Here is a 57,671-nt window from a genome sequence, read left to right as displayed (position 1 = left end):
CGTTCATTTTCGGTCCGTCGTTCACGAGCCGGCACCAGCACCGCCACCACGAACGCGTTGGCCAGCAGCAACACGACACTCACCCCGACGGCGGCGTGCAGCCCCGACACGAACGCCGATCGGGCCACTTGCAGCAGGGCCACTCCGGCCGCGCCGCCCAGCTCGTCGGCCACATGGGCCGCCGCCGCGAGCGACCCCTTGGCCTGGGCGATCACGGCGTCCGATACGTCGGCGATCGCGCCGATCCCCGGCGCGTACACGATGGTCGTGATCGTGCCCAGGCCTGCGATGCCGAGGCCCGCGCCCAGTTCGTAGGCGGTCTCCTCGATGGCGGCGGCGCCGCCGGCGCGCGACTCGGGCGCGGCCGACATGATGGCGTCGGAGGCGGCCAGCAGGGCGACCTCGATGCCGAAGCCGATCCCGGCGAAACAGAACGCCAGCGAGATCGGATGGTCTTCGGCCCCCCAGCCGAGCGTGGGCAGCAGCGACAGCGCGGTCAGTGTGAGCCCGCCGCTCATGGTGGCCCGCAGCCCGACGCGCCGCAGCACGTAGGCCGCCGTAAGAGCGCCGCAGATCGCCGCGACCATCAGCGGCAGCATCCGCAGAGCCGCGTTGAGGGGCGAGAGCCCGAGCACGAGCTGCAGGTACTGCGCCAGCACCAGCTCCAGCCCCACCAGCGCGAACACCGCGAACAGCACGCACGCCACCCCGGTCGAGAACCCCCGGTTGGCGAACAGCCCGAGGTCGAGCAGCGGCGACGCCAGCGCGCGCTGCCGGGCGACGAACCACGCCAGCACCGCCACCCCGGCGAGCAGGATCAGCACGGCCGCGCCCCGGCCCACCGTGTGGCCGTACCCGGCCTCCTTGAGCCCGAAGGCGACGGCGAGCACGCCCGCGACCGACAGCAGCGCGCTCAGCCCGTCCCAGGAATGGCCGTGCGACTCCGAGACGTCGGGGATGAGCCGGGCGGCCAGCGGCAGCGCGACGATCAGCAGCGGCACGTTGATCAGGAAGACCGTGCCCCACCAGAAGTGCTCCACGAGCACGCCGCCGAGCACCGGCCCGACGGCCGCGCCCCCGGCCGCGACCGCGCTCCAGATCCCCAGCGCGATCGCGCGTTCCCGCCGGTCGGTGAAGACCTGCCGGATGATCGAGAGCGTGGCGGGCATGATCATCGCCCCGCCGACCCCCTGGAACGCCCGCGCCGCGATCAGCGCCTCGGGCGTGGTCGCGAACGCGGCGGCCAGCGACGCGAGCCCGAACACGACATAGCCGAGCAGCACCAGCCGCCGCCGCCCGTAACGGTCGCCCAGCGTCCCGAACGTGACCAGCAGCGGCGCCACCACGAGCGAGTAGACGTCGATGATCCAGAGCAGCTGCACGCCCGTCGGTTCGAGTGCGGCGGTCAGCGCCGGCACGGCGATGTGCAGGACTGTCGCGTCGACGGCGATCAGGAGCAGGCTGAAGCACAGCAGTGCGAGGATCGCCCACCGGTCCGATCTCGGGTCGGCCCTCGGGAACATGACGCGCAGCCTAGGCGATCGGTTGAAGATCACTCAGGCCGTTGCGAAGACTCGCCTCTCCACCGGATATCACGCCAGGAGGTCCCGGCGTCGCCGTCGTCACGCTCGCCGCACCGGAGCAGATTCCCTCTGTGAGGAGCTCTGAGCCCCGTCATAGTGTGAAGAGCATGCTGCCCTGGAATGCAGAAATGTCCGGACGCGTCGACCAAGCGACCGTGGTCAGCGACGTCCTGCGCGACAACCCCCTCGGCGACCCGCACGAGCGCCCCCTGTGGGTGTACGTCCCGCCCGGCTACGACGACGGCACCACCGCGTACCCGACGATCTATGTCATCCAGGGATATTCGGGCCAGGTCGTCATGTGGGGGAACCGCCAGCCGTGGCGGCGCACCTACCCGGAGCTGCTCGACCGCCTCATCGCCGACGGCGAGGCGCCGCCCGCGATCGTCGTCTTCGCCGACGCGTGGACCCGCCTGGGCGGCAGCCAGTTCGTCGACTCGCACGGGCACGGGGCCTACCACTCCTACCTCTGCGACGAGGTCGTGCCGTTCGTCGACGAGCACTACCGCACACTCGCCGGGCCCGCGCACCGCGCGATCACCGGCAAGTCCAGCGGCGGCTACGGCGCGATGATCACCCCGATGCTCCGCCCCGACCTGTTCGGCGCCCTGGCCACCCACGCGGGCGACGCCCTCTTCGAGGTGCTCTATCCGCGCGAGTTCGTCCCGGCCGCCCGGGTCCTGCGCGAGGAGTACGACGGCTCCTGGCCGAATTTCCTGGACCGCTTCCACGCCACCGGCGGCCGCTGCCCCGGCAGCGACCTCATCCTCCTGTACGGCAACGCCGCCTCCTACTCCGGCAACCCCGACGGCTCGGTTGACATCCCGTTCGATTCCGTCGGCAGATTGGTTCCCGACGTGTGGTCGAGGTGGCTGGAATATGACCCCGTCGTCCTGGCGCGTTCGCACGGCGAAGCCCTGCGGAGCCTGCACAGCATCTGGATCGACGCCGGAAAAAGCGATGAATATTACCTCGATCTGGGCGCCATGGCCTTCCGCGAGGAGGTCGAGAAGGCCGGAGTGCCCGCCGAGAACGTGTTCTTCGAGCTCTTCGAGGGAACCCACGCGAACCTTGAACACCGTTACCTCATGGCCGTCAAGTGGCTGTCGCGGCGCTTGACTCCAGGCCGACCTCTCTAGAGAGATAGAGGTGTATTCCAGGGCCTAGCCACGCGCCGCCCGGCCGCCAGATCATTCGGGGGTGGGGAGCGATGCCGAGGATCGGCGACCCGAGGTGCCTCCCCCAAGCGACCGTGCCGACCCCCGGGCCTGGTGTGGGGTCGCGGCTGCCCGATTACGCCGCGACCGGCCCGAGGAGGCGCTGGAGGCCGCTCGTCAGGCGGTAGATCGTGATCCACACGGCGAGTGGGGGCATCGCCTGGCGAGCCTCTCCCTTGAACGTCTCGGCCGCGACTCCGAGGCGGTCGCGTCGGCCCAGGAGGCCGTCCGGCTCGCGCCGGGCTCCTGGGCCGCGCGGCTCAGGCTGGCCGGGGCGCTGAGAAGGCTCCCGGCCCGCTGGCGGGAGGCCAGCGACCAAGTCAGGCTGGCCGTCCGCTACGCCCCCGAGGAACCGGGCCCCCACGCCCTCGCCGGCGACCTGGCGCTCATCAGGGGCGACCACGAATCGGCCGCGGCCAGCTACCGCGCGGCGCTGCGGAGAGATCCGGCCCAGCCGGGGGCCCGGGTCAACCTGGGCCTGACCTTCCTGCGCTGGGACCGCCACCGCGACCACCACGACCCGGCCTGGGACGCCGACCCGCGCGACACCGGCCGGGCCCGCCGGGCGCTGGAGACCTGGTCACGGCGCATCCGGCTGCTCCTCGCCATCGCCCTGGTGGCCGTGTCGGTCGCCGGGCTGGGCTTCGACCTCCACCAAGAGGCCAGGATCGCCGGATACGCCGTCCTGGTGGCGGTCGCGGTGATCACCTTCAGGCAGGCCGCGAAGATCGGCGTGTGGTCGCTGGTCCCGGCGATGCTCGGGCGTGACCTCTGGCTGAGCGTGTCGGTCACCGTGGCGGTGATGACCGTGGCCGCCTACGTGATCGGCGTGGCCGGGATGCCCGCGCTGGAGATCACCCTGACCGCGTCGTTCCTGGCCCCGGCGACCGGGGGAGAGTGGGCGGGCGCGCTCGGGTTCGTGCTGTTCAACGCGCCGGCCGTCGTCGTGCTGCGGTTGCTGCTGGAGGCGTGGCGTGGCCGGCCGGTCAAGGCGCTCGCGCAGTTCGCGCGGGTGCCCGGCGACGCGGTCGCCTGGCGGGACACCGACGTGACGCTGTGGGTGATCGCCGGGCGGGCCTGGTGGGTGACCCTCGCCATCGGCCTCGCGCCGTGGCCGCATGTGGCGGTCGCCGCGCTGACGGTGCCGGTCGGGCTCGTCCTGGCCGGGCGGCGCACCTGGCCGGGCCGGGTGCTGCGCCGCGACCGGTGGCTGGCCGTCGCGTTCGCGCTGCTGGTGGCCGCCGCCATCTGCCTCGCCGTCGCGGGCGTCAGCCCCGATCTGACCCGGGCCTGGCAGGGCGGCCTGGCCGCGCTCGGCGGGGTGGCCGTCGCGTTCGCGATCAGAGGTTCGATCGCCTGGTGGCGCGGCGCCCCCGGGCCGACGCGTGCTTCCCTGGTGCCGCGCGGCCACCCGCCCGCCGACCTCGGCCCGTCGTCGGGCCTCAGCGACGAGGTGCGACACGCCGTCACGTTCTCCAGAAGCGTCGTCCTGTCGTACGCCGGCCCGGGAGGCCCCCGCTCGGTCGCGGTCAGCGCGGTGACGTCGGTCAGCCCGTCGGGCGAGATGCGGGTGATCGCGGGAGACGAGGCGTGGGAGGCGGTGGAGCGCGATCCGCGCGTGTCCGTGTTCGTCGGCGACCCCCGGTTCTGGGCCGAGGTGCGAGGAGTGGCCATCGCCGACAACGACGTTTTGAGGATCACCCCGCGTGAGGTTCTGGTCCGGGAATATCCCGGCCGCCACCAGGCTCGCACACGCTAGGTCCACCCATTCGTCTTTCCCGTGCGGTATAACCGGTGCGGACCGGGGAGGCAGGATGCGGGAGGACGGCCGAGCCCGCCCCACGGGGCGATTGGCTGCGAGAAACGCTTTCGAGCAGGCGCGACTGCGCTATTTCGCTCTTCCTCCGGTCGCGCGAAGAGTCATTTTCGGCGTGTTACTGGTGGCGTCGATAGCGGCTGGCGCGGGTTTCGGCTGGGATCTGCTGAATACCTTTTTCGTATCAGTAACGGTCCTGGGGTTCATCGTTCTGGCTCTGCACTTCCCGCGAGCGGCTGCGACGATGATCGTGGTCGCGGCATGGCTGCCGGTTTGCACCTTGATGCTCCAGATTGCCAACAGTCAGACTCCTGGGCCCTACCTGCTTTTTCCTCTTTGGCTGCTTGGATTCATCGTCGCCGGGGCCGCTCATCTCATCCGGTGGGTGCCACCGTGGTTGACCACAGCCCTGGCACTCACCGCCGCAGCGATCGCGGGCATGTTGCTCCGCCTCGGTGGTGATTGGGCTGCCTTCTACGGCGCCTACGGTGCCGCCACCGTCGTGCTGATCTGGCGGTTCGTGCTGGCCCGCCAGGCCAAGGCCCGGCAGGCGCCGCCCGAGACGCAGGCCCAGCAGCGCGTACGCGCGGGCAACGCGCCCTCCCATCCCCACGCGCAGGCGGACCAGAACCGCCCCCCGCCGATCAGTGTCGAGCAGGCCCTCGCCCAGCTCGAAGGCATGATCGGCCTGGAGCCGGTCAAGGAGCAGGTCCGCTCGATAGCCGCCTCCATCGAGGCCGCCAGGCTGCGCCGCGAGGCCGGGCTGACGACCGACGCGCCGATGCGCCACTTCGTCTTCGTCGGCCCGCCCGGCACCGGGAAGACCAGCGTGGCCCGCAGCCTCGCCTCGATCTTCTACGCCTTCGGCCTGCTGGAGACCCCCTACGTCGTCGAGGCGTCCCGGCCCGACCTGGTCGGCGAGTTCCTGGGCGCGACCGCCATCAAGACCAACGAGATCATCGACCGCGCCCTCGGCGGGGTGCTGTTCATCGACGAGGCCTACGGCCTGATCAACTCCGGTGACGGCCAGCCCGACCGGTTCGGCGCCGAGGCCGTGCAGACGCTGCTGAAGCGGGCCGAAGACGACCGCGAGCGGCTCATCATCATCCTGGCCGGATACGAGAAGGAGATGGGCACCTTCCTGGCCTCCAACCCGGGCCTGTCGAGCCGGTTCTCCACCCGCGTCCGGTTCCCCAGCTACGGGCCGGCCGAACTGCTGGAGATCACCGAGGCGCTCCAGGTCAAGCGCGGCGACCAACTCGACCCGGCCGCCCGGCCGGTGCTGCTGGGCCTGTTCGACGACGTCCACCGGCGCGGTCTAGTCGACGAACTGGGCAACGCCCGGTTCGCCCGCAGCGTCGTGGAGGCCGCCGCGCAGGCGCGTGACGTGCGGGTGGTCAGCGCCGGGGGAGCGCCCAGGGGTGAAGACCTGGTGACGACGACGGCGTCCGATGTCTCGAAGGCGTTCAGCGAGATCACCGCGCGGTTCCGCGGCTACCAGGCGACCCCCACACTGGCCGACGCGCTGGCCGACCTCGACCGCATGGCCGGGCTCGAACCGGTGAAACGGCAGGTCAGGGCCATCACCGCGCAACTGCGGGTGGCCCGGATGCGCGAGGAGCAGGGGCTCCCGGTCCAGTCGGGCACCCGGCACTTCGTGTTCATCGGGCCGCCCGGCACCGGCAAGACCAGCGTGGCCCGCATCATCGGGCGGATCTTCTCGGCGCTCGGCCTGCTGGCCCGGCCCGACGTGGTCGAGGCGTCCCGGCCCGACCTCGTGGGGCAGCACCTCGGCGCGACCGCGATCAAGACGAACGAGCTGGTCGACCGGGCCCTCGGCGGGGTGCTGTTCATCGACGAGGCCTACGGGCTGATCAACTCGGGCTACTCGGGTGGTGACGCGTTCGGCCAGGAGGCCGTACAGACACTTCTGAAAAGGGCCGAAGACGACCGCGACCGGCTCGTCATCATCCTGGCGGGCTATGAGCGGGAGATGGACACCCTGCTGGCCACCAACCCCGGGCTGAGCAGCCGGTTCAACAGCCGGGTCGTGTTCCCGAGCTACTCGCCCGTCGAACTGTCCGAGATCGCCGAGATGACCGCCGCCGACGCCGGAGACCTCTTCGACGCCGCGGCCCAGCGCGATCTGGCCGACGTGTTCGGCTACGTCTGCCAGGAGCGCCTCATCGACGGCCTCGGCAACGGGCGCTTCGCCCGCTCCCTCTACGAGCGGGCCGCCATGCGGCGCGACGTCCGGCTGGCCGCGCTCGGCAGCGCGAGCGCGACCGAGCTCGTCACCATCACCAGCGACGACGTGCAGTCGGCGGTCGACGAACTGTCCTGACCGACACCTGGCCCGGGTTTTGCGGCTCCATCGGTGGCGTGATCACATGATGGTGGACCATGAGGAAACGCGCCGGTCTGCTGGTCCCGGCCCTCGCGATGGCCCTGTGCTGCGCCTGCGGGGGCGGTGAGACGACGGCGACCGGGAGCGCCCCCCAGAAGGGCGGCATGCTCAAGGTCGTCGGCTCCGGCGACGTCGACCACCTCGACCCGTCGTCGTCCTACACGGTCGTCGCCTACAACCTCGGCCGCACCTGGACCCGCCAGCTGGTGACCTATCCGGCCGGCAGCGGCATCTCGGTCGCCGGTGCGGTGGTCCCCGACGTGGCCGCCGCGCTGCCGAAGATGAGCGCCGACGGGAAGACCTACACCTTCACGCTCCGCCCGGACGTCATGTGGAACACCAGCCCGCCGCGCCCGATCGTGGCCGCCGACTTCGAACGCGGGCTGAAACGGCTGGCCAACCCGGTGCAGCCGTCGGGCGGCATCTCCTATTACACGCAGACCATCGACGGTTTCCAGGAGTTCTTCACCGCGTTCCAGAAGCAGCCGAAGACGGCCGCCGGGATGGCGAAGTTCATGAACGCGACGCCCATCAAGGGCGTGCAGGCTGTCGATCCGACGACGTTGCGGATCCAGCTCACCGCGCCGGCCAGCGACTTCCTCAACATCATGGCGCTCGGGTTCGCCTCGGCGGCGCCGGTCGAATACGAGAAATACGTCCCCGACGGGCCGGACTTCCGGCAGAACACCATTTCCGGAGGGCCGTACCAGATCACCACCTATTTCGCCGGGCGGCAGATCATGCTGGAACACAATCCCGTGTGGAAACAGGAGAGCGATCCGGTACGTCACCGGTGGGTCGACCGCATCCTGGTCACCCTCGGCCAGGACAGCCCGGACGTCGTCCAGCAGCAGCTCGAAGCCAATGTCGCCGACCTGTCGTGGGACCAGCCGGTGCCGACCTCGGCCATCCCCCGCCTGACGGGGAACCCCGCCTACAAGGTCTACGAGGGGTCGACGCTCAACCCGTTCCTGGCCTTCAACATGCAGAGCCCGAACAACAACCGCGCGCTCGCGAACGTGAAGGTCCGGCAGGCGATCAACTACGTCGTCAACAAGGCGGCCATCGCCCAGATCTACGGCGGCCCGAAGATCAACACAGTCCTCGACGGGGCGATCCCGCCGGGCTCCATCGGGTACGACGCGGCGGTGCGCCCCTACGCCACCTCCGGCGGTCATGGGGACGTGAACCGCTGCAAGGCACTGCTGGCCGAGGCCGGGGTGACGAACCTGAACCTCCAGTTTCCCTACCGGACCAACGGCAACCACCCGAAGGTCGCCCAGTCGATCGCCGGCGACCTGACCAAGTGCGGCATCACCTCGCAGCTCATCCCGACGGCTCCCGACGACTTCTACGGCCGCTATCTGTCCAGCGTCCAGAAGAGCCGCGAGGGCAAATGGGACATCGGCGCGCCCGGCTGGATCCCCGACTGGTACGGCAACAACGCCCGCTCGATCGTGGTCCCGCTGTTCGACGGCCGGAACTACACCGAGGGCTCGACCAACTACGGCCACTACAACGACCCCGCCGTCAACGACCTCATCACCAGAGCGCTGACCGCCCCCGACACCGGCGCCGCCGAGACCCTGTGGCGGCAGACCAACGCCCGCATCATGGCCGACGCCCCGATCGTCCCGCTGACCTCGCAGAACGTGCCGATCTTCCATTCGGACCGGGTGCGGAACGCGATCTACACGCCCCTCACCCAGCAGTTCGACTACACCCAGCTCTGGCTGGCCTCATGAGCCTCCTCGAGGTCTCCGGTCTCCGGGTGACCTTCTCCACCCCGGACGGCGACCTGCAGGCGGTGCGGGGGGTGTCGTTCGAGGTCGAGGCAGGTCAGACGCTCGGCGTCGTCGGCGAGTCGGGTTCGGGGAAGAGCGTCAGCGTGCAGGCCCTGCTGGGCCTGATCCCCGGCGCGCGGGTCGAAGGCTCCGCCCTGTTCGACGGCGAGCAGCTGATCGGGATGCCCGCCGAGAAGCTGCGCCGCATCCGCGGCGCCCGGATCGGAATGATCTTCCAGGACCCGCTGTCGAGCCTGCACCCGATGTACTCAGTGGGCCGCCAGATCGCCGAGGCGATCCTGGTCCACCGCAAGGTGAGCAAGGACCAGGCCTGGTCGGTGGCGCGGGAACGGCTCGAACAGGTCGGCATCCCGGCCGTGCGGGCCCGCGACTACCCGCACCAGTTCTCCGGCGGCATGCGGCAGCGCGTGATGATCGCGATGGCGATGGCCCTGGACCCCGAACTCATCATCGCCGACGAACCGACCACGGCCCTCGACGCGACCGTCCGCGCCCAGATCCTGGAACTCCTGGGGCGACTGGGCTGCGCGTTGATCATCATCACGCATGACCTGGGCGTCATCGCCGACATGGCCGACCAGGTCATGGTCATGTACGCCGGCAAGCCCGTCGAGAAGGCCGAGCGCCGCGCCTTGTTCCGCGACCCACGCCACCCCTACACGCGCGGCCTGCTGAACTCCCTGCCGAAGGGGAAAGAGCGGCTGCAGCCCATCGAGGGACGGCCCCCGAGCCTGCTCAGCCCCCCGACCGGCTGCTCCTTCCATCCGCGCTGCCCGGTGCGCATTCCCCGCTGCCCGATCGAGGAGCCACCGATGCTCGGCCCCGACGACCACCCCGACGCGTGCTGGCTGGAGGTGGGCCGGTGAGTCTTCTTGACGTCTCTGACGTGCGGAAATACTTCCCGATCAAGTCGGGGATCTTCTTTCAGCGCGAGGTCGGCCGGGTGCACGCCGTGGATGGCGTCAGCCTGTCCGTCGAGGCCGGTGAGACGCTCGGCGTGGTGGGGGAGTCGGGGTGCGGGAAGTCGACCCTGGCGCGGTGCATGACCGGGCTGCATGAGGTCACGTCCGGAAATATCACCTTCGACGGGGATGTGCGGCGTGATGTGCAGATGGTCTTCCAGGACCCGTATGGGTCGCTGAACCCCCGCCGCCGGATCGGGTCGATCATCGCGGACCCGCTGGTCATCCACCGCGAGGGCACCCCGTCGTCGCGACGAGACCGGGTGCGGGATCTGATGGCGCTCGTCGGGCTCAACCCCGAGCACTACAACCGCTTCCCTGCCGAGTTCTCCGGCGGTCAGCGGCAGCGCGTGGGCATCGCGCGGGCGCTGGCGCTCAACCCGCGCCTGGTCGTCTGCGACGAGCCGGTCTCAGCGCTGGACGTCTCCATCCAGGCCCAGGTCGTCAACCTGCTCAAGGACCTGCAGGCCGAACTCGGCCTCACCTACGTCTTCATCGCCCACGACCTCTCGGTGGTCCGCTACGTCAGCGACCGCGTGGCCGTGATGTACCTCGGCAAGATCGTCGAGATCGCCCCGGGCGAGGAGCTCTACGAGCGCCCCCGGCACCCCTACACGGCGGCGCTCCTGTCGGCCGCCTCCGTCGCCGACCCGGACCGGCCGAGAGACCGCGTCATCCTGCGCGGTGACGTGCCGTCTCCGATCTCGCCGCCCTCGGGTTGCCGCTTCCACCCGCGCTGCCCGAAGGCCCAGGAGCGGTGCACGGTCGAGGAACCGCGACTGATGGGCGACGGGCACAAGTGGGCCTGTCATTTCCCGCTGGAGCCCGGCGAGCGGCTTCAAAGCCGAGAGGTGGGCGAATGAGAGACGCCCATGGCGACAAGGGCCGGTCGGGTGGCCGGCCAGGCGGAGCCGTAACGGAAGAAGATCTTTACCAAGAGAGCGGCGAGGAGGGGGTGCCGGCGTGAGCCTTACTGATGCGGCTTTCGAGGCGGAGCCCGTCCATGCCGAGGTCGTCCACGGCAAAGGGCCCTGGCAGCTGGCCTGGGAGCGGTTGCGCCGGGACAAGGCCGCGGTGATCTCCATGGTCGTGATCGTGCTGGTCGCGCTGCTGGCCATCCTCGCGCCGCTGTTCGCGCTGATCACCGGGCACGATCCGCTGACGCAGTATCCGTCCACGGCGCTGACCCCGGAGGGGCTTCCGGTCGGGCCGGGGGCCGACTTCTGGCTGGGGGCCGACAGCCTCGGGCGGGATCTGTTCGTGCGGCTCGCCTACGGGGCGCGGATCTCGCTGCTCGTCGGGTTGAGCGCCACGTTCCTGGCCACGCTGTTCGGGGTGATCGTCGGGCTGCTGGCCGGATACTACGGGGGCTGGGTCGACGGGGTGCTCGCGCGGGTGCTCGACGTCGTGCTGAGCTTCCCGTATCTGCTGGTCGCGATCGTGCTGGTCGCCGCCGTGGGGGCCTCCGTGTCGCTGACGATCTTCGTCATCGCGTTCTTCTCCTTCGCCGCGATGGCCCGGGTGGTGAGAGGCCAGACGATCGGCTACCGGGAGCGGGAGTTCACCGAGGCCGTCAGGTCGCTCGGCGCGTCGCCGCTGCGGATCATGGTCATCGACGTGCTGCCCAACCTGGTCGCGCCGGTGACGGTGCTCGCCTCGCTGCTCATCCCGACCTCGATCGTCTTCGAGGCCACGCTCAGCTTCCTGGGGCTCGGCGTCGATCCCCGTACGCCCAGCTGGGGCGCCATTCTGGCCGACTCGACCGACTTCTACCGGGTGGCGCCCGGCCTGCTGGTCTTCCCGGCCGTGTTGCTGCTGCTCACCACGCTCGCGTTCAACCTCCTCGGAGACGGCATCCGCGACGCGCTCGACCCCAAGAGGTGACCTGTGTGGCGCTTTCTCATCCGGCGGATCGTGTTCGGGATCGTCGTGCTGTGGCTGGTGGCGACGACTGTGTTCCTGCTGTTCTTCGCCGGGCCGGCCGACAACGTGGCGCGGCGGCTGGCCGGGCCCCGGGCGCCGATCGAGGTGGTCGAGCAGATCAAGGACACGCTCGGGCTCGACCGTCCGCTGTTCACGCAGTATCTGGGGTTCCTGGGCGACCTGCTCCGAGGTGATCTCGGCACGTCGTTCATCAGCCAGACGCCTGTCTCCACGCTGATCCTGCAGAGCCTGCCGGGCACGTTGTGGCTGGTCTTCGGCGCGGCCGTGCTGTGGATGATCATGGGTGTCGGCGGGGGAGTGCTCTCCGCGACCAAGCCGCGCAGCCTGCGCGACCGGACGCTCACCGTGCTCGTGCTGGCCGGCATCTCGCTGCCGACGTTCGTGCTCGGCATCCTGATGATCTATCTGGCGCTGTCGGTGTTCCCGGGGACGGGGCTCCAGCCCGGCCCCTACATCTCACCGTTCGTCGACGTCGGGGCCTTCCTGTCGACCATGGTCATGCCGTGGGTCTGCCTGGCCGTGGTCCAGGCGGCGGTCTACGTGAGGCTGACCCGCGGCTCGATGCTCGACACGATGGGCGAGGACTACATCCGTACGGCCAGAGCCAAAGGGGTGCCCGAACGGGGGGTCGTCTACCGGCATGGTCTGCGGGCCGCGCTGACGCCGGTCATCACCCAGTTCGGGGTGGATGTCGGGACTCTCCTCGGAGGCGTGGTCGTCACCGAATCGGTCTTCGGACTGCAGGGCATCGGGCAGCTCATGATCCGGTCGGTGCGCGACGGTGACCTGCCCGTCATCATCGGCGCCGCCATCCTGGCCGCCGCGTTCATCGTGATCGCCAACATTCTCGTCGACGTGACGTATTCGTTCCTCGATCCACGCGTACGGCTCGCCTGATTCGATCACGCTCTGCCATTACTCTGTGACGCGAGGTGGTGGGGGAATCATGGTGCGACTGGTGAACTACGTGGCGTTGATCGTCGTCGCCTCCAGCCTGGCGTGGCTGCTGGCCGCGGTGACCCTCGATCCCCGGGCCAACTACGCCGGCCGCACCCCGGCGCCACCGGCCGGCGTGGTCGACGCGGCCCTGTCCGAGGTCAACCTCAACGACAAGGACCCGCTGTTCGACCGCTACCTGACCTGGGTCTCCGGCGTGGTGCGCGGTGACTTCGGCCATACGTGGGACGGCGCGAGCGTCGGCGCCGACCTGGCCGAACGTGCCGGGGTGACCCTCCGGCTCGTCACGAGCGGACTCGTCGTGGGAGCGCTGCTCGGGCTGACCGTCGGCACCCTCGCCGCCGTCGGCCACCGAGGCTGGTTCGACCGGCTGTCGGGCGGGGCGGTGTTCCTGCTGCTGGCGGTGCCGACGATCGTCCTGGCGAACGTCCTGATCATCGGCACGGTCTGGTTCAACGACACGACCGGCACGCGGTTCCTGATGGTCAGCGGCGAGTACACCTCAGGCGGACCGCTCGACCGGCTCCGACATACCGTCCTGCCCGCGCTGACCCTGGCCCTGCCGCTGGCCGCGATCCTGAGCCGCTACCAGCGCAGCGCCATGCTCGACGTGCTCGACGCCGACTACGTCCGCACCGCCCGCGCCAAGGGCCTGCCCCGGCGCAAGGTCATCGTCAACCACGCCCTGCGGACCGCGCTGATCCCCACGATGACCTATCTGACCTTCACCTTCGGCGCGCTGCTGGTCGGCGCGACGATCACCGAGACGGTCTTCGGCTGGCACGGCCTCGGCCAGCGGCTCATCTCCGCGATCGTGACCAGCGACGTCAACACCGTCGCCGGGATCACCGCCGTGGCCGCCGTCACGCTGGTGCTGTGCGCCGTCGTGGCCGACGTGTTCCAGCGGGTGCTCAACCCCGGGAGGGCCCGATGAGCACGAGGCTTTGGGGCAGATTCACAGCGCGAGCCACGGCTGGCCCTCAGCCGGCCGCGTCTCGCTTTCCCGGCATCTCCGCGCCGGTCGAGACGCGTCAGGAGAAGCGGCCGCGGATGTTCTCCGCGACCGGCATCGCCGGGCTCGCGCTGCTCAGTTTCCTCGCCGCGCTCGCCGTCCTCGGGCCGATCCTCATCCCCTGGACGTCTTCCGATCGCGATTTCGAGGCCTTCCTCCAGCCGCCTTCGGCGAACCATCCCTTCGGTACGACCGCCTCCGGCGGCGACATCCTTGTCCTCACTCTTCTGGGATTGCGGAAATCGCTCATCATCGGGCTGGTCGTGGCCGTCGCGGCGACCGCACTGGCCGCGCTCGTGGGGGCGTTCGCGGGCTATTTCCTCGGCTGGGTCGACCGCACGCTGATGTGGGTCACCGATCTGCTGCTCGTCATTCCGGCGTTTCTCGTCGTCGCCGTCGTGTCGTCGGGACAGGAACAGTGGATCGCCCTGGTCGTCCTGCTGGCGGCGTTCATGTGGATGGTGACGGCGAAAGCGGTGCGCGGGGTCACCATCGTGATGCGCGACCGCGAATACGTGAAAGCGGCCCGGTTCATGGGCGTGCCGGCGCACCGGATCGTGCTGCGCCACGTCATTCCGAATCTGGCGTCGCTGCTCATCGCCGACGCGACCGTGAACGTCTCCGCCGCGATTCTGGCCGAGACGACGCTGTCGTATTTCGGCTTCGGGGTCGTGCCGCCCGACGTGTCGCTCGGGTCGCTGATCGCCGACGGGGCGCCCACCGCGCTCTACGCACCCTGGACCTTCTGGTGGGCGGCCGGCCTGCTCATCGCCCTGATCGTCGCCGTCAACCTGGTCGGCGACGACCTGCGCGACCGGTTCGACCCGGCATTGCGAGCGCCCGAATGATCGACGTCACCGACCTGTCCGTCTCCTTCGGCACCACCCCGGCCGTGAAAGGCCTGAGTTTCTCCGTCGCGCGGGGCGAGATCCTCGGGCTCATCGGGGAATCGGGCTCGGGGAAATCGGCGACCGCGCTGGCGCTCATGGGACTGCTGCCCCGGACCGCCTCGACGAGCGGGTCGATTCTGCTCGACGGCGAGGAACTCACCACCGCTTCGGAGAAAAGGCTGACCGCGCTGCGCGGGCGCGCGATGGCCATCGTCTTCCAGGATCCGCTGCAGGCGTTCACCCCCGTTCACCGCGTCGGGGCGCAGATCGCCGAGGCCGTTCGGGTGCATCAGCGCGTTCCCCGGAAAACGGCCGCGCGGCGGGCGGTGGAACTGCTCGACCTGGTCGGGATCCGTGATCCGCACCAGCGGGCGCGGGCCTATCCGCACGAATTCTCCGGCGGAATGCGGCAGCGCGCGCTCATCGCGATGGCCATCGCCAACAATCCCGGTCTGCTCATCGCCGACGAACCCACGACCGCGCTCGACGTGACCGTTCAGGCGCACATTCTCGAGGTGCTGAAAACCGCGCAGCGGGAGACCGGCGCGGCGGTTCTGCTCATCACCCACGACCTCTCCGTCGTCGCGAAGGTCGCCGACCGGGTTCATGTCATGAGGCGCGGCGCGACCGTGGAGACCGGCACAGTGGAGGAGGTGCTGCGGGCGCCGAGGGAGACGTACACGAAAGAACTCATCGCCGCGATGGAGGCCGAAGACCGGCCCGCGAGCCCCCGGCCGCTCCGGACCGTTCTGGAGGTACGCGATCTTGTCCGCCACCACCCGGGGGTCAAAGCGGTCGACGGGGTGAGTTTCGACCTCCGGTCGGGCGAGACCCTCGGGCTCGTCGGCGAGTCGGGGTCGGGCAAGACCACCCTGCTGATGGAGATCATGGCGCTGGCCCGGCCGCAGCAGGGCCGGATCACCGTGCTCGGCCGCGACACCGCGAACGTGTCGCGGCGCGACCGCCGCAGGATCCGGCGCGATCTCCAGATCGTCTTCCAGGACCCGTCGTCGTCGCTCGACCCGCGCATGACCGTCGGCGCGATCATCGCCGAACCGCTCACCACCCACCGCCTCTCACCGGCGCGGGTCCCTGAGCTGCTCAAGCAGGTGGGACTCCCTCTCGACTACGCCGCCCGCCACCCCGTCCACCTCTCCGGCGGCCAGCGTCAGCGCGTGGCGATCGCCAGGGCGATCGCGCTCGACCCCGAAGTACTGGTGTTGGACGAACCCGTCTCCGCGCTCGATCCGACCATCCGCGCCGAGATCATCACGCTGCTGGAGAACCTGCGGGCCGAACGCGGCCTGTCCTACCTGTTCGTCGCCCACGACCTGCCGCTGATCCGCCGCATCGCCGACCGCGTCGCGGTCATGTATCGCGGCCGGATCGCCGAGATCGGCCCCGCCCACCAGATCTTCGCCGCCCCCGCACACCCCTACACGAAAGCCCTGCTGCGCGCCTCCGCCCTGAGCGACGACGACCCGTTGATCGCCCAGGGCTGCCGTTTCCGTCCCCGCTGTCCCCTGTACGCCGAGCTCCCCGCCGCCCCGAGATCCCGCTGCGTCACCGAGGAACCCGAGATCACCGGCGACTCGGGAGCCGCCTGCCACCACCATCCAGGAGAAGCACCGTGAAACGCGCGTACGCCCTGCTACTGGCCGCCCTGACGACCGCCGCCTGCACCGCCCAACCGGGTGAGCCGGGCGAGCCGGCCGCCCAGGTCACCGCGGCCGACCTCAACCTGACCCCGCGCGCCCAGGTCAAGACCGGTGGCACGCTGCGCTGGGGGCTGACCGAATATCCGGCCCAGTGGAACCAGAACCACATCGACGGCAACATGGCCAACGTCAAGACCGTCATGGACGCCCTGATGCCCCGCCCGTTCCGGGCCGACGAACACGGTGTGCTGGCACTCGACCCCGACTATGTGACCTCGGCCGACGTGACGCGGACGGCGCCGAAGCAGGTGGTCACCTACACCCTGAACCCGAAGGCGCGCTGGTCCAACGGCGAGCCCGTCACCTGGGCCGACTACGCCGCCCAGTGGAAGGCGCTGCGCGGCGCCGACCCGGCCTACCACGTCGCCAACGTCACCGGATATCAGGACATCGCCGCGGTGACCAAGGGCAAGGACGACTTCCAGGTCGTGGTCACCTTCACCCGGCCGTTCGGCGACTGGCGCTCCCTGTTCGCGCCGCTCTACCCGAAGGGCGCCAACTCCTCGCCGCAGGCGTTCAACGCCGGGTGGGTCGGCCGCATCCCGGCCACCGCCGGTCCGTTCAGGTTCGGCGCCTTCGACACCCGGGCCAAGACGGTCACGCTGGCCCGCGACGCCAAGTGGTGGAACGAGCCCGCGAAACTCGACTCGATCGTGTTCCGCGGCCTGGAGTCCGACGCCCGCGTCGCCGCCTTCGCCAACGGCGAGCTCGACGTGTTCGACATCGGCCCGTCGGCGGCCGACCTATCCCGCGCCAAGTCGGCGGCCGGCGCGGTGGTCCGCCAGGCGGCCGGCCCCGACTTCCGCCACTTCACCTTCAACGGCGAGAGCCCGATCCTCTCGGACGTCCGGGTCCGCCAGGCGGTCGCCCTCGGCATCGACCGCGCGGTCATCGCCAAGAGCGACCTGAAGGGCCTGAACTGGCCGGTCACCCTGCTCGACAACCACTTCCTGATGAACAGCCAGCAGGGCTACCGCCCCAACACCGGGGAACTGGCCGGCCCCGACGCGGCCCGCGCGGGCGCCCTGCTCGACGCGGCGGGTTGGCGCAAGAGCGGCTCGGTGCGCGCGAAGGGCGGCAAACAGCTCGACCTGCGCTTCGTGATCCCCTCGGGCCTCCAGCTCGCCCGGTCGGAGGGTGAGATCACCCAGGCCATGCTGGCCAAACTGGGCATCAAGCTGACGATCGAGACCGTCCCGAGCAACGACTTCTTCACCAAGTACGTCATCCCCGGCAACTACGACATCGCGCCCTTCTCCTACGTCGGCACCCCGTTCCCGGTCTCGGCCTCCTACGGGACGTACGCGAACGGTGTCCGGGCCCAGGGCGACGAGATCGTGTGGAACGCCAACCTCGGGCGCAGCGGCAACGCCGAGATCGACGCGAAGCTGAAGGCGGCCATGGCCGAACTCGACCCGGCCAAGGCGCTCAAGCTGATCAACGAGGCCGACCGCCTGGTGTGGCGCGAGGTCAACGTCCTGCCCCTCTACCAGCGGCCGCAGACCGTCGCCGTCAACGAGGGCCTGGCCAACGTGGGCGCCCGCGGCTTCCGCGACCTCGACTACGCCGACATCGGCTTCAAGTCGTAGTGACCGGTCGATCGAGGCCGGGGAACGTGGTCGGCGGGTCGGCGGGTCGACGGCGTGACGATCTCGGGTGCGTGGTCGCGGGAATCGGAATTGTCGTAGTGCTCGGCTAGCGTGCGGCCATGGACCTGACGTGGCCGCAAGTGCTGGCGTGGCGGCTCGGCCGTCAGTTCGTGACCTCTCCTGGCCCCGACGCGGTGGCCGTGGCCGAACGGCTCTGCGGGGTGCAGACCCAGGTCGCGTCGTCTGCCGAGCTGGCGATCTCGCTCCGGCTCGGCCGCGTCGCCGGGCCGGAGATCGAGCAGGCCCTCTGGACCGACCGGACGCTGCTCAAGACCTGGTCGATCCGGGGCACCCTGCACCTGCTGCCGACCTCGTCGTGGCCGGTCTACCGGGCGGTGCTCGGCACCCTTCGCTACTGGGACAAACCGTCGTGGCACCGGGGTAGCGGGGTGTCGGCGAAGGAGCTCGACGCCATCATCGGCGCGGTCCCCGAGGCTCTCGGCGATGCGGAGCTGACCAGGGAAGAGCTGGTCGACGCGGTGATCGCGGTGACCGGCGACGAGCACCTGCGCGGGTTGATGGCCTCCGGCTGGGGGCAGCTGTTCAAACCGCTGAGCTTCCTCGGCGAGCTCTGCCATGGGGTGCCGCGCGCCGGGAAGGTGACCTTCACTGCGCCACCCCGCGTCGGGGAGATGACCCCAGAAGAGGGCGGGGCCGCCCTGCTGCGGGCCTACCTGGGGGCACACGGCCCGGCGAGCATGGCCGCCTTCGACGGATGGCTGTTCCGGGGGCTGACCCGGCGGGCCGTCCTGCGCCAGTGGTTCGCCGACCTCGCGCCCGCGACCGTCACGGTCGAAGGCGAGGAACTCTTCGTACTGCCCGAACACATCGACGAGCTGCGGGCGACCTCGCCGTCCGAGGAGACGTTCCTGCTGGCGGGCTTCGACCAGTACATCATGGGCGCTCCCCGTGACCTGGAGCCTCTGCTGCCCGCGGCGGCGAAGGCGGCGGTCAGCAGGACGGCGGGCTGGATCTCCCCGGTGGTGGTCCATCAAGGACGGGTGGTCGGAACCTGGGACGCCCGCGACGGCGCGCTGACCGCGACCATGCTGGAGCAGGCGCCCGGCGTGGAGCAGGCGGCCGAGAAGGTGCTCGCCCTGATGGGGAAGAGCCTGAAGGTGGTGGTCGCCTGACCCGGATCCATGGTGCCCGGTCGGGTGCCGGCCGGCTGTTCTCCCCAGAAGGACGGCCGTCCGGCGGCCTACTCGGTCGCGCAGGTCGAGTAGGTGACGACGCTCCAGTCTCCGCCGGTGAAGCTACAGAGGATGGCGGCCGTGGCCCGCGCCCGCCGCTGACCTACGACGATCGGGCGGGTCTGAACCGGAGCTGATCCCCGGGCCGGAGCTGGGCCACTTTCGGCAGGTCGGCCACCGTGACGACGCCGATGACCGGGTAGCCGCCGGTCGGCGGGTGGTCGGCGAGGAAGACGATCGGCTGGCCGTCCGGCGGGACCTGGATCGCGCCGCTGACCATGCCCTCACTGGGCAGTTCTCCGGTCCGCGCCCGCCTGAGCGCCGTCCCGGTCAGCCGCGCCCCGACCCGGTTGCTGTCCTGACTCACTCTGTACGCCCCCGCGCACATCGTGGCGAAACCGTCGTCGGTGAACCAGTCGTCCCGGGGTCCCCGCACCACCTCGACGGTCGGCCCGGCCGAGATGGGGCGCTGCGGCGCGAGGTCGGCGTGCAGCCCGGACATCGGCTCGCCCAGCGCCAGGACCGTTCCCGCCGTCAGCGGCGCGGGCCCCAGGCCCGAGAGCGAGTCGGTCGACATGCTGCCCAGCACCGGCGGCACCCAGACGCCACCCCGGATTGCCACATACGTCCGCAACCCCTCGTAGGGAACCCCGAACGACAGGACGGTCCCCGACGGCGCCCAGAAGGGCGCCCACATGCCGCCTGCCGACGTGCGGACCGGCGCTCCGGCCAGCGCCACCCACGCGCCGCGGGTGAACCCGAGCGCCGCCCCGCCGAAGGTCAACTCGATCGCGGCGGCGTCCTCCGCGTTCCCGACCAGCCGGTTCGCCAGCCGCAGGCTCGGCACGTCGGCCGCCCCCGACCGGGGGACGCCCAGGTGCGCGAAGCCCCGGCGACCGAGGTCCTGGACCGTCGCGTAAGGGCCGGGAGCGATGATCTCCACCGCCGCGACGCGACCGGCACCGCCGGAGATCTCCGGATCCGGATCCCGGCCGGACGATCTGTGAGCGTTCACCTGGCGACCATCCTGACCCGCGTCCCTGGCTTGAGCAGGGCGGGGGAGTCGCCGGTCACGTCCCACACCGCGAGGGAGGTGTGGCCGATCAGGCGCCACCCGCCGGGCGAGGCCGCCGGGTAGACCGCCGAATAGGCTCCCGCGATCGCCACCGCGCCTGCGGGCACGGCGGTCCTGGGCCGGTCCAGCCGGGACACATGGAGCAGAGGATCAAGGCCGACCAGATAGGCGAATCCAGGAGCGAAGCCCAGCCATCCCGCCACGAACTCCGATCCCGTGTGCCGGGCGATCACCTCGTCGACCGAGATCCCCGCCAGCGCGGCGACCTCGGGAAGGTCCTCGCCGTCGTACACGACAGGGATGTCGACCGTCTCCCCGTCGAGGTCGTGCATGGGGGAGTGGTCGAGTTGCTCGATCAAGGGGATGAGCTGATCGACCCGGCCGCCCACGACCAGCACCGTCTCCGGTCCCGGGACGATCTCCTCCACGTCGGTCAGCAGCCGCAGCCGGGCGTCGAGCCGGTGGGAGGCGGCCAGTGACCCCGTGTCGACCAGCAGAGCGCGTTCGCCCACCCGCCGGATCACGCGAACGCCTCTACTGTCACACCCGCGCCGACGAGCGCATCGCGGACGGCGCGCGCAAGACGTACAGAACCGGGTGTGTCGCCGTGCACGCAGATGGACCGGGCCTCGACCCGCACCTCGGAACCGTCGATCGCCACCACGACGCCGTCGCGCGCCATCCGGACCGCGCGCGCGGCCACCTCGTCGGGATCATGGAGCACCGAGCCGGGCTCCCGCCGGGACACCAGCGTGCCCTCGGGCGTGTAGGCCCGGTCGGCGAAGCACTCCGCGACGGTGGGAACTCCCCTTCCGTGCACGACCGACCCGGGCAGCGTCAGCACGGGCAGCGTGCCGTAGTCGGCCACCGCTCCCACGACGGCGGCGGCCTGGACGGGATCCCAGATCACCCGGTTGTAGAGCGCTCCATGTGGTTTGACGTAAGTGACCCGGCCCCCGCACGCCCGCGCGATCCCGTCGACCGCCGCCAGCTGGTAGAGGATCTCGGCCCGGAGTTCCTCGGCCGGTACGTCCATCTCACGCCGCCCGAACCCCGCCAGGTCGCGGTAGGACACCTGGGCCCCGATGGCCACCCCCCGGGCGACCGCGGCCTCGCAGACCCGCCGGATCGTCAGCGGGTCGCCGGCGTGGAAGCCGCAGGCGACGTTGGCGCTGGTCACGATCTCCAGAAGGGCGTCGTCGTCGCCCAGTTTCCAGGCCCCGAACCCCTCGCCGAGGTCGGCGTTCAGGTCGATCCTCATGATCCTCAGCCTAGACGGGAGGCTCGTCGGGGATGTCGGCGATGTCGTCGAGGGCGGCGGCGAGCTCGTCGGGGTGGTCGCCGATGCGCTCGGCGATCTCGATCAGCACGTGCAGGACGTCGTGGCGATCATGACCGAGGTCGATCAGTCGCTGCGCCGCCTCCCACATCTGGGGCGGGTCGCCGTCCCAGAGGCGCTTGGCGATCTCCTCGTGCCAGGCAAGGTGTTCGGCGAAGTCGGGCCGCGACAGCTCGGCGGCGTGGTCCATCTCCAGCAGGATCCGCCGGTCGGCCTCGTCGGCCGGGTTCAGCCGGTCGAGCTCGATGTCGCCGTAGGTGCCCTGGAGGACCGGGAACGCGAACGCCCGCCGGGCCAGCGCGGACAGATCGCCGTCGGGCAGCAGCCGTTCGACTAACTCGCGGTCGAGCCCGAACGACGTCGGGTCGCGGTAGGCCACGCCGAACCGGCCGGTCGCCTCCCAGACCGCGTCGAGCGTGGCGCGGATCGCCTGGTCGGGCAGGCCGATGCGCTGCCCGGCGAAGCGGACCCAGGCGGCCAGCACGTGGGGCATGGCCTCCTGCTGCGCAGGGGTCAGCATGATCTTCCGGGGCAGCCAGTCGAGCAGGAACGTCTCGCACTTGGCCGGGCTGACCCGATGCGGACGGCCGAAATCGCGGTCGCAGCCGTAGTCGATGATGTGGTCGGCGCAGCGCGAGGCCGAGGAGGGGTCGGACAGGTTCTCCGCCGCGTCGCTGGACAGGAACTCGGCCGCGAGCATGGCCCGCCGCTCCCTCGTGTAGGGAGCCTCGCTGTGCGCGGGGGCCGGCCGCTTGCGTCCGGGCGGCAGCGCCTTGATCCGGGAGCGGGCGAAGGCGTGGTAGGCGGAGTAGCTGTCGCTGACGACCTTGGGCGCCTTGCGGTCGTAGGCCTCTTCGCGGGCCGCCTTCATGGCGAACTCCAGCAGCGCCCGCGCCTGCTGCGGCTCGATCTCCTCGAACCGCAGCATCGGGTTGCCGGCGGCCTCCAGGCCGGCCTGTTCGAGCAGCTTGTCGACCTGCGTGGAGACCCAGGCGTCGCGGGCCATGCCGCGCATGTTGTAGTCGACGACCAGCACCAGCGCGTGGATGTCGTCACCGTTGTAGGCGAACGTGCTGACCACGGTGTCCTGATCGCCGTAGATGTCGCGGGAGACGTAGCAGCCCTGCGGTTTGACCGCGCCGACCCGGTCGGCCCAGCCGGGCCTGGCGACGTCGGACTCCATCAGGGCCAGCGCCGCCCCCTCGGCCTTGGCTGCCTGGCGGGCGGTGCCGAGGTAGGCGACCGAGATGAGCAGCGTGAGCGCGGCGGGCGTGCCCGCCTTGGCGGCGTAGTCGACGAGGCCCTCACCGAGGATCTGCTCGACGTCGCCGCCGCGCAGCCGCTTCCCCCACCAGGCGCCCAGCATGTCGGAAACCATGAGCTCGGCGTCGAGCGGGCTACGGACCGCGAGCAGCTCGCGGGCCGCGAGAAGCATCTCCGCGAAGACGTCGTCCGGCGGATTTTCCCGGGGATCTCGTCTCCGTCTTCGACTCACTGTTCCACCTTCTCGCATTACGACGCCAAAAGGCACCGTAACGCGACCCGGTGACTACCCCGTTATTTATCTTCTGCCGGGCGGGGAGGAGTTGACCAGGGCGAGAAGGTGCTCCCGGGCGATGAGTTCGACGCTCACGGGAGTGACGTCGACCCCGAGGTGTTCGGCGCAGGCCCAGACGTCGTCGACGCAACGTTCGACGGTGACGATGGGAACGGTGAGGAATTCCTCGTTGAGCCGGGTGGTGACGGCCTCGCGTGTACGAGCTTCTGTGGAGCTTGTGGCGAGAGTAGGCATGGAGGTAGGCATCCTCGCTGAGTGTGGGAATTGCGGCGCTCGGTGGGGCACCGGTTGTCGGGCGAAAGTGCCGTCTCTCATTCCATAACTTTCCGCGCTGGTGTCAACCCTCCGCGTGGTTTTGTTACATGAGCCAAACACACCAGGGTGACGCGTGCGAAGCTGGAAACATGTACATCCGGCTAACGCAGCGTCCCGAGGCCGATGATCTTCTCGGGCGCAGCGGCCTGGCGCTACTCGTGGGCATGCTGCTCGATCAGCAGGTCCCCATGGAGTGGGCCTTCCAGGGGCCGTACACGATCTCCGAGCGGCTGGGCCACGATCTCGACGCCCACCAGATCGCCGCGATGGACCCGGAGGCCTTCGCCGCGATACTTTCGGCCAAACCGGCCGTGCACCGTTATCCGGGCTCCATGGCCGGCCGGATCAGGCAACTGGCGGCCCATCTGGTGGACCACTACGATGGCGACGCCGAGCGGGTCTGGGCCGACGCGGGCAGCGGAGCCGAGTTGCTGCGTCGCCTCACGGACCTTCCCGGGTTCGGCAAACAGAAGGCGCAGATCTTCCTGGCGCTGCTGGGCAAACAGCTCGGCGTGCAGCCGCAGGGCTGGCGTGAGGCCGCGGGGGCTTACGGCGAGGAGGGGGCGTTCCGGTCGGTCGCCGATGTGGTCGACGCCGGCAGCCTCGCCAAAGTGCGCGCGACCAAGCAGGAAGCGAAGAGGGCCGCCAAAAAGTAAGTCTTATCTTGCTGCGCGAGGTGGCGCTTTTTTGACAGGATGCGTTGACCGCATGCCGGGCGGGGCTTCCGTCCGCGCGTGCCCATCGCCGATGATGTAGGGCAGAACCGCGCTACTCAATACAGTTATGGAGATGTGCCTCGTGGGAGACCCTGGCACGCGACGGAGGTGCCGACCATGAGCGCCGAAACCTCCGTGCCCCGTCCCCGGGAGTCGGGTTTGGACATCTCAGACTCTGCCCTGTTCAAGGGCCTCATGGCGGAGGCGCCTTACGCCTTCGCATTCTTTGACATCTCTGGCCGTTTTGTCCGTGTCAACTCGACCTTTACCGAGCTGACCGGGATGGCTGTCGACCGGCATATCGACCGCGCTCCCGCCGACATCCTGTCGGCCGACCTGGCCAACGTGATCGACTCCGCCCTGCGCAGGATCGGCGACGACCGTCTCCCCGTCACCGACCAGCGGCTGCGCACCCGCGCCGAGAACGGCGACACCCGCCACTGGGCCATTTCGTTCTTCCCGCTCCACGACGACGAGGGCGCCACGATCGGCACCTCCCTGTTCGGCGTCGACGTCACCGAGCGCCAGACCACCGAAGACGACCTGCGCCGCAGCGAGGAGCGCTACCGCTCGCTCGTGCAGTCCCAGCAGCAGCTCGTCTGGATCACCTCGCCCAGCGGCGCCGTCATGGAAGACGCGCCGGAGTGGCGCGCCATCACCGGCCAAGGGCTCGAGGAATACCTCGCCCACGGCTGGCTCGACGCAGTCCACCCCGACGACCGCCCGGCCGCCGAGGAGGCCTGGCGCGAGGCCCTGCGCGGCCGGACCATGTTCGAGTGGAGCTACCGCGTCCGCACCCGCGCCAGCGGCTACCGCGACTTCGAGGTCCGGGCCGTCCCGATCATCCGCCACGGCCGCGTGATCGAGTGGGTGGGCGCCAACTCCGACGTCACCGCCCAGCGTGAGGCCGAGGAGATGCGCGGCCGCCTGACCGACCAGCTCGGCGCCGCCGCCCTGCGCACCGCCCGCCTCCAGGGCGCCACGGCGATACTGGCCGAGGCGCTCACGGTCGAGCAGGTCGTCCAGGTCATCATCGACGTGGGCCGCACCGCCCTGGCCGCCGACCACTCCGCCGTCGCGCTGCTCGACCCCGACCGCGGCACCCTCAAGGTGATCAACTCCGGCGCCATCCCCGACGCCGGCGGCGCACCCGGCGAAGACATCTCACTGTCGCGCTCCAGCGTCATGACCATGGCCGTGAACAGCCGCCGGCCGGTCTTCGCCGAGTCGCCCGACAGCCTCCGCGCCCAGCTCGCCGACGCGGGCGGCGAGACCGACCAGATCAACGGCTTCCTCGCCCACACCCAGGAGCGGGCCTGGGTGGGCCTCCCGCTGCTCGCCGCAGGGCGTGCGCTGGGAGCGCTCCGGTTCTCCTTCACCCGCCCCCAGAAGATCTCCCAGGAAGACGGGGTGTTCCTGGAGGCCCTGGCCGGTCAGTGCGCCCTGGCCGTCGAGCGGGCCACCCTGTTCGAGCGCGAGCACCGCACGGCCGAAACGCTCCAGCGCAGCCTGCTCCCCGAGCGGCTGCCGGTCGTGCGCGGCCTCGTGCTGGCCCAGCGCTTCCGCTCGGGCTCGCGCCACGTCCAGGTCGGCGGCGACTGGTACGACGCCTTCGTGCTCCAGGACGGCCGTGTGGCCGCCGTGGTGGGCGACGTCATGGGCAAGGGCGTCAAGGCCGCCGCCGGAATGGGCCGCATCCGCAACGCGATGCGCGCCCTGGCGCTGACCAATCCGCCACCCGCGGCCGTGCTGACCGGGCTCGACCGCGTTTTCGAGGCGACCGAGGAAGAAGAGCAGGTCACGACGCTGGCCTACATGGTCGTCGAACCCACCACGGGCGAGGGCACCCTCGCGCTGGCCGGTCACCCGCCGCCCCTGCTGGTCTCCCCGCAGGGCGTCGGAATCCTCCACGAGACCGAGCCCGGCACCCCGCTCGGCTGGGCGACCAGCCGCAAGCAGTTCCGTTTCTCGGTGCCGCCGGGCCACACGGCGGTGCTCTACTCCGACGGCCTCGTCGAAAACCGCAAGCGGGGCTTGGACGCGGGCCTGCGGGAGCTGTCCGCCGTCGTCGCGGAAGCACCTGAGGAGATCTTGACAAGTCCCCATATGTTGCTTGATTTCCTGGTGGACCGGATGTTGTCCGGGTATGAACAGGATGACGACGTCACGGTGCTTGCGGTCCATGTTCCCGCTGCCACGAAGAGTGACTGAATGAATCAGTCATAACGGTTGCTTTCGGGTATCGGTGACTGGCTTCCGTACGCACCAGTCCTTCGGTCGGCCTAGGGTGGAGGGCAACCGGCCGGAGGCGGCCGTACGGGGTTTGGCGGCGTGTCAGAATGGCATGTCGCCCGCCGTGCGACCTCGCCATCGGAGAAGAAGCAACCACCTGGGTCCATTCTCGCCATGCGTTCGTTCGAGAGGTGTTCGTGTCGCCTGCAAGTTCGACTCGCTCGAAGCCGTCGGAGCTGAACGAGCCAGTGATTCAGCAGCTCCTCGAGCGTGGGCGCTCGCAGGGTTTCCTCGAAGCGGAGGATGTCCGCCGGGCTGTCGAGGAAGCGGATATTCCGGTGCCGCAAGTCGCCGGAATCCTGCGCAGCCTCAGCAAAGAGGGCATCATCGTCCGGCTCACCGCCGAAGACTCCGCGGGGCCCAAGAAGGCGAAGCCCCCCGCGAAGAGCCGTGCCAAGGCCGCGCCCGTCAAGAAGACGTCCACCAAGGCCGCCGCCGCCAAGGAGTCGCAGCCCGAGACCGTCACCGCCGTGGTGACCGATCCGGCGCCCGCTCCGGCCGCGAAGAAGCCGGCCGCCAAGAAGGCCGCCACCACCGCGAAGCCCACCGCGCCCGCGAAGAAGACCGCCCCCGGCGCCAAGGCCGGTGAGGCGTCGGCCAACGGTCCCGTCGCCGGCAAGGCCGAGCCGAAGGCCAAGGGCGAGTCGGCCGACGACGATGACATCGAAGACGTCGAGATCGAAGACTTCGACATCGAGGACATCGAAGAAGTCGAGGTCGAAGTCGAGGTCGAGGCTGAGGGTGAGGCCGACTCCGAAGAGGAGACGACCGACGAGCCCAAGGTCGCCGAGGTCGTCGCCAAGGTCGAAGAAGAAGTCCTGATCCTCACCGACGACGACGATGACGCCCCCGTGGCGCAGGTCGCCGCCGCCGGTGCCACCGCCGACCCGGTGAAGGACTACCTGAAGCAGATCGGCAAGGTCCCGCTGCTCAACGCCGAGCAGGAGGTCGAGCTCGCCAAGCGCATCGAGGCCGGCCTGTTCGCCGAGGAGCAGCTCGGCACCGACGGCGACCAGCTTCCGGTAGACGTCCGCGCCGAGCTCGAGTGGATCGCCGAAGACGGCCGCCGGGCCAAGAACCACCTGCTGGAGGCCAACCTCCGCCTGGTGGTCTCGCTGGCCAAGCGCTATACCGGCCGCGGCATGCTGTTCCTGGACCTGATCCAGGAGGGCAACCTCGGTCTGATCCGCGCGGTCGAGAAGTTCGACTACACCAAGGGCTACAAGTTCTCCACCTACGCCACGTGGTGGATCCGGCAGGCGATCACCAGGGCCATGGCCGACCAGGCGCGGACGATCCGCATCCCGGTCCACATGGTCGAAGTGATCAACAAGCTGGCCCGCGTGCAGCGGCAGATGCTCCAGGATCTGGGCCGCGAGCCCACTCCGGAGGAACTGGCCCGCGAGCTCGACATGACCCCCGAGAAGGTCATCGAGGTCCAGAAGTACGGCCGCGAGCCGATCTCCCTGCACACCCCCCTCGGCGAGGAGGGTGACAGCGAGTTCGGTGACCTGATCGAAGACTCCGAGGCCATCGTCCCGGCCGACGCCGTCAGCTTCACGCTGCTCCAGGAGCAGCTGCACAGCGTCCTGGACACTCTGTCCGAGCGCGAAGCAGGCGTCGTCTCGATGCGGTTCGGCCTCACCGACGGCCAGCCGAAGACCCTCGACGAGATCGGCAAGGTCTACGGCGTGACGCGTGAGCGCATCCGCCAGATCGAGTCGAAGACGATGTCGAAACTGCGGCACCCGTCGCGTTCGCAGGTACTGCGCGACTATCTCGACTAAGGGATATCCATAAATCGGGCTCGGTGCGCATTTTTGCGCGCCGGGTCCGATTTAGGTTCCGGTTTTACGCGGGTGTAACACGAAAGTAGCGCCTCGCCAACTCGCCACTTCTATGCTGCCTCCCCATGGGAGTAATCGAAGTGGATCGAGCACGTGCTCGGGGGCCACGAGTGATCCCGGACCGCCCTTGGGCGGACATCATGCTGGACGAGGCGGTTCTGGCTGTTCAACGCCGTAATTTCGAGGCGGCAGCCCCCCTTCTCGCTGCCACCAGGGGCGATCCGGAAGTACGCGCATTACGGATCGAAGCCCTTTCTCGCGCCGCCATGGGGATGAGCCGCGGCATCGAGAGCCTCATCGCCCGAGACCAGGCCAACCCTGATTTATGGCTGTGGCTCGGCCGGACCAGAATCGAGGAAGCCTGGGACATAAAGCCGGAAGTCAAGGCCAGAGCCGTCCAGGCCCAACGGCTGGAGGCCTACCACGCGGCCATGGAAAGCGCCCGTCAGCCCCTCGTCACCGCAGCCGGCCTGATGCCCGCCGACCCCGTCCCGTGGGAGTCGATGCTCTGGCTCGCACTCGGCCTCGAACGCCCCAGAGCCGACAAGGATTCGGTCTGGTACGAATGCTCCCGCCGCTGGCCGACGCTCTATTCGGCCAATGTGGCCCGCTTGATCACTCTTTCCCCCGGCTGGGGCGGCACCGCGACCGAAATGCTGGAATTCGCCCGCACGGTCCTCGCCAACGCTCCTGAGGGAAGCCCGCTTCCTGCCTTGATCCCCCTGGCGCACTTCGAGAACGTCGCCTCGGAACGCACTCCCATGTCGCGCGGTGGCTGGTTCAGCTTCGACGCGCAGCGGGAGATCGTCGCCGCGGCGGGCCAGTGGTCCCAGCGCCGGATCGGCCCCGCTCATCCACGGTCCATAGAGGCCCACAACGCCTTCGGCGCCGCCTTCTACCTGTCTGATCTCCGACGTCCGGCGAGGGGACATCTGACGCGGACGGGCGGCAGGTTCAGCAGACTGCCGTGGTCCCATCTCGGCGGGGAGCCGGAGAACCAGTTCCACCGGGCCTGCAACAAGCTGAACGTCATCACGAACTGAGCACCACGTCGAGCCTGCCAGGGTGGAGCTCGACGGCATGGCCGAGCCTGGTCAGCAGGTGGGCGAGCTCGCCGGGGTTCTTCGCCGGGGCGGGGCTCTCCACCAGCGACCGGGCGATCAGCCCACGGGTGTGTTTGGCCATGTGGCTGACGACGGTGCGATCTTTGGTGAGGACCCTCACCGCGACCGTCTCCCTCTTGGGCTTCCAGGCCGCCGCGTAGGTGGCCGACCTCAGATCGACCACGAGCCCGTCCGACTGATCGAGAAGCGGGGCGAGGGCCGGTTTCCAGAAGGCGGCCAGGCCGCCGACGGGCGGGAGCCGGACCCCCATCGACAGCCGATAGGGCGGAATCCGGTCACCGAGCCTCAGCGCGCCCCAGAGCCCGGAGAAGACGACGACCCGGCGGGTGGCGCGGCTCCTGGCTTTTGCGTCGAGCGTGGCCAGGCTCAGGGCGTCGTAGAGGACACCGGTGTACAGGTCGGAGACCTTGACGGTGCGGGCGGCGCGAAGCCCCTGATTGCGGCTGATCTCCCCGGCGAGGCCCGGAGGCAGGCCGAGGACCTGGTGGGCCTGCTCGGGGGTGTGGCAGAGCTCGATGAGCGCGTCGAGGACCTTCTCGCGGGAGGAGGTCAGCTCGGGGAAGCTCAGCGAGTCGAGATCGACGGGACGACCCCGGCCGGAGGCCGCCTTGCCCTCCGAGGGCGGCAGGAGGATCAGCACGGGCCCAGCCTAGGGGTGAACGCGCAGGCCAGTGGCATCCGGGATCCGTCGTCGCGGAGGGACGCGGGGCGACCGGTTGGCGCCTGATGCGGCCGTTCAGGGGGCGGAAGGAAATGGCGACGGCGTGATCAGGCAATGCCCGATCACGCCGCCGTCATCGATGTCAGGGGCCGGATCACCGCTCGTCGGGAGCCGCGGATCCAGCTGGTGTACTGAGTCGTGCTGATTCGTCCTGGATCTCAGCGCCCTTGTCGCGCAATGCGGCCACGTGCTGTCGGCCATGGTGTGCGCAGAACAGGAGTTCAGCGCCTACCGGAAGAATCGCGCGAATATAGGCCTGAGCGCCGCATCGGTCGCAGCGGTCTAGGGCGGTCAGCGGCTTGGTGGGGGCGAGAGCTCCAGTCACGTATCGCCTTTCGGGTCACCCCGTTGACCGGGGATGTTGGCGTCACAGTCACTTGGGACAACATCTAACCGGATGAGGGCGTTCCCAATCACCTCCTGACTACGCCGAGAGCGGAATGTTCCGAAAGGTGACGTGGATCACACCGCAGGTAACGAGAAGCCCTGGACAGCTGGCAAGCTGGTAGTCCTAAAACCACGCCAAGCGCTAAGCTGCGTACGCGTGTTCGACTGTTCAACGTGGGAGCTGGAGTGACGGTAGCGGAGACGGGTTATACAGCTCGTCATCTGTCGGTTCTGGAAGGTCTCGAAGCCGTCCGCAAGCGCCCGGGGATGTACATCGGCTCGACCGACAGCCGTGGCCTCATGCACTGCCTGTGGGAGATCGTCGACAACGCGGTTGATGAGGCGCTGGCCGGCTACTGCTCGCTGATCGAGGTCGAGCTCCATCCAGACGGGTCCATCGAGGTGCGCGACGACGGGCGGGGCATCCCGGTCGACGTCGAGCCCAAGAGCGGGCTCGCGGGTGTCGAGCTGGTCTACACGAAGCTCCACGCCGGCGGGAAGTTCGGCGGGGGGTCCTACGGGGCCTCCGGCGGTCTCCACGGTGTGGGCGCCTCGGTGGTCAACGCGCTTTCGTCCCGGCTCGACGTCGAGGTCGACCGCGACGGGCGGATCCACGAGATCAGCTTCCGGCGCGGGGTGCCCGGCGCCTTCGACGGCGACGGCCCCTCGGCCAAGTTCAAGAAGAAGTCCGGCCTGCGCGACGGCGGTCCCCTCGGGGTCCGGGTCACGGGCACGCGGGTGCGCTTCTGGGCCGACCTGCAGATCTTCCTGCCGGAGGCGGAGGTCTCGCTCGACGAGATCCACGTCCGGCTGCGGCAGACCGCCTTCCTGGTGCCGGGCCTGACGCTGTCGGTGCGCGACAGCCGTCTCGAGGAGCCCACCGAAGACGTCTTCCGGTTCGACGGCGGGATCAGCGAGTTCACCGAGTTCCTGGCGCGCGACGAGGGCGTCTGCGAGGTACTGCGCATGCAGGGGCTCGGCAACTTCAACGAGACCGTGCCGGTGCTCGACGACCAGGGCCACATGACGCCGACCAAGGTCGAGCGCGAGATGGTCGTCGACGTGGCGGTGCGCTGGGGCAAGGGCTACGACTCCACCGTCCGGTCGTTCGTCAACGTGATCGCCACGCCCAAGGGCGGCACCCACGTGCTCGGGTTCGAACGGGCGCTGGTCCGCACGATCAACGAATTACTGCGTGAGACGCGGCTGCTCAAGAACGGCGACGACGGCGTGACCAAAGAGGACATCCTCGAAGGTCTGACCAGCGTGGTGACCGTCCGGGTGGCCGAGCCGCAGTTCGAGGGGCAGACCAAGGAGGTCCTCGGCACCTCCGCGGCGACCCGCATCGTGTCGACGGTCGTCTCGCGCGAGCTCCGTGAGATCTTCACCAACCCGCCGCGAGGCGCGAAGCAGCAGCTCAGGGCCGTTCTCGAGAAGATCGTCGCGGCGGCCAAGGCGCGCATCGCGGCCCGGGAACACCGCGACAACCAGCGCCGCAAGACCGCGCTGGAGAGCTCGGCGCTGCCGGCCAAGCTGGTCGACTGCCGCAGCGACGGCGTCGACCGCAGCGAGCTGTTCATCGTCGAGGGAGACTCGGCGCTGGGCACCGCCAAGCTGGCCCGCGACTCCGAGTTCCAGGCGCTGCTGCCCATCCGAGGCAAGATCCTCAACGTGCAGAAGGCGTCCGTGAGCGACATGCTCAAGAACACCGAGTGCGCGGCGATCATCCAGGTCGTGGGTGCGGGGTCCGGCCGGACCTTCGACATCGAGGCGGCCCGCTACGGCAAGATCATTCTCATGGCCGACGCCGACGTCGACGGCGCGCACATCCGGTGCCTGCTGCTGACGCTGTTCCACCGCTACATGCGGCCCATGGTGGAGGCCGGGCGCGTTTTCGCCGCCGTGCCGCCGCTGCACCGGGTCGAGCTGACCAACCCCGGGCGCGGGCAGGAGAAGTACATCTACTGCTACTCCGACGCCGAGCTGCACAAGGTCCTCGGCGGGCTGCGCAAGCGGAACAAGAAGTGGAAGGAACCCCCCCAGCGCTACAAGGGCCTGGGTGAGATGGACGCCGACCAGCTGGCCGAGACGACCATGGACCCGCGCCACCGCGTGCTGCGGCGCATCCGGATCGAAGACGTCGAAGAGGGCGAGCGCATCTTCGACCTGCTGATGGGCAGCGACGTGGCCCCTCGGCGCGAGTTCATCGTGAGCTCGGCCTCGGAGATCGATCGCGACCACATCGACGCCTGACGGGCGGCGGTCTACTCCGCCTCCTGGAAGTCGCGCCTCATCCGCTGATCAGGATCGTGCGCATGAGGCTTGTCGGCCCGCCCCTGGGATGTGGGGGGTGCGGGCCAGGCGACGCCTCGGGCGTCAGAGGAACTTGCGGAAGTGGTTGGTCCGGCCGATGGTGGTGAAGCCCAGGCGGCCGTAGAAGTCCTTGGGCCAGTCGTCCTGGTCGGCCTCCATGAACACGGTCAGGCCGCCGGCGCGGTGGATCGCCTCTCTCACCAGGGCGCGGGCGTGGCCTCGGCGCTGGTGGTCGGGGTGGGTCACCAGGTCTTCGATCTGGGCCAGGCCCGTGGCCGGTTGGACGTAGAGGTCGCCGTGGCAGACGATCGTCCCTCCGTCGCGGACCGCCAGGAAGGTGACGTCGTAGCCGTCCTGGAGGAGGACGCCTCGGCGCTCGGTGAGCTGGTCGAGGTCCTCAGGGGCGATCTGGGGGTATTCGGCGGCCCAGGAGGCTCTCACGACCTCGTGGAGGTCTTCCAGGGTCACGGGGACCACCTGGGGTTCCCGGGGCGGTGTGTCGCCCTGGTGGAGCATCAGGACGTTGGTCTCGTGGCTGTAGCCCGCTTCGGCCAGTGCCCCGGCCACCGCTGCCGCCGTCGGCTCGTGGTGGATCTCCACCAGCCGGTGGCCGGCCTCGCCGAGGGCTTGGTCGGCCAGGGCCAGGATGTCTCGTGCGTCGGCCGGGCCGGTGATCACCACCTTGTTGTGGTGGTGTGACGCGGCGTAGCGGAAATTGCGCACGGTGAAGCCGAACGGGTGCTCCTGGACATCGTCGGCCTGGGAGCGGATGTAGTCCTCCTTGAAGCGGAGGACCTGGTTGAGCACGATCATGCGGCGGCGTTTCTCCGGAGTTCTTCGATCGGGGTGAGCTTCCCGGTCCGCACATCGTAGATCGCGCCGCCGACGGCCACCACGCCGTCGAGGAACGGGCTGGTCCGGATGCGGATGAGGTCGTGCCGCAGGGCCGCGTTCTGGTCGGGGACGGTGTGGAAATCGAGGCTGCGGGTGTCGACGCCCTGTGTCCTGGCCAGGTCGTGGATGTCGTCGTCGGTGACCTTCGTCATGCCGCAGTCGGTGTGCGGCATCACGAGCACCCGGTTGACACCCAGGACGAACACGGCGACGACGAGGGTGCGCAGCACGTCGTCGGTCACGCGGGCGCCCGCGTTCCGGAGGATCTTGGCGTCGCCGGGCTGGAGGCCCAGCAGGCCGAGGGGGTCGATGCGTGAGTCCATACACGTGACGACGGCCAGGCCCCGGGCGGCCGTACCGGTCAGGCCGGAACCCGTGAACGTGGCGGAATACGTCTCATTGGCGACCAGGAGGTCGTCGAAGGCACCGTTCATGTACGGAATGTTCCCGCAAACCGCTTTCGTGACCTTTCCCGGGGTCTACCAATGCGGTGAAGGACCTCTGAACTTCTGTCACCCTAGGTAATTATCCGTGACGTAAAGTCGCCGACCGTTTGAGGAGATCCGAGAACATGAGCACCACCGCGCCCCTCTCCGACCATCTTCGCGCCCACGCCCGCCGTCGCCTCGACCGCGTGGAGCCGTCGGATGAGGGCCGCAACGCCCGTCTGGCCCTCGCTCTGATCGATGCGGCCTGTTACGTGGACACGCTCCCGGAGGACGACCCGGTGATCGTCGCGCTGTGTGAGACGGGGATGTTGAAGCCCGACGGGTTCGAGCCGGGCGACCGTGAGGCCCAGTTGCTGGCGGAGTGGTCCGGCGGCGACCCCGCACACCTCCTGGCCGCGCTGGCGCGATAGGGCGGACCGCCGGTGTCAGCCGAGGCGGCTGGAGGACTGGCGTGGGCAGCCTCGGGGGTTGGGTGGCGCCCTTGAGGTCGGGCTGTGACGGCGCGGGGGCGGTGAGCATCGGGATGTCCGGGGCAGGGCGGGGATATTGCCTGGCATAACCGGCGACACCGGTATACGTTCTTCACCGGTTACTTCATACGGGAAAGCGAGAGACGTCCATGGCCATCGCCACCCTCCACTCGTTCGTGTACGACTGCCCCGACCCCAAGGCCCTCGCCGGCTTCTACAAGGAACTCCTCGGCTGGGAGATCGTGAAAGACGACACCGACTGGGTCACGGTCGGTGACGGCGGCCCGGTGCAGCTCGCGTTCCAGTACGCCGCCGACTACGTCCCGCCGGTGTGGCCGCAGCCCGACCACCCCCAGCAGGCCCACCTCGACGTCGTCGTCGAGGACCTGGTGGAGGCCGGGAAACAGGTCGTCGCGCTGGGCGCGGTCAAGCACCACCACCAGCCGGGCGACGAGAAGGGCTTCGTCGTCTATCTCGACCCGGCGGGTCACCCGTTCTGCCTCTGCGATTGACGCCTTATATTCCTTCAGGGGAATATAGGCAGGTGGACGTGTTCGTAGTACTCGCCGAGCCGGCCAGGCGCCGCATCCTCGACCGGTTGCGCCGGTCGGAGAGCAGTGTCGGAGAGCTCGTGCGGGAGCTGTCGATGGGCCAGCCCGCCGTCTCGAAGCATCTCAAGGTGCTCCGGGAGGCCGGGCTGGTCTCGTCCCGTACGGCGGCGCAGCAGCGCATCTACCGCATCGAGCCCCGTCCGCTGGCGGCCCTCGACGAATGGCTGGCGCCCTACCGCCGCCTCTGGGACGACCGCCTCGACGCCCTCGACCACGGCAGGCAGGACCTCGCCGACGCCTGCACGGCGAAGCTCTCCTGAGACCGGAAAACCCCGGCGCCCGCAGAGAGGGCGCCGGGGTTTCTTCGGAGGTCAGAGCGCGCCGCCGATGGCCGAGACCGTGTGGGTCAGGCGCACCCCCGAGCCGTCGCGGCGGCCGATCTCGTCGGGGAGCGGCACCGGCTTGCCGACCGACGACACCGCCTTCGCGGGGCTGGGGCCGGCCCAGGCCAGCAGGAGCACGTCTTCGCCCTTGAGGAAGCGCTGGGCGCGGACGCCGCCGGTGGCGCGGCCCTTCGCGGGGAACTCGGCGAAGTCGGAGATCTTGCCGCCGCCGATCTGGGTGCCGGGCAGGGCGGTCGACGAGCCGGCGATGGTCACCACGCACGACTCGCGGGCCGGGTCGAGCGCGCCGAACCAGATGACCTTGGCGCCGGGCTCGATGCGGATGCCGGCCATGCCGCCGGCCGGGCGGCCCTGCGGGCGGACGCTGGTCGCGGGGTAGCGCAGCAGCTGGGCGTCGGAGGTGATGAACACCAGGTCGTGGTCTTCCGAGGTGAGCTCGACGGCGCCGATCACGACGTCGCCGTCCTTCAGGCCGATGACCTCGAACTCGTCGCGATTGGCCGGATAGTCGGGCACGACCCGCTTCACCACGCCCTGTTCGGTGCCGAGCGCCAGGCCGGGGCCGTCGGGGTCGAGGGAGCCGATGCCCACGACGGTCTCGTCGGCTGCCAGCGAGACGTATTCGGCCACCGGGTGGCCGCCCGCCAGCGAGGGCGGGTTCTTGGACCCGGGCAGGATCGGCAGGTCGACGACCGACACCCGGATCAGGCGGCCGAGCGAGGTCACCACCCCGATCTCACCGCGGACCGTCGAGCGGACCGCCGATATGAGCACGTCGTGGACGGTGCGCTCGCCCGCGCCGGGCAGCGGCGAGGCGTCGGCGGTGCGGGCCAGCAGGCCGGTGGAGGAGAGCAGGACCAGGCACGGGTCGTCGGCGACCTCGAGCGGGACGGCCGCCGTCGCGGCCACGCCGCCCTCCAGCAGGACCGTGCGCCGGGGGGTGCCGTAGGTCTTGGCGACCTGGGCCAGCTCGTCGGAGACGACCTTGCGGAGCTTCAGGTCGGAGGCGAGGATCTCGCTGAGTTCCGCGATCTCGCGGGTCAGGGTCTCCTTCTCCTTGTCGAGCTCCAGGTTGTCGTAGCGGGTCAGGCGGCGCAGGGGGGTGTCGAGGATGTAGTTGGCCTGGATCTCGCTCAGCGAGAAGGTGTCCATCAGGCCCGTGCGGGCCGCCGCCGAGTCTTCGGAGGTCCGGATGACCTGGATGACCTGGTCGATGTTCAGCAGGGCGACGATCAGGCCCTCGACCAGGTGGAGCCGTTCCTCGCGCTTGCGCCGCCGGTAGAGCGACCGGCGGCGGACGACGTCGATGCGGTGGTCGACGTAGACGGTGAGGAGTTCGCGCAGGCCGAGGGTGCGGGGCTGGCCGTCGACCAGGGCCACGTTGTTGATACCGAAGGTCTCCTCCATCGGGGTCAGCCGATAGAGCTCCTCGAGCACCGCCTCGGGGTTGAAGCCGTTCTTGATCTCGATGACCAGCTGCAGGCCCTTGTGCCGGTCGGTGAGGTCTTTCAGGTCGGCGATGCCGGTCAGCTTCTTGGCGTTCACCAGTTCCTTGATCTTGGTGACCACCCGCTCGGGACCGACGTTGTAGGGCAGCGCGGTGATGACCAGGCCCTTGCGGCGGGGCGTGACGTTCTCGATCGCGGCGGTGGCCCGCATCTTGAAGGTGCCGCGGCCGGTGCGGTAGGCGTCGTGGATGCCGCCCAGGCCGTTGATGTAGCCGCCGGTCGGCAGGTCGGGGCCCGGGATGAAGTTCATCAGGTCGGTGAGCGTCGCGTCGGGGTGCTTCAGCAGGTGCCGCGCGGCGGCCACGACCTCGACCAGGTTGTGGGGGGCCATGTTGGTCGCCATGCCGACCGCGATGCCGGTCGAGCCGTTGACCAGCAGGTTGGGGAACGCCGACCCCAGGACCGAGGGCTCGGTCTCCTGGCCGTCGTAGTTGGGCTTGAAGTCGACCGTGTCCTCGTCGATCGACTGCACCATCAGCATCGCCGCCTCGGACAGGCGGGCCTCGGTGTACCGCATGGCGGCCGGCAGGTCGTCGGGCGAGCCGAAGTTGCCGTGGCCGTCGACCAGGGGCAGCCGCATCGAGAACGGCTGGGCCTGGCGGACCAGCGCGTCGTAGATCGCGCCGTCGCCATGGGGGTGGAGCTTGCCCATGACTTCGCCCACGACGCGGGAGCACTTCACGTGTCCCCGGTCGGGGCGCAGCCCCATGTCGTTCATCGAGTAGAGGATGCGGCGCTGTACGGGCTTCAGCCCGTCACGGGCGTCGGGGAGGGCGCGCTGGTAGATGACGCTGTAGGCGTATTCCAGAAAACTGGTGCGCATCTCCGCGGACACGTCGATGTCGACGATCCGCTCCTCGAAGTCCTCGTCGGGCGGGGGGCTGGTCGTTCGTCGGGCCATGTCGAACATTTTGCCGGTCCGCACCGGCACCCGCGACTCAGACCTTCGAGACTTCCGTCTTGTACAGGCGGAATCCCCTGGCCTCGTAGTTCCCCCGGGCGATCGGAGAGTCGAGAGAACAGGTGTGCACCCACACCCGGGACGACGCCAGCTGCCAGGCCCTGGCGATCCCGAAGTGCAGGAGGTGACCGCCGATGCCCTTCCCGATCGCGAAGGGCAGCAGCCCGAAATAGGCGATCTCCACGTCAGAGCCCTGCTGCTCCAGGGCGATATAGCCCGCGGGGGTTCCGTGCAGGTAGGCCACCCAGGTCTCGACGCCGCCCGCCAGCCACCCGAGCCACTGCTCGTCGGTCCACTCACGCCGGTCGGTCCACTGCCAGTCCGACCCGACGGCCGAATAGAGGAATCGATGGAAATCGGCCGAAGGAATCTCCGCCTGGACGATCGCCACCTCCTCGCGAGGGGGCCGGGCGGGGCGCAGATCGGTGACAGAGGTCTGTTGCAGGTACCACGTGGTGACGTCCACACCCGGAGATTACTGGTACTAAGGACACCGTGAGCGAAGAGGAGATGCTGCGCGAGGAGGCGGAAGAACGCCTGAGGGCGCTCGCCGGCGACCATGCGACCCTGCGTGACGACCAGTGGACCGCCATCAAGTCCCTGGTCCTCGACCGTCGGCGCACGCTGGTGGTGCAGCGCACCGGCTGGGGCAAGTCGGCGGTCTACTTCATCGCCACCGCGCTGCTGCGCGAGCTCGGCGAGGGGCCGACGGTGATCATCTCGCCGTTGCTGGCGCTGATGCGCAACCAGATCGCCGCCGCCGAGCGGGCCGGGATCCACGCCGTCAGCGTGAACTCGGTCAACCCGGGCGACTGGGAGAAGATCTACGGCCAGGTCGCCGAGGGCACGGTCGACGTTCTGCTGGTCAGCCCGGAACGGCTGAACAACCCCGAGTTCCGCGACCAGGTGCTGCCCGAGCTGGCCGAGTCGGCCGGGCTCGTGGTGGTCGACGAGGCCCACTGCATCTCCGACTGGGGCCACGACTTCCGGCCCGACTACCGGCGGCTGCGCACCCTCCTCGAAGAGCTGCCGCCCGGCGTGCCGGTGCTGGCCACGACCGCGACCGCCAACGCGCGGGTGACGCGGGACGTCGCCGAGCAGCTCGGCGACGCGCTCGTCCTCCGGGGGCCGCTCGAACGCGACAGCCTGCGGCTCTCGGTGGTACAGCCCGGCGGGCCCGAGAAGCGGCTGGCGTGGCTGGCGACCGCGCTCAAGGAACTGCCGGGTTCGGGGATCATCTACACGCTGACCGTGGCCGCCGCGTCCGAGATCGCCGCCTACCTGCGCGACCAGGGGTTCCCGGTGGTGGCCTACTCGGGGCAGACCGAGACCTCCGAACGCCTCGCCGCCGAAGACGACCTGCTGGCCAACCGGGTCAAGGCGCTCGTCGCCACCTCGGCGCTCGGGATGGGCTTCGACAAGCCCGACCTGGGGTTCGTCGTGCACGTCGGGGCGCCGCCGTCGCCGGTCGCCTACTACCAGCAGGTCGGCCGCGCCGGGCGAGGCGTGGCGCGGGCCGAGGTCATCCTTCTTCCCGGCACCGAAGACCGCGACATCTGGGCCTACTTCGGTTCGCTGGCCTTCCCGCCGGAGAACCAGGTCCGGGCCGCCCTGACTGCGCTGCAGGACCAGATGCTCTCGACGGCCGCGCTCGAAAGCCGCGTCGACCTCAGCCGCAACAGGCTGGAGATGATGCTCAAGGTCCTCGACGTCGACGGCGCGGTCCGCCGGGTGAAGGGCGGCTGGGAGTCGACCGGCGAGGAATGGGCCTATGACGCCGACCGTTACAAGCGCGTCGCCGCCGAACGCACCGCCGAGCAGGAGGCCATGCTCGCCTACCTCACCACCACCGACTGCCGCGAGATGTTCCTGCGCCGCCACCTCGACGACGACACCGCCACCCCCTGTGGCCGTTGCGACAACTGCACAGACTCCCGGTGGGACGCGAGCGTCGCCGAGACCGCGGTGAAGAGCGCCCACGAACGCCTGATCAGGCCCGGCATCGACGTCGAACCCCGACGCCAGTGGCCGACCGGCCTCGACGAGCTCAAGGGCCGCATCAAGCCGGAACTCGCCGCAGGCACCGGCCGCGCGCTCGGACGCCTCACCGACATCGGGTGGGGAGCACGTCTCAGAGAGTTGTTCGCGGGGCCTGACCAAGTCGTACCGGACGATGTCTTCGCAGCCGTGGTCGAGGTGCTCAAGCACTGGGGCTGGGAGCAGCGGCCGGTCGCCGTCGTGAGCGTTCCCTCCGTAGGGAAACCCCAGCTCGTGCGCAGCCTCGCCGAGCGCCTCTCCCAGGTCGGCCGTCTCACCTACCTGGGCGAACTCGGCTACCGCAACGGCACTCCCGGCAGGCAGTTCAACAGCAACCAGCGGGTCCAGGCGATCAGGGCCACCCTGGCGATGCCGCGCGAACTCGGCGCCAAGATCGCCGAAGCCGGGGGTCCGGTGCTGCTCGTCGACGACCGCGCCGACACCGGCTGGACGCTCACGCTCGCCGCCGCACAAATTCGGCACGCGGGCGCACCACAAGTGCTCCCCCTGGTGTTGGCGACCGCTACGTAGGTATAGGGGAGGGGTGCTTCCCTCCCACCGCGTCGCGGACGCCCTCATCACCGTCACCGCCGACCGAGCACCGGTCGCCGGCCAGGACGTTCTCGTAAGGCAGACCGATCACGAGTTCCTCTTCGGCTGCACCGGATTCGAACGCGACATCCCGCTGGCCGACCAGTGGTTCGGGCTGTTCAACTTCGCCACGCTGCCCTTCTACTGGGGCCAGTTCGAGGGCGAACGCGACAACCCGCAGACCGAGAAGCTGACCGAGATGGCCCGGTTCTTCAAGGACCGGGGCTGCGTCGTCAAGGGTCACCCGCTGGCCTGGCACACCCTCGCCCCCGACTGGCTGCTCGACCTCAACAACGGCGAGATCGCCGCCGCGCAGGTGGAACGCATCACCCGCGAGGTCACCGGCTTCGCCGGGGTGATCGACATGTGGGACGTCATCAACGAGGTCGTCATCATGCCGATCTTCGACAAGTACGACAACGGCATCACCCACCTGTGCCGCGACATCGGCCGGATCCCCATGGTCCGGCTGGTCTTCGACGCGGCCCGGCGCGCCAACCCCCGCGCCACGCTGCTGCTGAACGACTTCGACATGTCGGCCGCCTACGAGTGCCTCATCGAGGGCGTGCTGGAGGCGGGCGTCCGCATCGACGCGCTCGGCCTGCAGAGCCACATGCACCAGGGCTACTGGGGTGAGGAGCGCACCCTTGAGGTCCTCGACCGCTTCTCCCGGTACGGCCTGCCGATCCATTTCACCGAGACGACCATCCTGTCCGGCCACCTGATGCCTCCGGAGATCGTCGACCTGAACGACTACCAGATCGACGACTGGCCCAGCACGCCGGAAGGGGAGGAGCGCCAGGCCGACGAGATCGTCCGGCACTACCGGACCCTGGTGGGCCATCCCGCCGTCCGGGGGATCACCTACTGGGGGATCCAGGACGGCGAGTGGCTGGGCGCGCCGGGCGGCTTCATCAGGGCCGACGGCAGTCTCAAGCCCTCCTATCACGCCCTGCGGAACCTGGTCAGGGACGAGTGGTGGCTGCCGGAGACGACGATGCGGACCGATGACGAGGGCCGGCTCTCGTTGAAGGGCTTCAAGGGGACGTACACGATCGAGGCGCTGGGCAGAGCGGGCACGGTGACGCTGGGAAACGGCAGTGCTTCTGGCGTCGAGTGCGAGCTCGTACCATGACGGCGTGTGGAACGAGCCCCGTCCCCCCGGCGCCCCTCGAAGGGTCTGGCGTGACTACGCGCTGATCGGCCTGCTGGTCCCGGTCGCGGTGCTCGAAGGGGTGCTGCGGCCGGAACTGCCCTGGTCGGCGGTGGCGCTGACGCTCGCGCTGGTGCCGACGCTGTGGTGGCGGCGGTCGCATCCCCTGCGGGTGGTCGTGATCGCCTTCGGCGCCACGCTCGTGGCGCGGTTCGTCATGGGCGGGGATCCCGACACCTACACCGCCGTGTTCATGCTGATCCTGCCCTACAGTCTGAGCCGGTGGGGGTCGGGGCGGGAGATCCTGGCGGGGGCGGCGGTCGTCCTGGGCAACGTCGCCCTCTCGATGACGGGGCTCACCGATCTCGTCGGGGCCTTCGCCGTGGTGTCGATGGCGCTGCTCGCCGGGATCGCGATCCGGTTCCGGGCCCGGTTCCAGCAGCGTGAACGCGACCAGGTGAAGCTGCTCGAACGCGAACGGCTGGCCCGCGACCTGCACGACACCGTCGCCCACCACGTGTCGGCGATGGCGATCCGCGCCCAGGCGGGCCTGGCCCGTGCGCCGAAGGATCCGGATGCGGCCGTGGAGGCCCTGAAGGTCATCGAGGCGGAGGCGTCCCGGGCGCTGGCCGAGATGCGGACCATGGTCCGGGTGCTGCGGCAGCCCGCCGAGCTCGATCCGGCTCGCGGTGTCGCCGACCTGGTGGAACTCCAGAAGGGCTCCGGGGTGCCGGTGGAGGTGGAGATCCACGGCGATGTCGGGGAAATCATGCCTTCGACCGGTGCCGCGATCTTCCGGCTGGCCCAGGAGTCGGTCACCAACGCCCGACGGCACGCCCGTCACGCCACCCGCATCCACGTCATGGTCACGGCCGAAGCCGCCGAGATCAGGCTGAGGGTGACCGACGACGGGGAGGCGACGGCGCCGGGCGCGACGGGTTATGGTCTGCTCGGCATGGCCGAACGGGCCACCCTTCTCGGCGGCACCTGCGAGGCGGGCCCCGCCCCAGGCCGTGGCTGGACCGTCACCGCCGTGCTCCCGAGGACCGCATGACCATTCGCGTGATCGTGGCCGACGATCAGGAGATCGTCCGCACCGGCCTGGTGATGATCCTGGAGGCCCAGGACGACATCGAGGTCGTGGGAGAGGCCGCCGACGGCCGCCGCGCGGTCGAACTGGCCCGCCGGCTGAAGCCCGACGTCTGCCTGCTCGACATCCGGATGCCCGGCATGAACGGCATCGAGGCGACCCGTGAGCTGTCCGGCGAGGTGGCCGTGGTCGTCATCACGACCTTCGATCTGGACGAATACGTCCACGCCGCCCTGAGAGCGGGAGCCCGTGGCTTCCTGCTGAAGGACGCCGGGTCGGCGCTGCTCTCTCAGGCCATCAGGGCCGCCGCCGAGGGCGACGCGTTGATCGCGCCCAGTGTGACCGCCCGGCTGCTGCACGCCTTCGCCGGCACCGCCGACCCGGTCGCGCCGATCGAGGCGCTGACCGACCGGGAGGAGCAGATCCTCGCCGCCGTCGCCCGGGGCCACACCAACAACGAGATCGCCGACGTGCTGCACATCTCGGTCAGCACGGTGAAGACCCACGTCGCCAGCCTCATGGCGAAACTCGGCGCCCGGAACCGGGTCGAGATAGCGATGTGGGCCTACGAGACGGGCCGGATGCGGCACGCCGGATAGCCCACTCGGCGACGGCGATGTTGATCGCCCACCCGGCGGCCATCGCGATCGTGCGCCCGGTCGCGTCGGGGACGGCGCCGGTGAACACGAAGGGCAGATGGGTGAAGACCTGGGTTCCGGCACCCATGGCCAGCGCGTAGGCGCGGATCATCCAGGCGCGGTGTGTGGTGAAGTCTCTGCGGCGGACCGCCAGGAACCCCAGCACGAGCGCCAGGGCCATCGCGCCACCGGTTGCCAGCCGCAACCCGACGATCGCGAACCCGCTGTCGATGTCGGGCACGTCGTACCAGAGCGTCATCCAGATCCCGCTGAGGGCCACCACGAGTCCGGCCGGCAGCAGCACCCGCCCCGCCCGCCGATGCCACGGCCGTGACCGCAGCGACGGGACGAACTGGAAAGCGCCCAGCAGGCTGTAGATCAGCGCGGCGAAGATGTGGGCGATCACCGGCGACGGCATGTCGAAGAACCGGACGTTCTCCGGCGTGACGGGCCCACCTGAGGAGAGGTCTTCGAGCCGGATGGCCCCGCCGAGTGCGGGAACCAGGCCGAGGAGGACGAGCCCGGTGGGGAGCGCCCATTGGCGCCTGACGGTCATGCCTCAGATCGTCGCGATCAAAGGCCTCTCGCCACATCCCGCCAACGGCTCCGGCCCCATCGTCCGATGGGCCGGCAACCGGGCGTACTTTCGGCTAGAGGCGGGGCCGGGCGCCCAGGTTGACCAGGCACTTGGCGGCCAGCGCGTTGCCGGCGGACAGGGCGTCGGCCGGCTGCTTGCCGTCGAGCCAGCTCGGCAGGAACCCGGCGGCGAACGCGTCACCCGCGCCGGTGCCGTCGACGACCCGCTCGACCTGCTCGGCCGGGACCTTGACGGCCTCGGACCGGTTGTTGCTGTACCAGAGCGCGCCGTCGGCATTGCACTTGATGACGACCTGTGGGAACCACGCGGTCAGCACCTTGGCGGCGGCCTCGGGGTCGTCGCGGCCGGTCAGGACCTTGGCCTGGTCGGCGTTGGCGAACAGCAGCTTGGCGCCGTGCGTCCACTCCAGGAAGGGTTCGGCGCCGGTGCGCTCGACCGGAGCCGAGGAGGCGCAGTCGACCGAGATCGACATGTTGGCGCGGCGGGCCAGATCGAGAGCGGCGAGCGCCGCGTCGCGAGAGCCCTCGCAGATCAGGGTGTAACCCGACATGTGCAGGTGGCTGCCCTGTGTGAACAGGTCACGGGGCAGATCTTCCGGCGACAGGGCCGCGTTGGCGCCCGGGTCGGAGAGCATCGTGCGCTCACCCTTGTGGGTCACCAGGACCACACACGTGCCCGTGGGGCGCTCGGGGTCCATGACGAGCCGGGCGTCGACGCCGTAGCCCATCAGTTCCATGTCGCGGTTTCGGCCGGTGATGTCGGCGCCGCGCCGCCCGATGAAGGCGACCTCGGAACCTTCCACAGCGAGCCAGGACGCGACGTTCGCCCCTGAACCACCACCATGCATGGTCACCACGGCCGGGGTGTCGCTAGCCCGGGCGAGTGGGAACCTGGCGCGGGCGACCGCGTCGGTCATGAGATCGCCCACCACGACGACCCGCGTCATGATGTCACCACCTTGCCCCTGCAAATCGACGCTGACCCCGCAAAACTTAACAGCTTCCGCAAGCTCCGTGGGGGGTGAGGCGGACACTCGTACACAGTCGATGCACATCCGTTGCCCAACCACCGCGATTGCGCACAGATACCCTCGAATGGTGGAAGCACCGTATCCCGCCCACTGGGAGGCCGACGTCGTCCTTTCCGACGGCGGCACCGCTCACCTGCGGCCTATTCACCCCGACGACGCCGAACAGTTGCGGTCCTTCTACTCCCGCCTCTCTGACCAGTCCATCTACTTTCGTTTCTTCGGTCCCCGACCCCGCTTGTCAGAACGGGAAGTGACACGCTTCACAACAGTCGACTACAACGACCGACTGGCGTTGATCGCCACCATCGGAACCGAAATGGTGGCGGTCGTTCGTTATGACAGAGTGAAGCCCGCCGACCACGCCGAGGTGGCCTTTCTCGTCGAGGACGCCCACCAGGGCCGGGGAATGGCGTCGGTGCTTCTCGAGCACCTGCGCGCCGCCGCCAGGGAGCGCGGGATCCGGACCTTCATCGCCGACGTGCTGCCCGCCAACCACCGGATGACCCAGATGTTCCGGCAGGCCGGTTACACGGCGCAGAGCACCTTCGAGGACGGCGTCGTCCGGATGACGCTCGACCTGGCGAGCACCCCCGATTCGGTGGACGCGATGACCGGCCGGGAGCACCGGGCCGAGGCACGGTCGATCGAGCGGCTGCTCAAGCCCGAGTCGGTCGTGGTCATCGGGGCCAGCAGGGAGCCGGGCGGCATCGGGCAGACGGTGCTGCGCAACCTGCTGCGGGCCGAGTTCACCGGGCCGGTCTACCCGGTGCACCGGGAGGTGCGGGCGGTCGCGGGGGTGCGGGCGTACAAGAACGTGAGCGCGATCGACGGCGAGGTGGACCTGGCGGTCGTGGCCGTCCCGGCCGAGAGCGTGCTGGACGTCGTCGAGGAGTGCGCGCAGAAGGGTGTCAAGGGCCTGGTCGTGGTCTCCAGCGGCTTCGCCGAGACCGGCGAGGAAGGGCTCCGGCGCGAGCAGGAACTGGTGCGGATCTCCCGCGCCTACGGCATGCGGGTCGTCGGGCCCAACTGCCTCGGCATCGCCAACACCGACCGGTCGATCAAGCTCAACGCGACCCTGGCGCAGCGGCTGCCCGCGCGCGGGCGCATCGGCTTCTTCAGCCAGTCGGGCGCGCTGGGGACCGCCCTGCTGCACCGCGTCGATCAGCGGGGGCTCGGCATCTCGACCTTCGTCTCCGCCGGGAACCGGGCCGACGTGTCCGGGAACGACCTGCTCCAGTACTGGGAGGAGGACCCCGCGACCGAGGTCGTCCTCCTTTATCTGGAGCCGATGGGCAACCCGCGCAAGTTCACCCGCCTGGCCCGCCGGATCTCCCGCACCAAGCCCATCGTGGCGGTCAAGTCGCAGGCCGCCGAGCTCGGACTGCCCGACAGCGCGGTCTCGTCGCTGTTCGAGCAGGCCGGCGTGATCCGCGTCGACGACCTCACCCAGCTCTTCGACGTCGCCCAGCTCCTCGCCTGCCAGCCCCTCCCCGAGGGGCCCCGGGTCGGGATCGTCAGCAACTCCGACGCGCTGGCCCGGCTGGCCGCGCACGCGTGCGTCAACGCGGGCCTCACGCCGACCACCGTCGACCTCGGCGCCCGCGCCGACGCCAACGCCTTCGCCGACGGGCTCTCCGGGCTGATCCCCGAGGTCGACGCCGCGGTGGTGGTCTACATGCCGCCCGTGCCCGGCCCCGACGCCGAGGTCGCGGCCGAGTTGCTGCGGGTCGCGGGGGAGAGCGGCAAGCCGGTGCTGGCCACCTTCAGGGGAGAGGCGGGCGTCCCGGCCGCGCTGCGCGCGCCGGGAGAAGGTCCCGCACGGGGTTCGATCCCGTCGTATCCGGCGCCGGAGGAGGCGGTCCGGGCCCTCGCTCTGGCTGTACGTCATGCGCAGTGGCGACGCCGCGACGAGGGCACGATCCCCGTGCTTGACAGGATCGACGTGGTCGGCGCCAGGGAGATCGCCTGCGGGGCCACCGAGGAGCCCGTCGAGATCGACGCCACCGATCTGCTCGCCTCCTATGGCGTCGAGGTCTGGCCGTGTGAGGTCGTGGAGTCGCCCGAGGAGGCGGTCGCGGCGGCCGAACGGCTGGGTTATCCCGTCGTGGTCAAGTGGAACGGCATCGGTCGCGCCGGGACGGTCCGCCTCGCTCTGTCGGACGGGGGCGCGGTGGCGAAGGCGTACACAGACCTCAGAGAAGTTCTCGGCCCCCGGCTGGCGGTCCAGCGGATGGCGCCCCAGCCCGCGGTGCCGACCGTGATCACCTCGGTTCAGGACCGCGATTTCGGGGGCGTGGTGTCCTTCGGGCTGGGCGAGATCGCCGCCCGGCTGCTCGCCGACGACGCCTATCGGCTCGCTCCGCTGACAGCGGAAGACGCCGCCGGGCTGGTCCGCACCCCCAAAGCGGCGCCGCTGCTGTTCGGCGAGCACGGATATCCGCCCGTCGCGGTGGACGCCCTGGAGGATCTGCTGTGCCGGATCGGACGGCTGGCCGACGCGCATCCGCAGGTCACGACGCTGCGGCTCGATCCCGTGCTGGTGGCTGAGAGCGGGGTGCACGTGCTGGGGGCGCGGATGGTGCTGGAGGCCGTCACCGGGCCGCGGCCCGACGTGGGTCCCCGGCGGCTTCCCTCCTGACAGACCAGTGAAATCACCCCGGTGAAATCAGGGTGCTTGACAGGGCAGGATGGTCCCATGAGGGATACTCGAGTCTCGGCTGCAGGTCTGCGCGAGGCCATCGACCGAAGTGGCTACTACCCCGACCTGGTCGCCGACGCCGTCGATTCCGCCCTGGGCAAAGAGAGCGTCAGCGCCTACGTCGTCCATCATGAGGCCACGTTCGACCCGGCGATGGAGGTCCGTCGCCATGTCACGGTCCTGGTGCTGTCGCCCACCCGGTTGCTCGTCTGCCACACCGACGAGCATCCGCCCGCTGAGGGGAATCCTGCCTCCCACGCCTCCACGACCACCGAGGCGGTCCGGCTGAGCCGGGTCCAGTCGGTCGCGCTCACCCGCCTCGTTCCCGACCCGGCCAAATACTCGCCCGGCGTCGCCCCCAGCGAGGTCACGCTCACGATCGGCTGGGGCGCCATCTCTCACGTGGACCTCGAACCCGCCACCTGCGGCGACGAGAACTGCGAGGCCGACCACGGCTACACCGGCTCGATCACCGCCGACGACCTCCAGCTGCGGGTCAGCGAGGCCGCCGACGGCCCCGAGGCCGTGCGCCACGTGCTGGCCTTCGCGGGCGCCCTCTCGGAGGCGACGGCCCTCTGATGGCCACCCTCGCCGACATAGCCGGTTCCGTCTACGCCACCTTCGACGGAACCGGCGGCGGCGCTCTCGGGCTCGACCCGGCCGACAAGGTGTGCCTGTTCATCGTCGACGGGTTAGGGGCCGACCTGCTGGCCGCACACCCCTCCCGGGCGCCGTTCCTGTCTTCCGCGCTCGCCCGGGTGCTGACGGCCGGCTTCCCCTCGTCGACTCCCGTCAGCCTGGCGACCATCGGCACCGGCGTCCTGTCCGGCCACCACGGGATGCTCGGCATCCAGGTGGCCGTGCCCGGCGAGGGACGACTCCTCAACTGCCTGCGCTGGACGACCGACGGCCCGCCGATCGCCCCTGACACCTGGCAGCCCCTCGACACCGTGTTCCAGCGGCTGGCCCACCTCGACGTGGCGTCCTCCTATGTGGCGCCCGCCGTCTTCGACGGCACCGGGCTCACGCAGGCGGTCTACCGGGGTGTCCGTTACGTCCCGGCCGACACCCTCGACGAACGCGTCGAGGGCGTGCACGCCGCGCTGCGCGCGACCCCGAAGGCCTATGTGACCTGCTATTACGGTCATCTCGACTCGATGGGCCACATGATGGGGTGGGGGTCGCCCGAGTGGCTCGACCAGCTCGCCATCGTCGACGGCCTGGCCGAACGGCTCGCCGGTGCGCTGCCTCCCGGTGGCGTGCTCTACGTGACCGCCGACCACGGCATGATCAACGCGACCGACAAGATCGACCTCGACCTGCATCCCGAACTGACCGAGGGAATCGCGCTGTTCGGGGGCGACCCCCGGGGGCGGCACCTCTACACCCTTCCCGGCTCCACCGACTCCGTCCTTCAGGCGTGGCGTGCGGTGCTCGGTGAGCGGGCCCAGGTCGCCTCCCGGGAGGAGGCGATCGACTCCGGCTGGTTCGGGCCGGTCAACCCCGAGCTGCTCGGCCGCATCGGCGACGTGGTCGTCGTGACCGGGGGCGGGTGTGTGATCGCCTCCGCCGGGGCAGAGCCGCTGGAGTGGTCGATGATCGGCCACCACGGGTCACTCACGCCCGCAGAGCAGAACGTGCCCTTCTTGGAGATCCGCCGATGAGCCCTCTGATCAGTGCTGACGACCTGGCCTCGACGCTGGGCGAGGTGACTCTCCTCGACGTGCGCTGGCGTCTGGGCGGGCCGCCCGGACCGTCCGAGTTCGCTCTCGGGCACCTTCCCGGGGCCGTCTACTGCGACCTCGACACCGTGCTCGCGGCTCCCGCCGGGAGCGGTGGCCGTCATCCGCTGCCGGCTGCCGCCGACTTCGAGGCCGCCATGCGGGGGCTCGGCGTTTCCGACGGACGCCCGGTTGTCGTCTACGACGACTGGAACGCGCTGGCCGCGGCTCGGGCGTGGTGGTGTCTGCGCTACTTCGGGCACCGTGATGTCCGGGTGCTCGACGGTGGCCTGGGTGCTTGGGCGGGGGAACTGTCCAAGGACGCTCCTGTCGTGGCGCCCGGCGACTTCACCGCCCGGCCGGGTGGGATGGCCCTGATCAACGCCGACCAGGCGGCGATCCTGGCCGACGACGGGCTCCTGCTCGACGCTCGCGCTCCTGAGCGTTACCGGGGTGAGGTCGAGCCGGTCGACCCGGTGGCCGGGCATATTCCGGGCGCGGTGAACGCGCCGACGACCGAGAACCTGGAGCCCGGCGGGCGGTTCCACCGGCCGGAGTTCCTCCGGGAGCGGTTCAACACGCTGGGGGCCGTGGAGGGCGTGCCGGTGGGGGCCTACTGCGGCAGCGGCGTGACGGCGGCGCATGAGGTGCTGGCGCTGGAGTCGGCAGGCATCAAAGCGTCTCTGTACGCCGGTTCATGGTCCGAATGGATCACGAATCCCAACCGCCCGGTGGCTTGAGAACGCTTTCGGCCATAGTGATCGATACGGCGGCGACGGCGCCCTCAAGACCCAAGCGGCGTGGGTGGGTGACCGCGGCGGTCTGGCTGATCGTCGCGGGGTTCGCGGTCTGGGTGGGGCTCCGTCTCGTCCCCGGTGATGTGGCGTTCTTCTGGGTGCAACTGGTGGCGTTCACGCCGTATGTGGCTTTGTCGTCGCCGCTCGCTCTCGGAGTGGCCCTGGTGTTTCGCCGGTGGGCGGCCGCCGCGGCTGCCCTCGTGGTGTGTGTGATCTTGGCGGTGCTGGTGCTGCCCCGGGCGCTGGGGGAGGACCCGCCCGGAGGCGGTGGGCCGCACGTCCGGGTTCTGTCGATGAACGTGCTGGTCGGCGGGGTGCCCGCTGATCGGATCGTCGGGCTCATTCGTGAGACACGGGCCGACGTGGTGGCCTTTCAGGAGCTCACCCCGGCGGCTGTGGCGAGGATGGAGCAGGCGGGTATCGACGCGCTGCTGCCGCACAAGGTGCTGGAGGCTCGCCCGGGAACGGGCGGATCCGGAATCTACTCGCGGTTCCCGGCGACTCGCGTCGGTCTGCTCGACTTCGGCGGCTTCGGCCAGGTCATCGGCCGGTTGGACGTCGAAGGCGCGCCTGTGGAAGTGGTCTCCGTGCACCCGTGCGCGCCTTACCGGGCGGCCTCTCACTCGTGCTGGGCCGAGGGGCTCACCGCCCTGTCCAGGACCGGCGGTCCGGCCAGGATCCTGGCCGGTGACTTCAACGCCACTCTCGACCACGCCAGGATGCGTGACCTCCTGGACTCCGGCTATCGCGATGCGGCCGACGTGACCGGAGACGGGCTGGAGACGACCTGGCCGGTCATCCCGCGCAGATTCCACGGGCTGCTCCCCATCCCGCCCGTGACCCTCGACCATGTCATGGTCGACGAGCGCACTGCGGTCCACGCCTTCGCCGTCCACGTCCTCCCGGACACCGACCACAAGGCCGTGTTCGCCGCTCTGGAACTTCCGCCAGGCTGACCGGGGTGCTATCCCGTGCCGAAACAGGCGAATCCCGGTACGTCGGTCGCGACCGCCGCTCGGGCGAGCGCCTGAGCCGGGGACTGTCCCCGGGCCAGCAACCGATGGAACTCCACCATCAGCCGAGCCGCCTCGTCGTCTCTGACCGGGACGATGCCCGCGACCACGGTTCGCGCGCCTCGATCGAGGAAGGCCCCCGCCAGACCGAACGCCGCCCCGTCGGCGGGCGCCGAGGCCATCCCCGCGTCACAGGCGGACAGGACCACGAGCGGCGGCACTCTGGCGAGGCGGAAGAACTCGTGCACCAGCAGCGGGCCGTCGTCCAGGAGGATGCTCGACATCATCGGCCGCCGTCCGGAGAAGATGCCGTGCGCGGCGATGTGCACGATCCCGGCCCGTCCGAGAGCCTCCAGGAGAGCGTCTCGCGTGGCGGGGACCTGTTCCCCCTTCTCGTGTACGCCCACAACCGCCGCCACCTCGTCGTCCGCATGAGCCAGATCGGGCCCGGCCAGCGCCACCACGGGGCCGTCGACCTCCCGGCCCGCGACGGCCATCGCGGCCGAAGGCGCGACCGACACCGGTTGGCCGCGTAGCGACGGGAGCAGTGACCAGGGCAACGAGTGCAGCGCCGCCGTGGGGACCACGCTGACGGCGCCCGTGGGCAGTTCGAGTGGGCGGATCAGCACGTCGTCGAGTGCGGCCAGTTCTCTGAGGAGGCCTGGTGAGAGCCCTTCCTCACCTTCCGGGCGGGTGTCGCGGAGGTTCCGCCGGCGCAGGTTGTAGCGGATCCGGACCATGGCCTCGGTGATCGACGACAGCGACCCCAGGCCGTGCAGGGAGACCCGGTCGTGGTGGGCGACCACGGCGTGGAGGGCGTCTTGGTCGTGTACAAGCTGCACCAGCACTTCCGGCCGCTCGGCCACCGGCTCCGTACCACTGACGAGCGCCCGCCACCGCTCCGACCACAGCAGCACCTTCTCGGCCCGCCCCATCCCGATCGCCAGCTCCAACCCCAGCACCGCGATCTCTTCAGCGACCCGCGAAACCCGCCACCGCTCATCAGAGAGCGGCTTCGCCGTGGACGCGTCCCTCACGTCGCCACCCGACGCCGAAGTCGGGAACGGGCGACCTGTAAATCCTTCCCAGCCGGGAACCGTGTCTGTGGCAACGCTGGAGCCTGTCATTCCAAGAGGTCGCGGGAGACGCTGACCTTCGCAGAGGGGAATCGTGGGGGGATGCTCCGCGTCTGGGACGGTGTCCGCCACGAGATGCCCAGCCGATGCCTCGGCCTGTTGCCGGACTTCAGGCTCAGACTCCGCCGAGGCAAGTCGCGACATGTCCTGAAGTGACTCGGAGAATCCCTGCTGGGCTACCTCGAGCGCTTCCGTGAGATCGCCACTGGCCCACCTCCGTAACGCCTCCGCATGCAGCCGCGAACTTGCGCACCCGGACCCACCCTGAACCTGGTCCAGGATCCGATGGACCTTCGACAGGTCCAGCGGGGTCGATGAGGTGGTGTTGGCCACCACCGACTTCAGAATCGCGTTCGCCATGTGACCTTGAATTGTGTGCGTCCCGCGGTCCGGAATCGGGTTCGTCATGGGCCCCGGGACTCCGGACGAATCGGTCGTCCCGCGACCGTTTTGGCGCACGACTGTAGAGACCACGAAGAGTCGTAGCTCGTCTGCCTCCGAGTGTCGGCCCGCCGCCTCCAGCCCATCCGCCCCGGCCGTGCATTCGGCGAGGAGGCCCTCGTCGAGGCCGGTCTCGACCGCTTGGGTCAGCCGGGCGCGCAGCTTCACGTCGAGGGCCCTCTGCTCCCAGGCCACCTGTCCGAGCAGCCGGAACTCTCCCAGAGCCGTCGACGCCGTGTCCTCGGCCCGACGGACGTCGCCGGTCAGCAGTTCGACGGTCGCCAGGAGGAGGCGGGCCGCTGCCGTGGGGGTGCCCGGTCTGGCCCAGGTCAGGTCGGGGAGGGCGAGTTCCAGGAGCATGCGGGCCTCGCCCGGCAGGCGGGCTCCGACGAGTGCTGAGGCGAAGGCGGCGCGGGTGACGGCCAGGCGGTCGGGGGACTCGTACAGCGAATCCTCGGCGGCCAGATGGACGTCGAACGCCGCCAGGATGTCGGCGCGCCGAGCCGCTGCGAACGGGCCGTAGGGCTCAGGCGCGGACACGCAGCCAGCGGGTGACCACCGGGGGGCCGCTCGGCCGGTGGTAGGCCACGCTCACCCAGCCGGGCGGCAGGCCGGTCACCGCGAACTGGCCGTCGGAGGACGGTACCCGGACCTTCGTCAGGTGCGGGGTGCGGACCTCGACATACGCGTCGGGGGTTGGCGGGGGGCTCACCTGTCCGGCGATCTCCAGGCGGCCTTCGGTGATGGTCGTCTCCACGTCGAGGGTCGTCTCGCCGGCCGCGAAGCGGTGCATCTGGGGCTTTCCATCAGATCGGGCGCCGGAGGCCGCGGTCAGGTCGGCCGGGGTTGCCACCACGCTGCCGGGCAGGCGCATGGACAGGGCGGCCATCGCGTCGGCGGACAGCCGCGCGGGGGGCGGGTCGGCGTGGGCGGCCAGGCGCATCGCCGCGAGGAGGTAGGTCTCCAGTGCGGTGTCGTCAGCACTCAAGGGGGTCCTCCGCGAGCAGGGTCCGGAGCTTGGCCGAACATCTGATCTTGGTCGGTCCGACGCTGCCGACGGGGATCTGCATGCGGGACGCGACCTGCGCGTACCGCGCGTCTGGATTGAGGGCGAAGAGCCGGAGCATGGTCCGGCAGGGCTCGTCGAGCCGGGACACGCGCGACCACAGGGTGCGCCCGTAGTCGGCGTCGACGATCTCCGTCGTCGGGTCGGGCGTCAGGAGCGTGGGATGTTCGTACAGGTCAGGCGGGTCGGTCGGGAACTCCTGGCCGGCCTTGCGGCCGAGGCGGAGCGCCTCGCGCCGGGTCGTGGTCATCAGCCACGCCCCGATCGCCTGCGGGTCGCGGATGCGGTCGACGCTCTCGACCAGCCGGAGCCACGCCCCCTGTACGGCGTCCGCCGCGTCGGCCGCCCCCAGACCCGCCGCCCGCGCCACGGCCCACATTCGGCTGTCGAAGCAGGCGACCAACTCGGACCACGCGTGGTCGTCGAGCAGATCGAGGGGGATCGATTCATCGTGAACCTCGAAAAGCACGCGTCACTGACCCTTTCCGCACCAGACTTACTCACTGTGCTGACAGAGGAGCGTTGCGTGAGCAACTCTAGCCATGGTGTCCGGCGGAGCCCGGTGAGATCAGGGAAATCCGGAAGGGTCGCCAACTTCCGTGATCGCGGCGATTTACGCCCGGGGGTGAGCCCGATTCGCTCGGTGGCTCAGCGGGAATCGGTATGACCCTCCTCTGGCGGCCCGCCGCGACGGACGGTAGTCTCTCCTAGAGTCACTAGTGATCATCCCAGTATGAGGCCGTTGGGGAAGGCGTACCTCGTACGAATCGGGAGGTCCGGTGGCTGCTGCACGTGGCGTCCTGTACGTCCACTCGGCTCAGCCTGCGCTGTGCCCACACATCGAGTGGGCCGTCGCAGGCATTCTTGGCGTTCCCGTCGACCTGACGTGGACGCCCCAGCCCGCTGCGCCTGGCGCCCTGCGCGCCCAGGCCGAATGGGAGGGGCCCGCTGGCGTCGCCGCCAAGATCACCTCATCGCTGATGGGGTGGCAGCGCATCCGCTTCGAGATCACCGAAGATCCATCCCAGGGCAGCGACGGGGCGCGCCATGCGTACACCCCTGCCCTGGGTGCCTTCACCGCGACCATCGGCGCCAACGGCGACATCATGATCCCGGAGGACCGCCTCCGGAACGTCATGCTCATGGCCGCCCAGGGCCGGGCGGTGCTCGAGGACGAGCTCGACAAGCTCCTCGGCAAGCAGTGGGACGAGGAACTGGAGTCCTTCCGCTACGCCGGCGAGGGCGCCCCGGTCCGCTGGCTCCACGCCGCCGTCTGACCGACCCACGCGATCGGCCGGGCCCGCCTTACCCGGCCTCCACCTCCTGCACCTGACAGCGCCCGGCTATGAGCCGGGCGCTTTCACGGCGTCCGGCTCAGGCGGGGAACAGGATGGTCTTGCCGGGCAGGCGGCCGGTGACCGCCTCGTCGTGGACGGCGGGCAGGTCGGTCAGGGGGCGGCGGGCGGCGACGTGGATCGCCAGGGTGCCCGCGTCGACCCGGGTCGCGAGGGCGGCGAGCTGGGTGGCGTCGGCTCGGAGGAACATGCGCATCGCGCGGACGCCGCGTCCGGGGCTTTCCGGGACGGGGCCGGTGGTGCTGACGAGTGCGCCTTCGTCGGCCACCAGGTCCGTCAGGGCGGCGGTCTCGTCGGGGGTGGTGGGGACCAGGTTGAGCACCACGTCGAAGCGGCGGCCCGCCGCCGCTTCGGGGAGCGGGGTGCGGGTGTAGTCGATCACGTCGGTGGCGCCGTAGCCGCGGATGCGGGTGGCGGAGCGCGGGGCGGCCGTGGCGGTCACGGTGGCGCCGTGAGCGGTGGCGAGTTGCACGGCGTACCCGCCGACGGCGCCGCCCGCGCCGTTGACGAGGACGGTGTGACCGGCCGTGAGGGCCGCGTGGTCGAACAGGGCCTGGTACGCGGTCAGGCCCACGGCCGGGAGCGCCGCCGCGTCGGCCAGGTCGACCGAGCGGGGCGCGGGGACCAGGAGATCGGCCTGGACGGCCACGTACTCGGCTGTCGCACCTGCGGTCGTCATGGGCAGGACCGCCACGACCGGGTCGCCCTCGGCCCAGCCGGTGACGTCGGCGCCGATCTCCGCGACGGTCCCGGACACGTCGATGCCCGGGATGCCCGGGAAGGTGACGGGGAACACCTCGCGCAGGTATCCGGCGCGGATGGCGGCGTCCACCGGGTTGAACGAGGTGCCGGCGACCTTGACCACGACCTGGCCGGGCCCGGCCGCCGGGCGGTCGGCCTCCTCGTGGGTGAGGACGTCGCTGTCGCCGTACCGGTGGAAGCGGATTGCCTTCATGGTTTCTCCTCGGATAGTTGCTTCGAATTTGAATAACTTGCTTCGAGTTCAAAGCAATCCCGGAGAGCGATGTGACCTCCGTCACATCGCGTGGAGGCCGGTACCGTGGGGCGGGTGACGCTCGACGCCCGGCAGCTCAACACGTACTTCGTCCTCACGGAGGCCGTGAGCCTTCTTCAGCACCACGTCGAGCAGCAGCTCCGCGACGAGGGCGGCCTCAGCGCCGTGCAGTTCCAGCTGCTGGCCCGGCTCGCCCACGCCCCCGGCGCGCTGACCATGACAGAGCTGGCCGATGGCGTCGTCTACAGCCGCAGCGGACTGACCTACCAGGCGGGCCTCCTGGAGAAGGCGGGCCTCATCGAGCGCGGCCCCAGCCCGGGTGACGAGCGGGCGGTTCAGGTCGCGATCACCGACAAGGGACGTGACCTGGTGGCACGCGTCCTTCCCGGCCACGCGGAGGGCGTCCGGGACATGCTGTTCGCATCGCTCGCCGACGCCGACGTGGAGACCCTGGGCACGATCATGACCCGGGTACGCGACCACATGCGCGCCCTGCCACCCCGATCGGCCGCGCCCCGCAAGAAGCGCTCAGAGTAGGACTTGCTCGGCCGGAACGGCGAAGCGCCGCCCCCATCGAGGGAGCGGCGCTTCGGACGTACTGAGAACTAGATGTACTTGGTCATGGACTTGGTGACAGTCGGCTGATGGGCGGTCGGCCGCCGAGGGCTGAGTGCGGGCGTGTGGTGTTGTAGTGCTCCAGCCAGGGGCTGAGGGCTTGGGTGCGGTGCTGGTTGCTGACGTAAGCCTGCCGGTAGGCCCATTCGGTGGCCATGGTGCGGTTGAGACGCTCGGCTTTGCCGTTGGTCCAGGGGCAGTGCGGGCGGGTGAACTTCTGGCGGGCGCCCAAGGCTGCGCAGGCCTGCTGGAAGGCGTGGCTGACACGGTAGTTCTTGGCGTTGTCGGTCATCACCCGGTGGATGCGGGTGATCCCGCGGGCGGCGAAGTAGGCCGCGGCCCTGGTGAGGAAGGCGGCGCAGGTGACGCCTTTCTCGTCGGTCAGGGCTTCGATGTAGGCCAGGCGGGTGTGGTCGTCGATGGCGGTGTGCAGGTAGTCGTAGCCGATGCCCCGGCCGCGTGCGGAGTCGGCGCGGCCGTGGACGCGGTGGCCGCCGCCGTCGGGGATGCGGCCGAGCTTCTTGACGTCCAGGTGGATCATGTCGCCAGGTGCGGGATGCTCGTAACGGCGGGCGCTTTTGCGGCAGGCGCGGATCGGGG

Annotated in this window: 51 protein-coding genes (1 of these 51 running past the window's edge); 32 read left to right on the top strand and 19 right to left on the bottom strand. The window is 69.9% G+C overall.

What is annotated here, in order from left to right:
- Nucleotides 1–1,523: the 5' portion of an MFS transporter gene (locus AW272_RS35645; RefSeq protein ID WP_066374617.1), read on the bottom strand. It extends 13 nt beyond the left edge of the window; the window shows 1,523 of its 1,536 coding nt (coding positions 1–1,523); it begins with the start codon at nucleotides 1,521–1,523; its stop codon lies beyond the left edge, outside the window.
- 167 nt (nucleotides 1,524–1,690) lie between these two features.
- Between AW272_RS35645 and AW272_RS35640 the strand changes: the two genes are divergently transcribed.
- The 13 genes from AW272_RS35640 (at nucleotide 1,691) to AW272_RS35580 (ending at nucleotide 19,093) form a co-directional block, all read left to right on the top strand.
- On the top strand, nucleotides 1,691–2,722 hold the full coding sequence (locus AW272_RS35640; RefSeq protein WP_066374434.1) for an alpha/beta hydrolase: 1,032 nt from the start codon (nucleotides 1,691–1,693) through the stop codon (nucleotides 2,720–2,722).
- A gap of 94 nt (nucleotides 2,723–2,816) precedes the next feature.
- Nucleotides 2,817–4,559, top strand: coding sequence for a tetratricopeptide repeat protein (locus tag AW272_RS35635; protein ID WP_245657893.1), 1,743 nt, complete (start codon nucleotides 2,817–2,819; stop codon nucleotides 4,557–4,559).
- Between the two features lie 55 nt (nucleotides 4,560–4,614).
- The gene (locus AW272_RS35630) at nucleotides 4,615–6,960 is read left to right on the top strand and encodes an AAA family ATPase (RefSeq protein ID WP_066374431.1); all 2,346 of its coding nucleotides are present in this window, start codon (nucleotides 4,615–4,617) and stop codon (nucleotides 6,958–6,960) included.
- A 59-nt stretch (nucleotides 6,961–7,019) separates the two neighbouring features.
- On the top strand, nucleotides 7,020–8,768 hold the full coding sequence (locus AW272_RS35625) for an ABC transporter substrate-binding protein (RefSeq protein ID WP_083959034.1): 1,749 nt from the start codon (nucleotides 7,020–7,022) through the stop codon (nucleotides 8,766–8,768).
- Nucleotides 8,765–9,694, top strand: a complete 930-nt coding sequence (locus tag AW272_RS35620; protein ID WP_066374430.1) for an ABC transporter ATP-binding protein — start codon at nucleotides 8,765–8,767, stop codon at nucleotides 9,692–9,694. The genes AW272_RS35625 and AW272_RS35620 overlap by 4 nt, the downstream gene beginning before the upstream one ends.
- Complete coding sequence (locus AW272_RS35615) at nucleotides 9,691–10,653, top strand: ABC transporter ATP-binding protein (protein ID WP_066374429.1); 963 nt, start codon at nucleotides 9,691–9,693, stop codon at nucleotides 10,651–10,653. Before AW272_RS35620 ends, AW272_RS35615 begins: the two co-directional genes overlap by 4 nt.
- Nucleotides 10,654–10,753: 100 nt before the next feature.
- A complete protein-coding gene (locus tag AW272_RS35610) occupies nucleotides 10,754–11,674 on the top strand; it encodes an ABC transporter permease (protein WP_066374427.1) in 921 nt (306 codons plus the stop codon).
- A gap of 3 nt (nucleotides 11,675–11,677) precedes the next feature.
- Nucleotides 11,678–12,631: an ABC transporter permease gene (locus AW272_RS35605; protein ID WP_066374426.1), complete on the top strand. Its 954-nt coding sequence runs from the start codon at nucleotides 11,678–11,680 to the stop codon at nucleotides 12,629–12,631.
- 49 nt (nucleotides 12,632–12,680) lie between these two features.
- On the top strand, nucleotides 12,681–13,625 hold the full coding sequence (locus AW272_RS35600; protein WP_066374422.1) for an ABC transporter permease: 945 nt from the start codon (nucleotides 12,681–12,683) through the stop codon (nucleotides 13,623–13,625).
- A gap of 116 nt (nucleotides 13,626–13,741) precedes the next feature.
- The gene (locus AW272_RS35595) at nucleotides 13,742–14,551 is read left to right on the top strand and encodes an ABC transporter permease (RefSeq protein ID WP_157519090.1); all 810 of its coding nucleotides are present in this window, start codon (nucleotides 13,742–13,744) and stop codon (nucleotides 14,549–14,551) included.
- On the top strand, nucleotides 14,548–16,227 hold the full coding sequence (locus AW272_RS35590; RefSeq protein ID WP_066374418.1) for a dipeptide ABC transporter ATP-binding protein: 1,680 nt from the start codon (nucleotides 14,548–14,550) through the stop codon (nucleotides 16,225–16,227). The genes AW272_RS35595 and AW272_RS35590 overlap by 4 nt, the downstream gene beginning before the upstream one ends.
- Nucleotides 16,224–17,900, top strand: coding sequence for an ABC transporter family substrate-binding protein (locus AW272_RS35585; RefSeq protein WP_066374417.1), 1,677 nt, complete (start codon nucleotides 16,224–16,226; stop codon nucleotides 17,898–17,900). The genes AW272_RS35590 and AW272_RS35585 overlap by 4 nt, the downstream gene beginning before the upstream one ends.
- Nucleotides 17,901–18,019: 119 nt before the next feature.
- Nucleotides 18,020–19,093, top strand: a complete 1,074-nt coding sequence (locus AW272_RS35580; RefSeq protein ID WP_066374416.1) for a winged helix DNA-binding domain-containing protein — start codon at nucleotides 18,020–18,022, stop codon at nucleotides 19,091–19,093.
- 163 nt (nucleotides 19,094–19,256) lie between these two features.
- Here the strand turns inward: AW272_RS35580 and AW272_RS35575 are convergent, their stop codons facing one another.
- The 5 genes from AW272_RS35575 to AW272_RS35555 all read right to left on the bottom strand — a co-directional run bounded on the left by AW272_RS35575 (nucleotide 19,257) and on the right by AW272_RS35555 (nucleotide 23,359).
- The gene (locus AW272_RS35575; RefSeq protein ID WP_369408809.1) at nucleotides 19,257–20,168 is read right to left on the bottom strand and encodes a 5-oxoprolinase subunit C family protein; all 912 of its coding nucleotides are present in this window, start codon (nucleotides 20,166–20,168) and stop codon (nucleotides 19,257–19,259) included.
- On the bottom strand, nucleotides 20,165–20,752 hold the full coding sequence (locus AW272_RS35570) for a 5-oxoprolinase subunit B family protein (RefSeq protein WP_066374415.1): 588 nt from the start codon (nucleotides 20,750–20,752) through the stop codon (nucleotides 20,165–20,167). Before AW272_RS35570 ends, AW272_RS35575 begins: the two co-directional genes overlap by 4 nt.
- Nucleotides 20,749–21,489: a LamB/YcsF family protein gene (locus tag AW272_RS35565; protein WP_066374414.1), complete on the bottom strand. Its 741-nt coding sequence runs from the start codon at nucleotides 21,487–21,489 to the stop codon at nucleotides 20,749–20,751. Before AW272_RS35565 ends, AW272_RS35570 begins: the two co-directional genes overlap by 4 nt.
- A 10-nt stretch (nucleotides 21,490–21,499) precedes the next feature.
- Nucleotides 21,500–23,002, bottom strand: a complete 1,503-nt coding sequence (locus tag AW272_RS35560) for a hypothetical protein (RefSeq protein WP_066374413.1) — start codon at nucleotides 23,000–23,002, stop codon at nucleotides 21,500–21,502.
- 126 nt (nucleotides 23,003–23,128) lie between these two features.
- Complete coding sequence (locus AW272_RS35555) at nucleotides 23,129–23,359, bottom strand: hypothetical protein (RefSeq protein ID WP_066374411.1); 231 nt, start codon at nucleotides 23,357–23,359, stop codon at nucleotides 23,129–23,131.
- Between the two features lie 170 nt (nucleotides 23,360–23,529).
- Between AW272_RS35555 and AW272_RS35550 the strand changes: the two genes are divergently transcribed.
- From AW272_RS35550 to AW272_RS35535, 4 genes are all read left to right on the top strand, one after another.
- On the top strand, nucleotides 23,530–24,096 hold the full coding sequence (locus AW272_RS35550) for an HhH-GPD-type base excision DNA repair protein (RefSeq protein ID WP_066374410.1): 567 nt from the start codon (nucleotides 23,530–23,532) through the stop codon (nucleotides 24,094–24,096).
- 177 nt (nucleotides 24,097–24,273) lie between these two features.
- The gene (locus AW272_RS35545) at nucleotides 24,274–26,367 is read left to right on the top strand and encodes a SpoIIE family protein phosphatase (RefSeq protein ID WP_066374407.1); all 2,094 of its coding nucleotides are present in this window, start codon (nucleotides 24,274–24,276) and stop codon (nucleotides 26,365–26,367) included.
- 218 nt (nucleotides 26,368–26,585) lie between these two features.
- Nucleotides 26,586–28,235 carry an RNA polymerase sigma factor gene (locus AW272_RS35540; RefSeq protein ID WP_083959050.1) on the top strand — a complete coding sequence of 550 codons (1,650 nt, stop codon included), beginning with the start codon at nucleotides 26,586–26,588 and terminating at the stop codon, nucleotides 28,233–28,235.
- A gap of 332 nt (nucleotides 28,236–28,567) precedes the next feature.
- Nucleotides 28,568–29,338 carry a hypothetical protein gene (locus AW272_RS35535; protein WP_245657892.1) on the top strand — a complete coding sequence of 257 codons (771 nt, stop codon included), beginning with the start codon at nucleotides 28,568–28,570 and terminating at the stop codon, nucleotides 29,336–29,338.
- Here AW272_RS35535 and AW272_RS35530 read toward each other — a convergent pair.
- The gene (locus AW272_RS35530; RefSeq protein WP_066374403.1) at nucleotides 29,328–30,059 is read right to left on the bottom strand and encodes a YaaA family protein; all 732 of its coding nucleotides are present in this window, start codon (nucleotides 30,057–30,059) and stop codon (nucleotides 29,328–29,330) included. The two genes, AW272_RS35535 and AW272_RS35530, sit on opposite strands and share 11 nt — an antisense overlap.
- A gap of 175 nt (nucleotides 30,060–30,234) precedes the next feature.
- The gene (locus tag AW272_RS45400) at nucleotides 30,235–30,465 is read right to left on the bottom strand and encodes a DUF7455 domain-containing protein (RefSeq protein ID WP_083959033.1); all 231 of its coding nucleotides are present in this window, start codon (nucleotides 30,463–30,465) and stop codon (nucleotides 30,235–30,237) included.
- Between the two features lie 248 nt (nucleotides 30,466–30,713).
- Here AW272_RS45400 and AW272_RS35525 point away from each other — a divergent pair, with 248 nt between their 5' ends.
- Nucleotides 30,714–32,780, top strand: coding sequence for a DNA gyrase/topoisomerase IV subunit B (locus AW272_RS35525; RefSeq protein WP_245657891.1), 2,067 nt, complete (start codon nucleotides 30,714–30,716; stop codon nucleotides 32,778–32,780).
- A 123-nt stretch (nucleotides 32,781–32,903) separates the two neighbouring features.
- On the opposite strand, the gene AW272_RS35520 is transcribed toward AW272_RS35525, so the two are convergent.
- Nucleotides 32,904–33,653 (bottom strand): GNAT family N-acetyltransferase, encoded by a 750-nt coding sequence (locus AW272_RS35520; RefSeq protein WP_066374400.1) that lies wholly within the window; start codon nucleotides 33,651–33,653, stop codon nucleotides 32,904–32,906.
- Nucleotides 33,650–34,168, bottom strand: a complete 519-nt coding sequence (locus tag AW272_RS35515) for a beta-class carbonic anhydrase (RefSeq protein ID WP_066374399.1) — start codon at nucleotides 34,166–34,168, stop codon at nucleotides 33,650–33,652. Before AW272_RS35515 ends, AW272_RS35520 begins: the two co-directional genes overlap by 4 nt.
- A 137-nt stretch (nucleotides 34,169–34,305) precedes the next feature.
- Between AW272_RS35515 and AW272_RS35510 the strand changes: the two genes are divergently transcribed.
- The 3 genes from AW272_RS35510 (at nucleotide 34,306) to AW272_RS35500 (ending at nucleotide 35,524) form a co-directional block, all read left to right on the top strand.
- The gene (locus tag AW272_RS35510; protein WP_066374397.1) at nucleotides 34,306–34,593 is read left to right on the top strand and encodes a hypothetical protein; all 288 of its coding nucleotides are present in this window, start codon (nucleotides 34,306–34,308) and stop codon (nucleotides 34,591–34,593) included.
- Nucleotides 34,594–34,802: 209 nt separating this feature from the next.
- Nucleotides 34,803–35,165 (top strand): VOC family protein, encoded by a 363-nt coding sequence (locus AW272_RS35505; protein WP_066374394.1) that lies wholly within the window; start codon nucleotides 34,803–34,805, stop codon nucleotides 35,163–35,165.
- 32 nt (nucleotides 35,166–35,197) lie between these two features.
- Nucleotides 35,198–35,524 (top strand): ArsR/SmtB family transcription factor, encoded by a 327-nt coding sequence (locus tag AW272_RS35500; protein ID WP_066374392.1) that lies wholly within the window; start codon nucleotides 35,198–35,200, stop codon nucleotides 35,522–35,524.
- 51 nt (nucleotides 35,525–35,575) lie between these two features.
- On the opposite strand, the gene AW272_RS35495 is transcribed toward AW272_RS35500, so the two are convergent.
- A complete protein-coding gene (locus tag AW272_RS35495; protein WP_066374611.1) occupies nucleotides 35,576–38,017 on the bottom strand; it encodes a DNA gyrase/topoisomerase IV subunit A in 2,442 nt (813 codons plus the stop codon).
- A 37-nt stretch (nucleotides 38,018–38,054) separates the two neighbouring features.
- The gene (locus tag AW272_RS35490; protein WP_066374388.1) at nucleotides 38,055–38,543 is read right to left on the bottom strand and encodes a GNAT family N-acetyltransferase; all 489 of its coding nucleotides are present in this window, start codon (nucleotides 38,541–38,543) and stop codon (nucleotides 38,055–38,057) included.
- A gap of 44 nt (nucleotides 38,544–38,587) precedes the next feature.
- Between AW272_RS35490 and AW272_RS35485 the strand changes: the two genes are divergently transcribed.
- Genes AW272_RS35485 through AW272_RS35470 form a run of 4 tightly spaced genes read left to right on the top strand, consistent with a single transcriptional unit; the run spans nucleotide 38,588 to nucleotide 43,547 of the window.
- Entirely contained in the window at nucleotides 38,588–40,645 is a 2,058-nt protein-coding gene (locus tag AW272_RS35485) for a RecQ family ATP-dependent DNA helicase (RefSeq protein ID WP_066374609.1), read from the top strand.
- Nucleotides 40,646–40,658: 13 nt separating this feature from the next.
- The gene (locus tag AW272_RS35480; RefSeq protein WP_066374387.1) at nucleotides 40,659–41,840 is read left to right on the top strand and encodes an endo-1,4-beta-xylanase; all 1,182 of its coding nucleotides are present in this window, start codon (nucleotides 40,659–40,661) and stop codon (nucleotides 41,838–41,840) included.
- A gap of 4 nt (nucleotides 41,841–41,844) precedes the next feature.
- Nucleotides 41,845–42,912, top strand: coding sequence for a sensor histidine kinase (locus AW272_RS35475; protein WP_083959032.1), 1,068 nt, complete (start codon nucleotides 41,845–41,847; stop codon nucleotides 42,910–42,912).
- Nucleotides 42,909–43,547, top strand: coding sequence for a response regulator (locus AW272_RS35470; RefSeq protein WP_066374384.1), 639 nt, complete (start codon nucleotides 42,909–42,911; stop codon nucleotides 43,545–43,547). Before AW272_RS35475 ends, AW272_RS35470 begins: the two co-directional genes overlap by 4 nt.
- Here AW272_RS35470 and AW272_RS35465 read toward each other — a convergent pair.
- A complete protein-coding gene (locus tag AW272_RS35465; protein WP_066374382.1) occupies nucleotides 43,465–44,142 on the bottom strand; it encodes a DUF2306 domain-containing protein in 678 nt (225 codons plus the stop codon). The two genes, AW272_RS35470 and AW272_RS35465, sit on opposite strands and share 83 nt — an antisense overlap.
- A 94-nt stretch (nucleotides 44,143–44,236) precedes the next feature.
- Complete coding sequence (locus AW272_RS35460; RefSeq protein ID WP_066374381.1) at nucleotides 44,237–45,130, bottom strand: carbohydrate kinase family protein; 894 nt, start codon at nucleotides 45,128–45,130, stop codon at nucleotides 44,237–44,239.
- Between the two features lie 148 nt (nucleotides 45,131–45,278).
- Here AW272_RS35460 and AW272_RS35455 point away from each other — a divergent pair, with 148 nt between their 5' ends.
- The 5 genes from AW272_RS35455 (at nucleotide 45,279) to AW272_RS35435 (ending at nucleotide 51,386) form a co-directional block, all read left to right on the top strand.
- Nucleotides 45,279–47,852, top strand: coding sequence for a bifunctional acetate--CoA ligase family protein/GNAT family N-acetyltransferase (locus AW272_RS35455; RefSeq protein ID WP_066374380.1), 2,574 nt, complete (start codon nucleotides 45,279–45,281; stop codon nucleotides 47,850–47,852).
- Nucleotides 47,853–47,909: 57 nt separating this feature from the next.
- Nucleotides 47,910–48,491, top strand: coding sequence for a DUF5998 family protein (locus AW272_RS35450; protein ID WP_066374379.1), 582 nt, complete (start codon nucleotides 47,910–47,912; stop codon nucleotides 48,489–48,491).
- Entirely contained in the window at nucleotides 48,491–49,576 is a 1,086-nt protein-coding gene (locus AW272_RS35445; protein WP_066374377.1) for an alkaline phosphatase family protein, read from the top strand. The genes AW272_RS35450 and AW272_RS35445 overlap by 1 nt, the downstream gene beginning before the upstream one ends.
- The gene (locus AW272_RS35440) at nucleotides 49,573–50,373 is read left to right on the top strand and encodes a sulfurtransferase (protein ID WP_066374375.1); all 801 of its coding nucleotides are present in this window, start codon (nucleotides 49,573–49,575) and stop codon (nucleotides 50,371–50,373) included. The genes AW272_RS35445 and AW272_RS35440 overlap by 4 nt, the downstream gene beginning before the upstream one ends.
- A 68-nt stretch (nucleotides 50,374–50,441) precedes the next feature.
- Nucleotides 50,442–51,386, top strand: a complete 945-nt coding sequence (locus AW272_RS35435; RefSeq protein ID WP_066374373.1) for an endonuclease/exonuclease/phosphatase family protein — start codon at nucleotides 50,442–50,444, stop codon at nucleotides 51,384–51,386.
- 8 nt (nucleotides 51,387–51,394) lie between these two features.
- Here the strand turns inward: AW272_RS35435 and AW272_RS35430 are convergent, their stop codons facing one another.
- The 3 genes from AW272_RS35430 to AW272_RS35420 are packed head-to-tail and all read right to left on the bottom strand — an operon-like array spanning nucleotide 51,395 to nucleotide 54,555.
- Nucleotides 51,395–53,560, bottom strand: a complete 2,166-nt coding sequence (locus AW272_RS35430) for a CHAT domain-containing protein (protein ID WP_066374371.1) — start codon at nucleotides 53,558–53,560, stop codon at nucleotides 51,395–51,397.
- Nucleotides 53,547–54,008 (bottom strand): hypothetical protein, encoded by a 462-nt coding sequence (locus AW272_RS35425; protein ID WP_245657890.1) that lies wholly within the window; start codon nucleotides 54,006–54,008, stop codon nucleotides 53,547–53,549. Before AW272_RS35425 ends, AW272_RS35430 begins: the two co-directional genes overlap by 14 nt.
- The gene (locus tag AW272_RS35420; protein ID WP_245657889.1) at nucleotides 53,998–54,555 is read right to left on the bottom strand and encodes an RNA polymerase sigma factor; all 558 of its coding nucleotides are present in this window, start codon (nucleotides 54,553–54,555) and stop codon (nucleotides 53,998–54,000) included. The genes AW272_RS35425 and AW272_RS35420 overlap by 11 nt, the downstream gene beginning before the upstream one ends.
- A 310-nt stretch (nucleotides 54,556–54,865) precedes the next feature.
- Here AW272_RS35420 and AW272_RS35415 point away from each other — a divergent pair, with 310 nt between their 5' ends.
- Nucleotides 54,866–55,363, top strand: coding sequence for a DUF3145 domain-containing protein (locus AW272_RS35415; RefSeq protein WP_066374370.1), 498 nt, complete (start codon nucleotides 54,866–54,868; stop codon nucleotides 55,361–55,363).
- Nucleotides 55,364–55,460: 97 nt separating this feature from the next.
- Here the strand turns inward: AW272_RS35415 and AW272_RS35410 are convergent, their stop codons facing one another.
- Nucleotides 55,461–56,396, bottom strand: a complete 936-nt coding sequence (locus tag AW272_RS35410; protein ID WP_066374369.1) for an NADP-dependent oxidoreductase — start codon at nucleotides 56,394–56,396, stop codon at nucleotides 55,461–55,463.
- 114 nt (nucleotides 56,397–56,510) lie between these two features.
- Between AW272_RS35410 and AW272_RS35405 the strand changes: the two genes are divergently transcribed.
- Nucleotides 56,511–56,993, top strand: coding sequence for a MarR family winged helix-turn-helix transcriptional regulator (locus AW272_RS35405; protein ID WP_066374602.1), 483 nt, complete (start codon nucleotides 56,511–56,513; stop codon nucleotides 56,991–56,993).
- Nucleotides 56,994–57,075: 82 nt separating this feature from the next.
- Here AW272_RS35405 and AW272_RS35400 read toward each other — a convergent pair.
- Nucleotides 57,076–57,671: integrase core domain-containing protein (locus AW272_RS35400; protein ID WP_157519088.1), on the bottom strand; the 596-nt coding region annotated here is incomplete at its 5' end.

This window comes from Herbidospora mongoliensis (assembly GCF_001570545.1).
GTDB classification, from domain to species: Bacteria; Actinomycetota; Actinomycetes; order Streptosporangiales; family Streptosporangiaceae; genus Herbidospora; species Herbidospora mongoliensis.
This window is presented reverse-complemented; position numbering and strand designations above follow the sequence as displayed.

Bases quoted from the DNA above. Each gene is read 5' to 3' on its own strand.
- AW272_RS35630 (WP_066374431.1), top strand. From the start codon at position 4,615: ATGCGGGAGGACGGCCGAGCCCGCCCCACGGGGCGATTGGCTGCGAGA.
- AW272_RS35410 (WP_066374369.1), bottom strand. From the start codon at position 56,396: ATGAAGGCAATCCGCTTCCACCGGTACGGCGACAGCGACGTCCTCACC.
- AW272_RS35465 (WP_066374382.1), bottom strand. From the start codon at position 44,142: ATGACCGTCAGGCGCCAATGGGCGCTCCCCACCGGGCTCGTCCTCCTC.
- AW272_RS35595 (WP_157519090.1), top strand. From the start codon at position 13,742: ATGTTCTCCGCGACCGGCATCGCCGGGCTCGCGCTGCTCAGTTTCCTC.
- AW272_RS35450 (WP_066374379.1), top strand. From the start codon at position 47,910: ATGAGGGATACTCGAGTCTCGGCTGCAGGTCTGCGCGAGGCCATCGAC.
- AW272_RS35565 (WP_066374414.1), bottom strand. From the start codon at position 21,489: ATGAGGATCGACCTGAACGCCGACCTCGGCGAGGGGTTCGGGGCCTGG.
- AW272_RS35505 (WP_066374394.1), top strand. From the start codon at position 34,803: ATGGCCATCGCCACCCTCCACTCGTTCGTGTACGACTGCCCCGACCCC.
- AW272_RS35460 (WP_066374381.1), bottom strand. From the start codon at position 45,130: ATGACGCGGGTCGTCGTGGTGGGCGATCTCATGACCGACGCGGTCGCC.
- AW272_RS35640 (WP_066374434.1), top strand. From the start codon at position 1,691: ATGCTGCCCTGGAATGCAGAAATGTCCGGACGCGTCGACCAAGCGACC.
- AW272_RS35580 (WP_066374416.1), top strand. From the start codon at position 18,020: ATGGACCTGACGTGGCCGCAAGTGCTGGCGTGGCGGCTCGGCCGTCAG.
- AW272_RS35590 (WP_066374418.1), top strand. From the start codon at position 14,548: ATGATCGACGTCACCGACCTGTCCGTCTCCTTCGGCACCACCCCGGCC.
- AW272_RS35550 (WP_066374410.1), top strand. From the start codon at position 23,530: ATGTACATCCGGCTAACGCAGCGTCCCGAGGCCGATGATCTTCTCGGG.
- AW272_RS35625 (WP_083959034.1), top strand. From the start codon at position 7,020: ATGAGGAAACGCGCCGGTCTGCTGGTCCCGGCCCTCGCGATGGCCCTG.
- AW272_RS35515 (WP_066374399.1), bottom strand. From the start codon at position 34,168: ATGAACGGTGCCTTCGACGACCTCCTGGTCGCCAATGAGACGTATTCC.
- AW272_RS35495 (WP_066374611.1), bottom strand. From the start codon at position 38,017: ATGGCCCGACGAACGACCAGCCCCCCGCCCGACGAGGACTTCGAGGAG.
- AW272_RS35545 (WP_066374407.1), top strand. From the start codon at position 24,274: ATGAGCGCCGAAACCTCCGTGCCCCGTCCCCGGGAGTCGGGTTTGGAC.
- AW272_RS35445 (WP_066374377.1), top strand. From the start codon at position 48,491: ATGGCCACCCTCGCCGACATAGCCGGTTCCGTCTACGCCACCTTCGAC.
- AW272_RS35440 (WP_066374375.1), top strand. From the start codon at position 49,573: ATGAGCCCTCTGATCAGTGCTGACGACCTGGCCTCGACGCTGGGCGAG.
- AW272_RS35620 (WP_066374430.1), top strand. From the start codon at position 8,765: ATGAGCCTCCTCGAGGTCTCCGGTCTCCGGGTGACCTTCTCCACCCCG.
- AW272_RS35560 (WP_066374413.1), bottom strand. From the start codon at position 23,002: ATGCTTCTCGCGGCCCGCGAGCTGCTCGCGGTCCGTAGCCCGCTCGAC.
- AW272_RS35455 (WP_066374380.1), top strand. From the start codon at position 45,279: ATGGTGGAAGCACCGTATCCCGCCCACTGGGAGGCCGACGTCGTCCTT.
- AW272_RS35510 (WP_066374397.1), top strand. From the start codon at position 34,306: ATGAGCACCACCGCGCCCCTCTCCGACCATCTTCGCGCCCACGCCCGC.
- AW272_RS35600 (WP_066374422.1), top strand. From the start codon at position 12,681: ATGGTGCGACTGGTGAACTACGTGGCGTTGATCGTCGTCGCCTCCAGC.
- AW272_RS35470 (WP_066374384.1), top strand. From the start codon at position 42,909: ATGACCATTCGCGTGATCGTGGCCGACGATCAGGAGATCGTCCGCACC.
- AW272_RS35555 (WP_066374411.1), bottom strand. From the start codon at position 23,359: ATGCCTACTCTCGCCACAAGCTCCACAGAAGCTCGTACACGCGAGGCC.
- AW272_RS35520 (WP_066374400.1), bottom strand. From the start codon at position 33,653: ATGATCGTGCTCAACCAGGTCCTCCGCTTCAAGGAGGACTACATCCGC.
- AW272_RS35535 (WP_245657892.1), top strand. From the start codon at position 28,568: ATGAGCCGCGGCATCGAGAGCCTCATCGCCCGAGACCAGGCCAACCCT.
- AW272_RS35485 (WP_066374609.1), top strand. From the start codon at position 38,588: ATGCTGCGCGAGGAGGCGGAAGAACGCCTGAGGGCGCTCGCCGGCGAC.